This is a genomic window from Streptomyces sp. NPDC091272, from assembly GCF_044757485.1.
Classification (GTDB): Bacteria; Actinomycetota; Actinomycetes; order Streptomycetales; family Streptomycetaceae; genus Streptomyces.
The window spans coordinates 111,640-169,310 of record NZ_JBIVVC010000005.1; the positions used below are offsets into that span (position 1 = coordinate 111,640).

The 57,671-nt window shown below is 72.0% G+C and carries 45 protein-coding genes and 3 tRNA genes (2 of these 48 only partly in view); 30 read left to right on the forward strand and 18 right to left on the reverse strand.

The annotated features are described in order from the left end of the window. Nucleotides 1-1,565, forward strand: the 3' portion of a protein-coding gene (gene aceE / locus ACIQM4_RS16155) for a pyruvate dehydrogenase (acetyl-transferring), homodimeric type (protein ID WP_401591652.1). Its footprint begins 1,177 nt before the window's first position; only the last 1,565 of its 2,742 coding nucleotides appear in the window; its start codon lies beyond the left edge, outside the window; it ends in the stop codon at nt 1,563-1,565. A gap of 67 nt (nt 1,566-1,632) precedes the next feature. After that, nucleotides 1,633-2,472 (forward strand): potassium channel family protein, encoded by an 840-nt coding sequence (locus tag ACIQM4_RS16160; protein WP_401591654.1) that lies wholly within the window; start codon nt 1,633-1,635, stop codon nt 2,470-2,472. Between the two features lie 61 nt (nt 2,473-2,533). Here ACIQM4_RS16160 and ACIQM4_RS16165 read toward each other — a convergent pair whose 3' ends face one another. After that, nucleotides 2,534-2,911, reverse strand: a complete 378-nt coding sequence (locus ACIQM4_RS16165) for a peptidase inhibitor family I36 protein (RefSeq protein ID WP_401591655.1) — start codon at nt 2,909-2,911, stop codon at nt 2,534-2,536. A gap of 191 nt (nt 2,912-3,102) precedes the next feature. Next, complete coding sequence (locus ACIQM4_RS16170; RefSeq protein ID WP_401592334.1) at nt 3,103-4,596, reverse strand: MFS transporter; 1,494 nt, start codon at nt 4,594-4,596, stop codon at nt 3,103-3,105. Nucleotides 4,597-4,869: 273 nt separating this feature from the next. On the opposite strand from ACIQM4_RS16170, the gene ACIQM4_RS16175 reads away from it, so the two are divergent. The 7 genes from ACIQM4_RS16175 to ACIQM4_RS16205 all read left to right on the forward strand — a co-directional run bounded on the left by ACIQM4_RS16175 (nt 4,870) and on the right by ACIQM4_RS16205 (nt 12,942). Beyond that, nucleotides 4,870-5,628, forward strand: coding sequence for a TetR family transcriptional regulator (locus tag ACIQM4_RS16175; protein ID WP_401591656.1), 759 nt, complete (start codon nt 4,870-4,872; stop codon nt 5,626-5,628). Between the two features lie 296 nt (nt 5,629-5,924). After that, complete coding sequence (locus ACIQM4_RS16180) at nt 5,925-7,154, forward strand: alpha/beta hydrolase (protein ID WP_401591658.1); 1,230 nt, start codon at nt 5,925-5,927, stop codon at nt 7,152-7,154. Between the two features lie 84 nt (nt 7,155-7,238). Further along, nucleotides 7,239-8,147: a DUF4429 domain-containing protein gene (locus tag ACIQM4_RS16185; protein WP_401591660.1), complete on the forward strand. Its 909-nt coding sequence runs from the start codon at nt 7,239-7,241 to the stop codon at nt 8,145-8,147. Between the two features lie 122 nt (nt 8,148-8,269). Continuing rightward, nucleotides 8,270-9,724, forward strand: coding sequence for a sensor histidine kinase (locus tag ACIQM4_RS16190; protein ID WP_401591662.1), 1,455 nt, complete (start codon nt 8,270-8,272; stop codon nt 9,722-9,724). Beyond that, on the forward strand, nt 9,721-10,401 hold the full coding sequence (locus tag ACIQM4_RS16195; RefSeq protein ID WP_401591664.1) for a response regulator: 681 nt from the start codon (nt 9,721-9,723) through the stop codon (nt 10,399-10,401). The genes ACIQM4_RS16190 and ACIQM4_RS16195 overlap by 4 nt, the downstream gene beginning before the upstream one ends. Nucleotides 10,402-10,606: 205 nt before the next feature. Further along, nucleotides 10,607-11,629 (forward strand): alpha/beta hydrolase, encoded by a 1,023-nt coding sequence (locus ACIQM4_RS16200; RefSeq protein WP_401591666.1) that lies wholly within the window; start codon nt 10,607-10,609, stop codon nt 11,627-11,629. Nucleotides 11,630-11,730: 101 nt separating this feature from the next. After that, a complete protein-coding gene (locus tag ACIQM4_RS16205; protein ID WP_401591668.1) occupies nt 11,731-12,942 on the forward strand; it encodes an acyltransferase in 1,212 nt (403 codons plus the stop codon). 54 nt (nt 12,943-12,996) lie between these two features. On the opposite strand, the gene ACIQM4_RS16210 is transcribed toward ACIQM4_RS16205, so the two are convergent. Together ACIQM4_RS16210 and ACIQM4_RS16215 are read right to left on the reverse strand one after the other, a co-directional pair. Then, the gene (locus ACIQM4_RS16210; RefSeq protein WP_401591670.1) at nt 12,997-14,031 is read right to left on the reverse strand and encodes an aldo/keto reductase; all 1,035 of its coding nucleotides are present in this window, start codon (nt 14,029-14,031) and stop codon (nt 12,997-12,999) included. Between the two features lie 7 nt (nt 14,032-14,038). Then, on the reverse strand, nt 14,039-14,536 hold the full coding sequence (locus ACIQM4_RS16215; RefSeq protein WP_401591672.1) for a MerR family transcriptional regulator: 498 nt from the start codon (nt 14,534-14,536) through the stop codon (nt 14,039-14,041). Between the two features lie 85 nt (nt 14,537-14,621). On the opposite strand from ACIQM4_RS16215, the gene ACIQM4_RS16220 reads away from it, so the two are divergent. From ACIQM4_RS16220 to ACIQM4_RS16230, 3 genes are all read left to right on the forward strand, one after another. Further along, nucleotides 14,622-15,098: a GNAT family N-acetyltransferase gene (locus tag ACIQM4_RS16220; protein ID WP_401591674.1), complete on the forward strand. Its 477-nt coding sequence runs from the start codon at nt 14,622-14,624 to the stop codon at nt 15,096-15,098. Between the two features lie 75 nt (nt 15,099-15,173). Further along, nucleotides 15,174-15,995 (forward strand): serine hydrolase domain-containing protein, encoded by an 822-nt coding sequence (locus ACIQM4_RS16225; RefSeq protein WP_401591676.1) that lies wholly within the window; start codon nt 15,174-15,176, stop codon nt 15,993-15,995. A 72-nt stretch (nt 15,996-16,067) separates the two neighbouring features. Next, on the forward strand, nt 16,068-18,062 hold the full coding sequence (locus ACIQM4_RS16230; RefSeq protein ID WP_401591678.1) for a serine/threonine protein kinase: 1,995 nt from the start codon (nt 16,068-16,070) through the stop codon (nt 18,060-18,062). A gap of 25 nt (nt 18,063-18,087) precedes the next feature. On the opposite strand, the gene ACIQM4_RS16235 is transcribed toward ACIQM4_RS16230, so the two are convergent. Next, the gene (locus ACIQM4_RS16235; protein ID WP_401591680.1) at nt 18,088-18,744 is read right to left on the reverse strand and encodes a pirin family protein; all 657 of its coding nucleotides are present in this window, start codon (nt 18,742-18,744) and stop codon (nt 18,088-18,090) included. A gap of 58 nt (nt 18,745-18,802) precedes the next feature. Between ACIQM4_RS16235 and ACIQM4_RS16240 the strand changes: the two genes are divergently transcribed. The 5 genes from ACIQM4_RS16240 (at nt 18,803) to fabF (ending at nt 23,737) form a co-directional block, all read left to right on the forward strand. Further along, on the forward strand, nt 18,803-20,011 hold the full coding sequence (locus tag ACIQM4_RS16240; protein ID WP_401591682.1) for a PucR family transcriptional regulator: 1,209 nt from the start codon (nt 18,803-18,805) through the stop codon (nt 20,009-20,011). Nucleotides 20,012-20,100: 89 nt separating this feature from the next. Further along, nucleotides 20,101-21,021, forward strand: coding sequence for an ACP S-malonyltransferase (locus tag ACIQM4_RS16245; RefSeq protein ID WP_401591684.1), 921 nt, complete (start codon nt 20,101-20,103; stop codon nt 21,019-21,021). Nucleotides 21,022-21,032: 11 nt separating this feature from the next. After that, nucleotides 21,033-22,064 carry a ketoacyl-ACP synthase III gene (locus ACIQM4_RS16250; protein WP_401591686.1) on the forward strand — a complete coding sequence of 344 codons (1,032 nt, stop codon included), beginning with the start codon at nt 21,033-21,035 and terminating at the stop codon, nt 22,062-22,064. Nucleotides 22,065-22,138: 74 nt separating this feature from the next. After that, nucleotides 22,139-22,387 carry an acyl carrier protein gene (locus tag ACIQM4_RS16255; protein ID WP_389246177.1) on the forward strand — a complete coding sequence of 83 codons (249 nt, stop codon included), beginning with the start codon at nt 22,139-22,141 and terminating at the stop codon, nt 22,385-22,387. 81 nt (nt 22,388-22,468) lie between these two features. Beyond that, nucleotides 22,469-23,737: a beta-ketoacyl-ACP synthase II gene (fabF, locus tag ACIQM4_RS16260; RefSeq protein WP_401591688.1), complete on the forward strand. Its 1,269-nt coding sequence runs from the start codon at nt 22,469-22,471 to the stop codon at nt 23,735-23,737. 68 nt (nt 23,738-23,805) lie between these two features. Here fabF and ACIQM4_RS16265 read toward each other — a convergent pair whose 3' ends face one another. Further along, nucleotides 23,806-24,300: a DUF3145 domain-containing protein gene (locus tag ACIQM4_RS16265; protein WP_401591690.1), complete on the reverse strand. Its 495-nt coding sequence runs from the start codon at nt 24,298-24,300 to the stop codon at nt 23,806-23,808. A 385-nt stretch (nt 24,301-24,685) separates the two neighbouring features. Between ACIQM4_RS16265 and ACIQM4_RS16270 the strand changes: the two genes are divergently transcribed. Further along, nucleotides 24,686-25,597, forward strand: a complete 912-nt coding sequence (locus ACIQM4_RS16270; RefSeq protein ID WP_401591692.1) for an SGNH/GDSL hydrolase family protein — start codon at nt 24,686-24,688, stop codon at nt 25,595-25,597. A 148-nt stretch (nt 25,598-25,745) separates the two neighbouring features. On the opposite strand, the gene ACIQM4_RS16275 is transcribed toward ACIQM4_RS16270, so the two are convergent. Beyond that, entirely contained in the window at nt 25,746-28,220 is a 2,475-nt protein-coding gene (locus ACIQM4_RS16275; RefSeq protein WP_401591694.1) for a beta-glucosidase, read from the reverse strand. 182 nt (nt 28,221-28,402) lie between these two features. On the opposite strand from ACIQM4_RS16275, the gene ACIQM4_RS16280 reads away from it, so the two are divergent. From ACIQM4_RS16280 to ACIQM4_RS16290, 3 genes are all read left to right on the forward strand, one after another. Next, a complete protein-coding gene (locus ACIQM4_RS16280; RefSeq protein WP_401591696.1) occupies nt 28,403-28,969 on the forward strand; it encodes a TetR/AcrR family transcriptional regulator in 567 nt (188 codons plus the stop codon). Between the two features lie 407 nt (nt 28,970-29,376). Then, on the forward strand, nt 29,377-32,235 hold the full coding sequence (locus ACIQM4_RS16285) for a PQQ-dependent sugar dehydrogenase (protein ID WP_401591698.1): 2,859 nt from the start codon (nt 29,377-29,379) through the stop codon (nt 32,233-32,235). Next, nucleotides 32,220-34,046 carry a ThuA domain-containing protein gene (locus tag ACIQM4_RS16290; RefSeq protein ID WP_401591700.1) on the forward strand — a complete coding sequence of 609 codons (1,827 nt, stop codon included), beginning with the start codon at nt 32,220-32,222 and terminating at the stop codon, nt 34,044-34,046. The genes ACIQM4_RS16285 and ACIQM4_RS16290 overlap by 16 nt, the downstream gene beginning before the upstream one ends. 119 nt (nt 34,047-34,165) lie before the next feature. On the opposite strand, the gene ACIQM4_RS16295 is transcribed toward ACIQM4_RS16290, so the two are convergent. Continuing rightward, nucleotides 34,166-34,963, reverse strand: coding sequence for an EI24 domain-containing protein (locus ACIQM4_RS16295; protein WP_401591702.1), 798 nt, complete (start codon nt 34,961-34,963; stop codon nt 34,166-34,168). A gap of 212 nt (nt 34,964-35,175) precedes the next feature. Here ACIQM4_RS16295 and ACIQM4_RS16300 point away from each other — a divergent pair, with 212 nt between their 5' ends. Both ACIQM4_RS16300 and ACIQM4_RS16305 read left to right on the forward strand, forming a co-directional pair. Continuing rightward, nucleotides 35,176-37,776: a M14 family zinc carboxypeptidase gene (locus ACIQM4_RS16300; RefSeq protein ID WP_401591704.1), complete on the forward strand. Its 2,601-nt coding sequence runs from the start codon at nt 35,176-35,178 to the stop codon at nt 37,774-37,776. An 86-nt stretch (nt 37,777-37,862) separates the two neighbouring features. Continuing rightward, nucleotides 37,863-39,020 carry a serine hydrolase domain-containing protein gene (locus tag ACIQM4_RS16305; protein WP_401591706.1) on the forward strand — a complete coding sequence of 386 codons (1,158 nt, stop codon included), beginning with the start codon at nt 37,863-37,865 and terminating at the stop codon, nt 39,018-39,020. Nucleotides 39,021-39,160: 140 nt separating this feature from the next. Here the strand turns inward: ACIQM4_RS16305 and ACIQM4_RS16310 are convergent, their stop codons facing one another. Then, nucleotides 39,161-39,589, reverse strand: coding sequence for an organic hydroperoxide resistance protein (locus ACIQM4_RS16310; RefSeq protein WP_401591708.1), 429 nt, complete (start codon nt 39,587-39,589; stop codon nt 39,161-39,163). A gap of 68 nt (nt 39,590-39,657) precedes the next feature. Further along, entirely contained in the window at nt 39,658-40,680 is a 1,023-nt protein-coding gene (locus ACIQM4_RS16315; RefSeq protein WP_401591710.1) for an NADP-dependent oxidoreductase, read from the reverse strand. 146 nt (nt 40,681-40,826) lie between these two features. On the opposite strand from ACIQM4_RS16315, the gene ACIQM4_RS16320 reads away from it, so the two are divergent. The 3 genes from ACIQM4_RS16320 (at nt 40,827) to ACIQM4_RS16330 (ending at nt 44,399) form a co-directional block, all read left to right on the forward strand. Then, nucleotides 40,827-41,369 (forward strand): hypothetical protein, encoded by a 543-nt coding sequence (locus tag ACIQM4_RS16320; protein ID WP_401591712.1) that lies wholly within the window; start codon nt 40,827-40,829, stop codon nt 41,367-41,369. Between the two features lie 230 nt (nt 41,370-41,599). Further along, complete coding sequence (locus ACIQM4_RS16325; RefSeq protein ID WP_401591714.1) at nt 41,600-42,637, forward strand: rod shape-determining protein; 1,038 nt, start codon at nt 41,600-41,602, stop codon at nt 42,635-42,637. Nucleotides 42,638-42,761: 124 nt separating this feature from the next. Continuing rightward, on the forward strand, nt 42,762-44,399 hold the full coding sequence (locus tag ACIQM4_RS16330; RefSeq protein WP_401591716.1) for a GAF domain-containing protein: 1,638 nt from the start codon (nt 42,762-42,764) through the stop codon (nt 44,397-44,399). A gap of 140 nt (nt 44,400-44,539) precedes the next feature. On the opposite strand, the gene ACIQM4_RS16335 is transcribed toward ACIQM4_RS16330, so the two are convergent. The 4 genes from ACIQM4_RS16335 to ACIQM4_RS16350 all read right to left on the reverse strand — a co-directional run bounded on the left by ACIQM4_RS16335 (nt 44,540) and on the right by ACIQM4_RS16350 (nt 46,161). Next, on the reverse strand, nt 44,540-45,457 hold the full coding sequence (locus ACIQM4_RS16335) for a YceI family protein (protein WP_401591718.1): 918 nt from the start codon (nt 45,455-45,457) through the stop codon (nt 44,540-44,542). A gap of 273 nt (nt 45,458-45,730) precedes the next feature. Beyond that, nucleotides 45,731-45,807 (reverse strand) — tRNA-Ile (locus ACIQM4_RS16340). A 203-nt stretch (nt 45,808-46,010) separates the two neighbouring features. Then, nucleotides 46,011-46,083: transfer RNA gene (locus ACIQM4_RS16345), tRNA-Asn, on the reverse strand. A 5-nt stretch (nt 46,084-46,088) separates the two neighbouring features. Beyond that, nucleotides 46,089-46,161, reverse strand: a tRNA-Asn gene (locus ACIQM4_RS16350). 182 nt (nt 46,162-46,343) lie between these two features. Here ACIQM4_RS16350 and ACIQM4_RS16355 point away from each other — a divergent pair. The 4 genes from ACIQM4_RS16355 to ACIQM4_RS16370 all read left to right on the forward strand — a co-directional run bounded on the left by ACIQM4_RS16355 (nt 46,344) and on the right by ACIQM4_RS16370 (nt 52,357). Further along, on the forward strand, nt 46,344-46,655 hold the full coding sequence (locus ACIQM4_RS16355; protein WP_401592336.1) for a YtxH domain-containing protein: 312 nt from the start codon (nt 46,344-46,346) through the stop codon (nt 46,653-46,655). Between the two features lie 63 nt (nt 46,656-46,718). Further along, complete coding sequence (locus tag ACIQM4_RS16360; protein ID WP_401591720.1) at nt 46,719-48,158, forward strand: FGGY-family carbohydrate kinase; 1,440 nt, start codon at nt 46,719-46,721, stop codon at nt 48,156-48,158. 531 nt (nt 48,159-48,689) lie between these two features. Further along, nucleotides 48,690-50,423 (forward strand): ABC transporter ATP-binding protein, encoded by a 1,734-nt coding sequence (locus ACIQM4_RS16365; RefSeq protein ID WP_401591722.1) that lies wholly within the window; start codon nt 48,690-48,692, stop codon nt 50,421-50,423. Next, nucleotides 50,420-52,357, forward strand: coding sequence for an ABC transporter ATP-binding protein (locus tag ACIQM4_RS16370; protein ID WP_401591724.1), 1,938 nt, complete (start codon nt 50,420-50,422; stop codon nt 52,355-52,357). Before ACIQM4_RS16365 ends, ACIQM4_RS16370 begins: the two co-directional genes overlap by 4 nt. A gap of 14 nt (nt 52,358-52,371) precedes the next feature. Here ACIQM4_RS16370 and ACIQM4_RS16375 read toward each other — a convergent pair whose 3' ends face one another. The 4 genes from ACIQM4_RS16375 to ACIQM4_RS16390 form a co-directional block, all read right to left on the reverse strand. After that, nucleotides 52,372-53,493: an RNA polymerase sigma factor gene (locus ACIQM4_RS16375; RefSeq protein WP_401591726.1), complete on the reverse strand. Its 1,122-nt coding sequence runs from the start codon at nt 53,491-53,493 to the stop codon at nt 52,372-52,374. Nucleotides 53,494-53,680: 187 nt separating this feature from the next. Beyond that, entirely contained in the window at nt 53,681-55,579 is a 1,899-nt protein-coding gene (gene dnaG, locus ACIQM4_RS16380; protein WP_401591728.1) for a DNA primase, read from the reverse strand. Nucleotides 55,580-55,624: 45 nt separating this feature from the next. Further along, a complete protein-coding gene (locus tag ACIQM4_RS16385; RefSeq protein ID WP_401591730.1) occupies nt 55,625-56,902 on the reverse strand; it encodes an NAD(P)/FAD-dependent oxidoreductase in 1,278 nt (425 codons plus the stop codon). A gap of 114 nt (nt 56,903-57,016) precedes the next feature. After that, a protein-coding gene (locus ACIQM4_RS16390) for a deoxyguanosinetriphosphate triphosphohydrolase (protein ID WP_401591732.1) crosses the window boundary here: on the reverse strand, nt 57,017-57,671 show its 3' portion. The gene runs 635 nt beyond the window's last position; only the last 655 of its 1,290 coding nucleotides appear in the window; its start codon lies beyond the right edge, outside the window; the stop codon is at nt 57,017-57,019.

The following is a 57,671-nucleotide window of genomic DNA, read 5'->3' on the forward strand; positions in this document are numbered from 1 at the left end:
CGCACAAGGGCCAGCCGACCGTGATCCTCGCGCAGACGGTCAAGGGCTGGACCCTGGGGCCGAACTTCGAGGGCCGCAACGCCACCCACCAGATGAAGAAGCTGACCGCGGACGACCTCAAGCGGTTCCGCGACCGGCTGCACATCCCGATCGCCGACAAGGAGCTGGAGGGCGGCGCGCCGCCGTACTACCACCCCGGCCGGGACTCCGAAGAGATCCAGTACATGCACGACCGCCGCAAGAGCCTCGGCGGTTACGTGCCGACCCGTGTGGTGCGCGCCAAGCCCCTCGCCCTGCCCGCGGAGAAGACGTACGCGGCTGCGAAGAAGGGCTCCGGCCAGCAGTCCATCGCCACCACCATGGCGTTCGTACGGGTTCTGAAGGACCTCATGCGGGACAAGGAGATCGGCAAGCGGTTCGTGCTGATCGCGCCCGACGAGTACCGCACCTTCGGCATGGACGCGTTCTTCCCGAGCGCGAAGATCTACAACCCGCTCGGCCAGCAGTACGAGTCCGTGGACCGCGAGCTCTTGCTCGCGTACAAGGAGTCCCCGACCGGTCAGATGCTGCACGACGGCATCTCCGAGGCGGGCTGCACGGCCTCGCTGATCGCCGCGGGTTCGGCGTACGCCACGCACGGCGAGCCGCTGATCCCGGTGTACGTCTTCTACTCGATGTTCGGTTTCCAGCGCACCGGTGACCAGTTCTGGCAGATGGCCGACCAGCTGTCGCGCGGTTTCGTACTGGGCGCCACCGCCGGCCGGACGACCCTGACCGGTGAGGGCCTCCAGCACGCGGACGGCCACTCGCAGCTGCTCGCCTCGACGAACCCGGGCTGCGTGTCCTACGACCCGGCGTTCGGGTACGAGATCGCGCACATCGTGCAGGACGGTCTGAGGAGGATGTACGGCGGGACCCCCGCCGAGAACGAGGACATCTTCTACTACCTGACCGTCTACAACGAGCCGATCCAGCACCCGGCCGAACCGGAGAACGTCGACGCCGAGGGCATCCTCAAGGGCATCTACCGCTACAAGGCCGGGGAGGAGGGTCAGATCCCGGCCCAGATCATGGCGTCGGGTGTGGCCGTGCCGTGGGCGGTCGAGGCCCAGCAGATCCTCGCCGACGAGTGGAACGTCAAGGCCGACATCTGGTCCGCGACGTCCTGGAACGAGCTTCGCCGCGAGGCCGTCCAGTGTGAGGAGCACAACCTCCTGCACCCGGAGGAGGAGCTCCGCGTGCCGTACGTGACGCGCAAGCTCGAAGGCGCCGAGGGGCCGTTCGTCGCGGTCTCCGACTGGATGCGTGCGGTTCCCGACCAGATCTCGCGCTGGGTGCCGGGTGCGTACACCTCGCTCGGTGCGGACGGCTTCGGCTTCGCCGACACCCGCGGCGCGGCCCGTCGCTTCTTCCACATCGACGCGCAGTCGATCGTCCTGGCGACGCTCTCGGAGCTGGCCAAGGCCGGCCGGATCGACCGGTCCGCGCTGAAGCAGGCGGTGGACCGCTACAAGCTGCTCGACGTGACGGCGGCCGACCCGGGCGCCGCGGGCGGCGACGCATAACGCCTGCCGACAGGCGGCTGAAGGCGGTGGGAACCCCCGGGTTCCCGCCGCCTTCGCGCGTCCTACGATGCCGGGCATGAAGCAACAGACCGCCCAGGTCCGGTGGGAGCGGCGCACCCAGACCCCGCTGCTGGTCCTGGCGCTCGCCTTCGCCGTCGCGTACACCGTGCCGATCGTGGCCCCGCACGCCCCGCGCGAGGTGCACCGGGCCTGTTCGGTGACCGAGTGGGCGGTGTGGGGGGCCTTCGCGCTCGACTACGCGGTGCGGCTGGTACTGGCCCCCGCGAAGTGGCTGTTCGTCCGGAGCCATCCGCTGGACCTGCTCGCGGTGCTGCTGCCGCTGGCGAGGCCGCTGCGGCTGCTGCGGCTGGTCTCCACGCTGCTGCTGGTGGGGCGGCGGGCCCGGATGGCGCCGCAGATCACGCTGACCGCCTATGTGGGCGGCGCGGTGGCAGGGCTGCTGATGTTCGGCTCGCTGGCCGTCCTGGAGGTGGAAAGGGACGCACCGGGCGGGAACATCAGGACTCTGGGTGACGCCGTCTGGTGGTCCTTCACCACGATGACCACGGTGGGCTACGGGGACCACTCCCCCACCACCGGGCTCGGGCGGATCCTCGCGGTGGGGCTGATGCTGTCCGGGATCGCGCTGCTCGGTGTGGTCACGGCGAACATCGCGGCCTGGTTCATCTCCAGGTTCGAGCGGGACGACATCGAGGAGCGCCGTCGCACGGCGCTCCTCGAAGCACTGATGGTGGAGGTGCGGGAACTCAGGGCGGAGGTCGGCCGGTTGAGCGCCGACGGGCCCGACGCCCTGCCCCGGCAGGGCCCCGCGGTCGCGACGCAACCGGCGCTGCCAGGACCTGACCACCCGCACCCGGCGGCCGGCGCCCACGCTCCCCGGTCCTGACCTCCGGCGCCCGGCCACCGGCGTGCGGTACCGGCGTGCGGTACCGGCGTGCGCCCTGGTGTCAGTTCTCCCAGACCTTGAACGCCCGTACCCGGTACGGGGACTGCGGCACCCAGCTGCCGCCGCCCGGATAGGTGTCGAACTCGCCCGTCTCGGCGCACTGCGCCGACTGGTAGGTGGTGACCGGGCGGCCGGTGCGGTTGGCGAGGGCCTGCGCGTCGGCGCCGGGCGGCAGCGCGACGCAGCTCTCGATGTCCGTGCCGGCCAGTTCGTGGGCGTACCGCTTGCCCTTGAAGTCCGGCTTCTGCCAGAGGCAGAGCTCGCCCGCGGCGCAACTGCCGAGCTGGACGCCCGCGTGGGCGCTCTGCGGCAGCAGGACGGTGGCGGCGAGAGTGGCGGTGAACGCGGCTGCGAGTGCACTCGTTCGGGTCAGCTTCATGGGTCCCCCCGGTTTCGTACGGATCAAGTGAACGCACTGTGACCTGCGGAAACCTTGAGACGGAAGGGTCCTTGGGCCGGATCACCCGGATAGGCGACAGCCCCGCCGGAACCGTTCCGGCGGGGCTGTGCGGGCGGGAGATGGCACGGGGTTGACGTCCGCGCAGAACGTGCGCGGCCCGCGCGGGGTGCTCAGATGTGGACGCCGCCACCCGCCGCGTCGGCGTTCTCGCCGCGCTTGGTGAAGAAGGCGACGAGCGCCGCGACGACGGCGACGCCGCCAGCGACGGAGAAGGCGAAGCCCATGCCCGACACGAACGTGTCATGGATGACGCCGGAAACCACCTTGAAGACGTCCGGCGTCATCCCCGGAGCCTTGGCCAGTTCCTGGGGCACGATGCCGAACTCGGCCGCCTGCTCCAGCTGCGGCGAGGGCGGCGTCGGAATGCCCGCCTCCTTCCAGTTGCCCGCGAACTCGGCGTTGACCCGCGAGGACATCACAGCGCCGAGGACGGCCGTGCCGAGCGCGCCACCGACCTGCATGCCTGCCTGCTGGAGGCCGCCCGCCACACCGGACAGCTCCAGCGGGGCGTTGCCGACGATGACCTCCGTGGCGCCGACCATGACCGGGGCGAGGCCAAGACCGAGCAGGCCGAACCAGATTGACATGGTCAGCGTGCCCGTACCGGCGTCCAGCTGGGACATGCCGAACATGGCGACCGCCGTCGCCACCATGCCGCCGACGAGCGGCACCCGCGGTCCGAACTTGGTGATGAGCAGACCCGCCGCCGGCGAGGAGACGATCATCATGCCGGTCAGCGGCAGCAGGTGCAGTCCGCTGTCGACCGGGCTGAGGCCGTGCACGCCCTGGAGGTAGAACGTCACGAAGAAGAGGCCGCCCATGAACGCGAACGCCATCAGCACCATGAGGACCACACCGGCCGACAGCGGCACCGAGCGGAACATGGCCAGCGGGATCAACGGCTCCTTCGCCTTGGTCTCCCAGATGGCGAAGACCACGAACAGGACGACCGAACCGCCCACGCACAGCCAGGTGTTGGTGCCGCCCCAGCCCCAGGACTCACCGGCCTTGATGAGGCCGTAGACGAGTGCGCCCATGGCGCCCGAGAGCAGCAGGATGCCCGGGATGTCGAAGGACCGCGGCGCGTTCTGCGCACGGTGGTCACGCAGGACGATCAGGCCGAACGCCAGGGCGACGATGCCGACCGGCACGTTGATGAAGAAGACGGACTGCCAGGAGACGTGCTCGACGAGCAGACCGCCGACGATCGGACCGCCCGCGGTGGAGGCACCGATGACCATGCCCCAGATGCCGATCGCCATGTTCAGCTTCTCGGCCGGGAAGGTGGCGCGCAGCAGGCCGAGCGCGGCCGGCATGAGCAGTGCGCCGAACAGGCCCTGGAGCACGCGGAACGCGATGACCAGGCCGATCTCCTTGGAGAAACCGATGGCGGCGGAGGAGGCGGCGAAGCCCGCGATGCCTATCAGGAAGGTCTGGCGGTGACCGAAGCGGTCACCGAGCTTGCCCGCCGTGATGAGCGCGACGGCGAGGGCGAGCAGATAGCCGTTGGTTATCCACTGGACGTCGGCGAGCGAGGCGCCGAGGTCCTTCTGGATGGCGGGGTTGGCGATGGCGACGATGGTGCCGTCGAGGGCGACCATCATCACGCCGATCGCCACGGCGAAGAGCGTCAGCCACGGGTGGCCACGAAGCCCCTTGGTCTGTTGCGGTACGGGGTCGGGGCCCGGCGGCACCTTGTCGAGCGTGGTCTGTGCAGTCATGCTTTCCAGATTAGTGTCAGCCTCTGACAGTTGACGAACCAATTCACAAGCCGGTAACTGTCACGTAGCTCACAGGTAAGCTGAAGTTGCCGAACGTGCACGTCAGGGGCGTCGGCGGGGGTCGGGTACGACAAGGGGCGGAGAGACCGAGGAGCGATGCGGGACGAACGGCAGGCGGCGCAGTCCGGACAGCCCCCGGTGGTGGGCCTGGCGTCCAAGGCGGCACTGGCCTCCCGGACCAAGCTGCACGAGTGCGGTCTGCGCGAGCGCAAGAAGCGGCGCACCCGCAACTCGCTGCTGCGGGTCGCGCTCGAACTGTTCACCTCCCAGGGGTACGAGCGGACGACCGTCGACGAGATCGCGGCGGCCGTGGAGGTGTCGCAGCGCACCTTCTTCCGTTACTTCGCGTCCAAGGAGGAGGTCGCCTTCACGGTCGTGTCGATGGTGGAGGCCCGTTTCCTGGAGGCGATCCGCGAGCGCCCCGCGGCGGAGAACCCGCTCACCGCCCTGCGCAACGCGGTGACCTGGGCCTGGGACTCCGTGGGCGAGGCGATCGAGGCCGTCGTGCCGATCGAGCTCCATATGCGGACGTACCAGATGATCGAGTCCACCCCGGCGCTGCTCGCGGTCCATCTGCGCCGCTCCACCGAGCTGGAGGACGCGATCGCGCACCTCATCGCGGAGCGCGAGGGTCTCGACGTGGACGCGGACCTCAGGCCGCGGATCACCGTGGCCGCGTTCGGCGGGGTGATGCGGCTGACCGGCCGGATGTGGGGCCGACGTGACGACGCCAGCCTGGAGGCGATCCGGGAGATGACCTCCCGCTGCCTGGACCAGCTGGGCCCCGCGCTGGCCGGGGACTGGCGCGGCCCGGAAGCGGTCCCGGCGCCGGGGACCTCGGGGCGCAGCGCGTAGGCGGACGGGCCTGGGCGCGCGATTCGGGCGGGCCTCGGCGCGCGTAAATCGGACGGTCCTCGGCGCGCAATTCGCACGGTCCTAGGCGCGCGCAATTCGGACGGGCCTCGGCGCGTCGCGCCGTGACCGGACGGGCCGGGGCGGCACCCTCCGGGCCTCCCGGGGCCGCCGTCATGTCCGTTACGTCCGGGCGTGCGACTGCCGCACACACAGCCTGACCATTACACCTTTATCGAAACGTGATCCGCGTCACGGAATGGACACGGGCCCCCGACCTTCTCCTAGGGTGTCCCGCAGTGACTTCCTTCGACTCCTCCCCCACCCTGACCGCGTGGCGGGCGCTGCTCGCCCTTGCCGTCGTGTTCGTGATGCTCGCGATCACCGGCTGGACCGCCCTCCACCACCAGCGCGACGACGACGTGTCCCTCACCGAGGCCTTCGCCGCCTGGCAGCACGGCCGCATCGACGGCCGGCAGCTGCCCGACCCGCAGGGCTCGCCACGTCAGGTGAGCCGTTTCTTCGACGGTCTCTCCGGGGGCCAGCGGAGCCGGCTGGTCCACCGGTACCCCCAGGTCGTGGGAAATCTCAACGGCGCTCCCGTCGCCCTGCGGTACGCCGCCAACCGGCGCGCGCTGGACCGGGCGCGCACCGCCGAGGAGAAACGGGTGCACGACTCCCGGCTCTCCCTGGCCGGACGGCAGGACGCCGACCGCCGGGCGCACCGGTTCGCGGCGCTGCTGCGGGGCGACCGGAAGGTCCTGGCGTTCGACCCGGACGGCGGCGGCCGGGTGGCCGAGGTCTTCGGCGACCTGGAGCGGGCCGAGCGCGTCTCGGTGGTCGTGCCGGGCGTCGACACGAACATCCTGAACTTCGAGCGCACCTACCTCCGCTACTCCTCCCCCGTCGGGATGGCGACCTCCTTGTACGACGCGGAGCGCGCGGCCGCCCCCGGCCGCCGGCTCGCCGTGATCGCCTGGGCGGACTACACCGCCCCGGTCGGGCTCGGCATGGACGCGATGGTGGGGACACCCGCGCAGGCGGGGGCCCGGCGGCTGGTCGCGCTGACCGAGGCGCTGCCCGGCGCCTCGTCCGTACCGGTGATGCTGTTCTGCCACAGCTACGGCTCGGTGGTCTGCGGCCTGGCGGCCAGAAAGCTCCCCGAGCGGGTCACCGACATCGCGGTGTCGGGCAGCCCCGGCATGCGGGCGGACAGCGCGGCCGGGCTGGGGGCGCGGGCCCGGGTGTGGGCGATGCGGGACGCCGACGACTGGATCCAGGACGTGCCGTACCTGGAGGTCGGCGGGCTCGGCCACGGGGCGGACCCGGTCTCGCCGGAGTTCGGGGCCAGGGTGCTCTCGGCCGCCGACTCCGTCGGGCACACCGGGTACTTCGTGCCGGGCACCGAGAGCATCGGCAACTTCGCGCGGATCGGCGTCGGCGCGTACACGGGGCTGAGCTGTGCGAGCGGGGAGACCTGCCGGGACGGGATCGACGACAACGGCCCCGGGGCCCACAGGAGTGTCTGAGGTGACCGACGCGCGTAGAAGTACCGAAATCGGGGCGACCTTCGAGGGGCGACGCGGGGGCGGGTGCCGCATACGATGAGCCGCATGGGTGATGTGCTGGCCGGAATTCATGCCACCTGGGAGTTCGACAGCGACTCCGTGCTCATCCGCTTCGAACGGGGGATACGAACACCGAAGCTGCTCTCCGCGCTCGGCGAGCGGCGCATTCCGCACGAGGCGCTGGCCGACGTGACGCTGACCCAGGGCAAGCGGGGCACGGTGGTGCTGCACGCGGTGCCGAGACCGGGCGCCGATCCGCTGATGGACGCGGCGGCGGGGCAGCTCAAGGAGAGCTACGACCCGTACCGCCTGGTGCTGCCCCCGGAGCGCGAGGTGCTCGCCGAGTACTACGCGGACGAACTGCGCCGGCGGGTGCGCGAGTCGTCGGGTGCCGGCGCCGTCGAGCCCGCGGACCGGTTCCTGGTGGCGGCGCCCGAGGGGCCGCTGCAGTTCAAGGCGTACGACGGCAGGGCGGGCTTCGACGGCACCCAGGTGACCTTCCGGTGGTTCTGGACGGGTGCGTCGTCCGCCAAGTGGAAGGTGGGCGACCAGAGTTTTCCGGTGGCCTCGCTGAGCGGTGTCGAGTGGCGTTCGCCCGACTTCTTCGACGGCCATCTGCGGCTGCTGCCGCGCGACGGGACGCCGGACGCCGGGCCGGGGCGGGCGCCGGGGCCGGCCGACCAGGACCCGGCCGCGGTGGTGTTCGGGCTGGGCTACGGCCCGGTGCACGAGTCGCTGCCGTTCGCGGCGGCGGTACTGGCGGCGGTTCGGAGCACGGTGCCGGCCGCGGTCGCCGACCGGGGCCGGGCGGTGGCCCCGGTGGTGGGCGCCGGCCGGCGTGACCCGGCGGACATCGCGGAGCGGATCCGTCACCTCGGGGAACTGCACCAGGCGGGCCTGGTCACGGACGACGAGTTCTCCGCGAAGAAGGCCGAACTGCTCGCGGAGCTGTAGCTGCGGCGCGGGCCTGCGGGCGGGCGCCCGGGACGGCCGCGGGTGATACCCCGGTACGAGGGTGAGCTCCGCACCACGGTATGACGTCGGGAAACGGGTGCGCTGCCTACGCTGAGGGAGCCATGAGAGAACCGAACCCGTCACCTCCCCCGCGCCCCGCCGCCCCGCCGATGCCCTCGGTCGCGCCCACCGCGGGCCCGGCCCCCGACGGCCCGGGAGGCACGGCCGCACGACGGCTGCGCGAGCTGCTGCACGCCGTCACCCACCCCTCGCACCCGCCGGAGCCACTGCTCGCGGACGCGCCGAAGCGCTGGCGGCGGCTGCTGCCGTACGCGGTGGTCCTCGTCGCCGTGCTCTCGCTCTTCCCGACCACCGTCGCCGTGCTCGTCAACGACTACGGGGTGGCCGGCGGCACCGCGGGGGCGCTCGCCGCGCTGGAGGTGCTGCCGCTGCTGCTGATGGGGCACCGCCCGCTCCAGACGTGCTGGATCGTCCTGCCCGCCGGGGTGGTCGGCAGCCTCTTCCTCCTCAACCGGCCGGGCGAGCAGGCCGGTTCCGTCTGGCCCTGGCCCCCGCCCACGATCGTCGGCCTGCTTCTGCTGCTCTTCGCGCTGGCACTGCGCGAGCGCCGCAGCGCGCTGGTCGGGGTGTGGCTGTTCGTCGCGGTGACCGGGATCGGACTGGGGCAGCTCCACCCCCGGGCCAGTGACGGCACCAATCTGCTGACCGTGGTGCTGAGCGCCGTCGTACTGGCCGTCGGCGGGGTGCTGCGGGAGCGCGGCGAGGTGCAGCGCAAGCTGGTGGAGCAGGAGACCATCAGCGAGGCGGAGCGCGCACACCGGACCCTCCTGGAGGAACGCACCCGCATCGCACGGGAGTTGCACGACGTGGTCGCGCACCACATGTCGGTGATCACCGTGCAGGCGGACTCGGCCCCTTACCGGATCGGCGGGCTCCCGGCCGGGGCACAGGAGGAGTTCGCGTCGATCGCGGCGAGCGCCCGGGAGTCGCTGACGGAGATGCGGCGGCTGCTCGTGGTGCTGCGCAGCGAGGGCGCCGAGGGCGAACGGGCCCCGCAGCCGGGGCTGGACAAGGTGCAGCAGCTGGTCGAGGCGACGGTACGGGCGGGGGTGCCCGCCGAGTTGTCGATGGCGCGGGACGTGCTGGGCGCGGGCCCCCGCAGCTGGGCGGTGCCGCAGGCGGTGGACCTCTCGGCGTACCGGATCGTGCAGGAGGCACTCGCCAACGTGGTGCGGCACGCACCGGGGGCGACGACCCGGGTGTCGGTGCGGGTGGAGGAACTGGACCTGCTGGTACTGGTCGTCAACGGGCCTGCCCCCGCCCCGGCCGCACGGGCCGGGGCCGCGCCGGTGGAGGCGGGGGGCGCGGGCGGTCACGGCCTGGTCGGGATGCGCGAGCGCGTACGGTTGACCGGCGGCACGCTGGACACCGGTCCGCTGCCGGACGGCGGCTTCCGGGTCGCGGCCCGGCTGCCGCTGACACCGGACCCGGACACGGCCCCTGACACCGCCGTCCCGGCCCGGAACCCGGCAGCGAAGGACTCCCCCGCCCCATGACCATTCGCGTGATCATCGTCGACGACCAGGCCATGGTGCGGGCCGGATTCGCCGCGCTGCTCTCGGCGCAGGCCGACATCGACGTGGTGGGAGAGGCGCCGGACGGACGGCAGGGCGTGGAGGTCAGCCGTCACACGCACCCGGACGTCGTACTGATGGACGTGCGGATGCCGGAGATGGACGGGCTGGCCGCCGCCCGGGAGCTCCTCAACCCGCCGACGGGGGTGGTGCACCTGCCGAAGGTGCTGATGCTGACCACCTTCGACGTGGACGACTACGTGTACGAGGCGCTGCGCGCGGGCGCGTCGGGTTTCCTGCTGAAGGACGCCCCGCCGGCCGACCTGATCGCAGCGGTACGGGTGGTGGCGGCGGGGGAGGCACTGCTGGCGCCGTCCGTGACACGCCGTCTGATCGCGGACTTCGCCGCACAGCGACCCGCACAGCGCCGCGACCCCGGCCTGCGGCTGAAGGGGCTGACCCCGCGTGAGACGGAGGTCCTGGAGCTGATCGCCCGGGGGCTGTCCAACCAGGAGATCGCGGACCGGCTGATCCTCGCCGAGCAGACGGTGAAGACCCACATCGGACGGGTCCTCGCCAAACTCGGCCTGCGGGACCGCGCCCAGGCGGTGATCTTCGCGTACGAGTCCGGGCTGGTCTCCCCGGGCGACGCGCCCTGACCTCGGCCTCTGCGTCGCCGCGGGGTAGCCCGTAGCCCCGGAGGTGGGGTCAGCACCACCCTCCCACCTGCGGAAAACCTCCAGTACTGCGGTATCACCCGGGAGTTGGCACCGTGGTGTGACGCCCCGGGCGGTGTCCTCTTCCTACCTTCCTCTGCATCAAGGCGTACGCGGCAGACCGTACGCGGCAGAGAGGGGCGGGGACATGCACCGGTTCAAGAGGACCCTGGCGGCCTTCGCCATGGTGGCGTCCGTGGTCGGCGGCACCGCCGGCTGGGCCTCCGCCGGGGCGCAGAGCGCCGTGACCGGCCCGCCGCCCGGCGCGGCCGCCTGGCGGAGCGAGGGGCTGATCGATCCGGCCACCGCCACCCCTTCCCAAGTGGCCGCGTTCTTCGCCGGTTTGGACGAGCGCCGGCGGGACGACCTCGTACGCCGGCATCCCCTGACGGTCGGCAACCTGGACGGCGCGCCCGTCGCTCTGCGGTACGCCGCCAACCGGGCGGCCCTCGCAGCCGACGGCAGGTTCGCCAGGCTGCTCGCCCCCGGGAGGCAGATCCTCGCCTTCGACCCGCGCGGCCGCGGCCAGGTGGCCGAGGTGTACGGGGACCTGACCCGTGCCCGCCACGTGTCGGTGGTGGTGCCCGGCTCGGACATCGACGCCTCGACGTACGACCGGGCGAAGGACCCGTACGGCACGCCGGCCGGCATGGCGAAAAGCCTGCGCGGCGCAACTCGCCCCGGCAGCACGGCAGTTGTGGCCTGGGTCGGCTACACCACCCCCGTCGGCGTCGGTGTCGACGCCGCGTCCGGCGCGCTCGCCGAAGCGGGCGCCGAACGGCTGAGCCGGTTCGTCGCCGGTCTGGACGCGGTGGGCGTCGACGATCCCGCCGTGTTCTGCCACAGCTACGGGTCGGTGGTGTGCGGGCTGGCCGCACCTCGCCTGGACGCAGCCGACATCGTGGCGCTCGCCTCCCCCGGAATGCGGGTGGACGACGCGGCGGACCTGCGGACCGGGGCGCGGGTGTGGGCGGCCAAGGACCCCACGGACTGGATCGACAACGTGCCGAACGTGCAGGTGCTGGGGGTGGGGCACGGCGCGGACCCGGCGTCCGCCTCGTTCGGCGCCCGCCGGATACCGACGGCAGGGGCGCACGGGCACACCGGCTACTTCGCACCCGGGACGGACTCCCTCCGGGCCTTCGCGGCGATCGCGGAGGGACGGACATGAGCCCCGCCCGAGTTGTTCGCGGCGCCCACGGCGGGACGGACATGAGCATCCCCGCCCCCGCCCCCTCTCCCACCCCCGCCTCCTCCACAAGGACGTCCAGGATGAGCCTCTCCGCACTCGCCGCCAAGGTCGACGCCCGTACCCCCGCCCACCGTGACCGTGCCGTCGACGGGCTCCGGGCGCTCGCGCTGCTCGCCGTGCCGACCGGGCACTGGCTGCTCGGCGGGTTCACCGTCGACGCCGGGTCCGGTGCGCTGCACAACGCCAGCCCGCTCTCCACCTTCACGGGCCTGGCCCCCGCCAGCTGGATCCTCCAGATGCTCGGCATCTTCTTCCTGGTCGGCGGCTACGCCTCCGTCCTCTCCTACCACCGGCGCAAGGGGTCAGGCGGGGAGTGGCTGAGGAGCAGGCTCGTGCGGCTCGGCCGGCCCGTCCTCGGGGTGACCGCCGTCTGGGCGCTGCTGGTCCCCGTCCTGTTCGCGCTCGGGGTGCCCGAGGCGACCCTGCGCACCGGCGCGAAACTGGTGGTGCAGCCACTGTGGTTCGTCGCCGTGTATGCGGTGATCACCGCGCTCACCCCGCTGTGCGTCCGGGCCGCCCGTCGGCTGGGCGTGTGGTCGGCGGCCCCGCTGATCGGCTCCGTGGCGGTCGTCGACCTCCTCCGCTACGGCCCGTACTCCGATGCGATGCCGTCCTGGCTGAGCCTGCTCAACCTGCTTCCCGGCTGGCTCTTCGCCTACCAACTCGGCGTCGCCTGGGGCGAGAAGAGGCTCAGCAGGAAGGCCGCGTACGTCCTGCTCGTCGGCGGCACCGTGCTGTTCGCGGCACTTCTCCTCGCGTTCCACTACCCGGCGTCGATGGTCGGCGTCCCCGGTCAGGAGCGCACCAACTCCCACCCTCCGTCGCTGCTCGTCCTCGCGCTCGCCGCCGCCCAGAGCGGCGCCGCCGTCCTGCTCAGGGACCGCATCGGCGCGCTGCTGCGGCGCCCGGCGCTGTGGGCGCCCGTGGTCGTCATCAACCTCTCCGCGATGACGATCCTGTGCTGGCACCAGACCGCGATGCTCGCCGCCGCCGTCCCCGGTTCGTACCTCGCCGCCGTGCCCGGTCTGACCTCCGCCCCCGAGACGCCTGGCTGGATCGCGGCGCGGATCGCGTGGCTGCCGCTGTTCGCGCTGCTGCTGGTGGTGATCGGGAAGTACACCCGGGTCTTCGAGCACCCGAAGGCAGCGGCCCTGAACACGACGAAGGCCCGCCGGGCAGTCGCGGGACTGCTCGCGGCGGGCTTCACCGTCTTCGCGCTGGGACTGGCGTGAGCGGCGGGGCCGTCCCGGCGGACGGCCCCGCCGGTCCCGCCCCGGTAGGTCCCGTTACTCCCGGCCCGCGGAGGTGAACGACATGTCCGCGTACCGGCCGCCCGCCACCTGCCCCGCGATCGGCTCCAGGAGCGCCAGCTCGTCGGCACCGAGGACCAGGCGGGTCGCGGAGGTGTTCTCCTCGACGCGGGTGCGCTTGCGGGTGCCCGGGATCGGAACCACCGAAAGACCGTGCACCCGCGCCTGCTGCTGCACCCAGGCGAGCGCGACCTGGCCGGGCGTGACGCCCCGGGCGCGGGCGATCTCGCGGATCGGCTCCAGGAGCGCGCCGTTCGCCTCGGCGTTGTCACCGTTGAAGCGGGGGTGGTGGCGGCGGAAGTCCCCTTCCGTGAGGTCCTTCTCCGCGCTGGCGAAGGATCCGGTGAGGAAGCCGCGGCCGAGCGGCGAGTACGCGACCAGGGTCGCGCCCAGCTCGGCGACCGCGGGGACAACGCCCTTCTCGATGTCCCGGCTGAACAGCGACCACTCCGACTGCACCGCCGCGATCGGGTGCACCGCGTGGGCGGCCCGCAGCTCGCCGGCGGTCACCTCGCTCAGCCCGAGCTGCTTGACCTTGCCGGCCGCGACCAGCTCGGCCATCACGCCGACGGTCTCCTCGATCGGAATGTTCACGTCGCGCCGGTGCATGTAGTAGAGGTCGATGACATCGACGTCGAGACGGCTCAGGCTGTCGTCGATGCAGGTGCGGATGTAGGCGGGGTCGTTGTTGATGATCCGCTTGGTGTTGTCCACCGGGTCGATGCCCAGCGCGAACTTGGTGGCGATGGTGATCTCGTCCCGGTGCGCCGCGACGAAGGGGGCGAGGAACTTCTCGTTCTCCCCGTCCCCGTAGGCGTCCGCCGTGTCGTACAGGGTGACGCCCAGCTCCAGCGCCCGCTCCAGGGTGGCGCGCGCCTCGTCCGCGTCGGTCGGCCCGTAGGCGAAGCTCATGCCCATGCAGCCGAGGCCCTGGACACCGACCTCGGGGCCGTCGGCTCCGAGGCGGGTGGTGGCCATGGGGGTGGTGGAAAACGCGTTGCTGGTGTTCATGTAGCTGTCAGTACCTCTCCGACGCCCGACGGGCGTCCGCATAAACATCGATCTTGTAATCCAGTACGCCGAGGGTGTCCCGGAGCTCCTCGATCCGTGCCCGCACGGCACGACGGGTCTCCTCCAGCAGCTCCTGCCGCGCCTCGAAGGTGTGCTCGCCCTCGCGCACCAGCTCCGCGTACCGCACCATGCCGGCGACCGGCATCCCGGTCAGCCGCAGCTTGGTGACGAACGCCAGCCAGTCCAGATCCCTGTTGCGGAACCTGCGCTGACCGGTGTGCGAACGGTCCACGTGCGGCATCAGGCCGATCCGCTCGTACCAGCGCAGGGTGTGCGCGCTCAGCCCGGTGACCTGGGCCACCTCACTGATCGTGTAGTGGTCGCGTCCCTCGGGCAGGGGGTGCCGCCCGTCGGGGGCGCAGCCGCGCGGCTGAGCCTGCGGCTCCTCCTCCGCGAGGCGTACGGGCTGTACGGGGCGTACGGGGCTGCTGTCGATCACCGTCATGCCCTCCAAGCTATGACCTTGGAGTGCACTCGAAGCAAGCGGATACCGGAGGAGATTTTCTGGGCCCGCGGTTAATCTGCCCCGCATGAGTGACGGAACCATACGCCGCGCGACCGCCCAGGACGCCCCTGAGGTGCTGCGCCTGCGTCAAGTGATGATCGACTCGATGGAGGGCTCCGACACCTCCACCGACTGGCACGGGGCGGCCCTCCCGGTGCTCCGCAAGCAGCTCGCCGCCCCCGACCCGGCCTTCGTGGCCTTCGTGGCGGACCACCCGGGGCTTCCCGGCAGGCTCTGCTCCCTCGTCTGCGGCACCCTCGAATACCGGATCGGCAACCCGGCCACCCCGGAGGGGCTGTACGGCTACGTGTTCAGCGTGGCGACCGACCCCGACCAGCGGCGCCGGGGCCTGGCCAGGGCGGGCATGGAGTCGCTGCTCGACTGGTTCCGGGCGCACGGCGCGACGACGGTCGACCTGGGCGCCTCCCCCGAGGCCGAGCCGCTGTACGTCTCCATGGGGTTCCGCCGCAAGGCCGCCCCGGTACTGCGCCTCCAGCTCTGAAGGCTCGTGGGGCCGGGACGCCCCGAGGCGCCGGTCCCCGGGCCCCGCGCGACGGCCCAACCGTAGACTCGCCCCATGCAGAGCGTGACGATGATCGAGTCCTGGCCGGTACCCACCGCCGCAGCAGCCGTCGTACGGGCGGACGGCACCGTCCTCGGGCAGCACGGCCCGACCGGGCACCGCTTCCCCCTCGCCTCCGTCTCCAAGCCGCTCGGTGCGTACGCGGCGCTGGTGGCGTACGAGGAGGGCGCGATCGAGCTCGACGAACCGGCGGGGCCCCCCGGCTCCACGGTCCGCCACCTGCTCGCCCACACCAGCGGCCTCGCCTACGACGAGCCCCGCGTCACCTCCGAGCCGGGCGCCCGCCGCCTCTACTCCAACGCGGGCTTCGACGCCCTCGGCGACCACATCGCCAAGGCCACCGAGATCCCGTTCCCCGACTACCTGCGCCAGGCCGTCCTGGAACCCCTCGGCATGACCGCCACCACCATGGACGGCTCCCCTGCGCGCGACGGCGTCTCCACCGTCGACGACCTGACCCGCTTCGCCGCCGAACTCCAGGCCCCCCGCCTGCTCGACCCCCGCACGGTCGCCGAGGCCACCCTGACCGTGCACTACCCCGCGACCAAGGGCGTCCTGCCGGGCTTCGGCCACCAGAACCCCAACGACTGGGGCCTCGGCTTCGAGATCCGTGACTCCAAGTCCCCGCACTGGACCGGAAGTTCGTCCTCCCCCCGCACCTTCGGCCACTTCGGCCAGTCCGGCACCTTCCTCCTGGTCGACCCGGACGCAGGCCTGGCGATCGTCGCCCTGACCGACCGCGTCTTCGGCCCGTGGGCGGCAGAGGCCTGGCCGCCCTTCGTCGACGCGGTACTGGCGGAGGCGCGGACGGCCTGAGCGGGCGCGCCCCCCGGCCCGGTACCCTCCCTCACGGTATTCGTGGCGCACGGTGGACGACGGGGAGAGCTGATGCACGAGGGCATGGGGACAGGTGGGCAGTTCCATCCACTGGAGGGCAACGACCCCCGCACGGTGGCGAGTTACCGCATCGCGGCGCGGCTCGGAGCGGGTGGGATGGGGCAGGTGTACCTGTCGCACACGCCCGGCGGGCATCCGATCGCCGTCAAGGTGATCCGGCCGGAGCTCGGGGACGACCCCGGGTTCCGGCAGCGGTTCCGGCTGGAGGTGCAGGCGGCGCAGCGGGTGCAGGGGCTGTACACCGCGCCGGTCATCGACTTCGACACCGAGGGCGGCCGGCCGTGGCTGGCGACGGCGTACGTTCCGGGTCCCTCCCTCGCCGTGGCCGTGTCCCGGCACGGGCGGCTCCCGGTCCCCGCGGTGCTGCGGCTGCTCGCCGGGATGGCGGAGGCGCTGAAGGTCATCCACGGCGCCGGCATCGTGCACCGTGACCTGAAGCCCGCGAACGTACTGCTGGCGTCGGACGGGCCCCGGGTCATCGACTTCGGCATCGCCCGCGCCGCGGACGCGACCGCCCTCACGGGTACCGGGATCACCGTCGGCACCCCCGCCTTCATGTCGCCGGAGCAGGCCGAGGGCAAGGAGGTCGGCCCGGCGTCGGACGTCTTCGCGCTGGGGCAGGTCGGCGTGTACGCGGCGCTCGGCAACACGGCGTACGGCGAGGGCAATTCGCATGCCGTGCTGTACCGCATCGTGCACGAGGAGCCCGATCTGGCCGGGCTGCCCGAGGAGTTGGGGTTCCTCGCGCGGTGCCTGGTGAAGGATCCGGCGCAGCGCCCGGAGCCCGCCGAGATCATCGAGCTGTGCCAGGCCGCATCGGCCACCCCGCTGAGCCAGCGCGGGAGTTGGCTGCCCGAACCGATGTCCGAGGACATCGACCGGCGGACCCGCGCGTCGGCGCGCATGCTGACGGAGATGTCGGTGCTGCGGCCGGGCGGCGAGGGCGGTGCACCGGCGGCACACCCGCCGACCGAACCGGGCGCCGCGCACACACCGGCCGCCGGCCCCGGCGACGCGCACAACCCGAACTCGGGGCCCGGCGACGCGCACGGCCCCGCCGCCTCGCCCGGTCATCCGCACGACCCGGCCGCCGGGCCCGTCGGTCCGCCCTTGGCCCCCTCGACTCCCCCCGGCGGCTTCGCCGACCTGCCGACCTCCGCCTCGGCGCACACCCCGCCGCCGTACCCCGGCAGTTACCCGGGCCCCGGGCAGGTTCCCCAGCCCGGTGTGGGCCCGCACACCGGCGGCCCGCACACCGGCCCCTCGTACCCCGGTACGTACCCGGGCACGTATCCGGGCCAGCACCCCACCACTCCCCCGCCGCACAGCCTGCACGCCGCCCCCTACCCCACGGGGCCCCAGCCCGGCTGGACGCCGCAGCCGCCGCCCAGGAAGAAGATGCCCGGCGGCGTCCTCGCCCTCATCGTCATCGCCGCGGTCCTGCTCCCGGTCGGTGGCTGTGCGGCGCTCCTGGCGAACATGGCCGACGACGCCAGGAAGGACCGGGCCGGCGGTGGCGCCTCCTCCGGGCCCTCCCGTTCCGCGGACGGCAAGGGCAGTGCGCGGCCCGATCCCAAGCCCGTCTCGTACAAGGGCGTGAACCTGACGCGGAACTACTACATCCGGTTCGCCGACTCCCCGCCCAGGCCGATCGACGACAGCGACGCCGCCTACAACGACGACGCGGACTTCTACTACTGGAGCAACGACCACTACCTGGGCAGCAACGGCGAGAAGATCTCCCTGCTGAACAATTCCCAGAAGGGCTCGCTGGGGACCTGCCGCGACGAGACCCGCTACACCGAGCGCCTCACGCTCAGCCAGGTCTCCCCCGGCTCCCAGATCTGCGTCCACACGCGGTCGGGCCACATCGGCCTGGTCACCTTCCGCGGCCGGTCCTCCGCCTCCGACCCCAGCGACTACGTCACGCTCGACCTCACGCTGTGGCGCAACGCGGAGGAGCCGTCGAAGGAGTCCGTCTTCTGAGGCGCGGGCACCGTCCTGGTGGCGGTCAGCGGCCGGCCGGGAGCTCCCACACCAGTACCTCGGCCGCCGTGACCGCCGTCAGTTCCAGGTCCGCCGCGTCCTCGGCCCGCACCGAGTCGCCCGCTCCCAGCTCCTCGTCGCCGCACGCCACTTCGCCCCGTACGACGTGGACGTACGCCGTCCCGGGCAGCGGCGCCCGCTCGCCGGGGCCCAGGCGCCGTACGTGCAGCGTGACGCCCGCCGCCGGGATCTCGTAGGGGGTGGCGTCGGCGATGCCCCGCACCAGTTCGTACCCGGGGTCACCGCCGGGGGTCAGGGGCGCGAACCACATCTGCACGAAGGTCAGCGGCGTGGGGCCCGCGTTGCGCTCGACGTGCCGCACCCCGTCCGCCGCGCTGAGGTGCTGGACGTCCCCGGGGCGCACGGTCGTGGCGTGACCCGCCGAGTCGAGGTGGGTGAGCTCGCCCTCGACCACCCAGGTGACGATCTCGGTGTGGCTGTGCGGGTGTTCACCGAAGCCGGCGCCGGGCGCGAGGCGCTCCTCGTTGCAGGCCAGTACGGGCCCGAAGCGGAGGTTGTCCGGGTCGTAGAAGTGCCCGAAGGAGAAGGCGTGCAGGGACTCGATGCCCGCGGCCGGGTCGCCGCCGCGGTAGCGGTCCGTGGAACGTCGCAGGGCTGTCACGCGACCACGGTAGCCCCGGCACACCGCGCCAGGGCGCCGATAAGGCAGTCTTGTCCCCGTGCCCCGACCCGATCCAGAGCAGCAGCCCGAGCCCGCCGCCCCCGCCGCCCACCCGCACTCAGCGACCCTCAAGCGGCTGGAGCAGTCCTCCGGCAGCCTCGCCGCGAGCGCCATCGCGCGCATGGACGAGACGCTGCCCTGGTACCGGGCGATGCCGCCGGAGAACCGGTCGTGGATCGGTCTGGTCGCCCAGGCCGGCATCGCGGCGTTCACGGAGTGGTTCCGCCGTCCCAAGGCCCCGCAGGCCATCTCCACGGACGTCTTCGGGACCGCGCCGCGCGAGCTGACCCGGGCGATCACCCTGCGCCAGACCGTCGAGATGGTGCGCACCACGATCGAGGTCATGGAGTCGGCGATCGAGGAGGTCGCCGCCCCCGGCGACGAGTCCGTGCTGCGCGAGGCGCTGCTCGTGTACGCGCGGGAGATCGCCTTCGCGACCGCCCAGGTGTACGCGCAGGCCGCCGAGGCGCGGGGGGCCTGGGACGCGCGGCTGGAGTCCCTGGTCGTGAACGCGGTGCTCTCCGGCGAGGCCGACGAGGGCGCCGTCTCACGGGCCGCCGCACTCGGCTGGAACTCGCCCGAGCACGTGTGCGTGGTGCTCGGCACCGCACCCGACGGCGACTCCGAGCTGACCGTGGAGGCGATCCGGCGGGCCGCGCGGCACGCCAAGCTCCAGGTGCTGACCGGGGTGCTGGGATCGCGTCTGGTCGTCATCGCGGGCGGCAGCGACAACCCGTTGCAGGTCGCCAAGGGGCTGATCGGCCCGTACGCGGCGGGTCCCGTCGTGGCCGGTCCCGTCGTGCCCGACCTCCTCGCGGCCACGAGGTCCGCGCAGGCCGCCGCCGCCGGACTCAAGGCCTGCACCGCCTGGCAGGACGCCCCGCGGCCCGTTCTGGCGGACGATCTGCTGCCGGAACGGGCAATCGCCTCGGACCCTGCGGCCAGGGTCCAGCTGGTGGAGGAGATCTACAGACCGCTGGAGGAGGCGGGCTCCGCGCTCCTGGAGACGCTGAGCGTCTATCTGGAGCAGGCCTCCAGTCTTGAGGGAGCTGCCAGGATGCTCTTCGTGCACCCCAACACCGTGCGCTACCGGCTGCGACGTGTGACAGACGTCACCGGCTGGTCCCCCTCGGACGTCCGCTCGGCCTTTACGCTCCGTATCGCCCTCATCCTGGGGCGCCTGGCCGACGGCGAGCCGTCGTCCTAGACTTTTGTTGGATACAAACAATTCCCCCGTCGGTTCTTCGTCCCAGTCCCCACGGGCAGAAGACGCCGCCCACAAGAGAGAGTGTGAGGGTGCTCGTACTCGTCGCTCCCGGCCAAGGCGCTCAGACGCCCGGCTTCCTGACCCCCTGGCTCGACCTTCCCGGCGCCGCCGACCGCATCGCGGCCTGGTCGGACGCCATCGGGCTCGACCTTGCCCACTACGGCACGAAGGCCGACGCCGACGCCATCCGTGACACCGCCGTCGCCCAGCCGCTGCTGGTCGCCGCCGGTCTGCTCTCGGCGTCCGCGCTCGGCGACACCTCAGGCGTCGGCGCCGTCGCCGGACACAGCGTCGGTGAGATCACCGCCGCCGCGTTCGCCGGGGTGCTGAGCGAGGACGCCGCGCTCCGGTTCGTCCGGACGCGGGGACTCGGCATGGCGGAGGCCGCCGCCGTCACCGAGACCGGCATGGCCGCCCTGCTCGGCGGTGATCCCGAGGTGACCGTCGCACATCTGCACAAGCTCGGCCTGACCCCGGCGAACGTGAACGGCGCGGGCCAGATCGTCGCCGCCGGCACCGCCGAGCAGCTCGCCGCGCTGGAGGCCGACAAGCCGGAGGGGGTGCGCAAGGTCGTGGCCCTGAAGGTCGCGGGCGCGTTCCACACCGCGCACATGGCCCCCGCCGTCGCCGAACTCGGCAAGGCCGCCCAGGACCTGGCGGTGTCCGACCCCACCCTGACGTACGTCTCGAACGCCGACGGCAAGACCGTTGTCTCCGGCTCCGAGGTCGTCTCGCGCCTGGTCAGCCAGGTCTCCAACCCGGTCCGCTGGGACCTGTGCATGGAGACCTTCCAGGAGCTGGGCGCGACCGCGATGATCGAGCTCTGCCCCGGCGGCACGCTGGTCGGGCTGGCCAAGCGCGCCATGAAGGGCACCAAGACCCTCGCGCTCAAGACCCCCGACGACCTCGACGCGGCCCGCGCGCTCCTCGCCGAGCACGCGAGCGCGTAAAGGAGAGCAGCATGTCGAAGATCAGGCCCAGCAAGGGCGCCCCGTACGCACGCATCATGGGCGTGGGCGGCTACCGCCCCACCCGCGTCGTGCCCAACGAGGTGATCCTCGAAAAGATCGACTCGTCCGACGAGTGGATCCGCTCCCGCTCCGGCATCACCACCCGCCACTGGGCGTCCGACGAGGAGTCCGTGGCGATGATGTCGATCGAGGCCTCGGGAAAGGCGATCGCCGACGCGGGGATCTCCCCCGACCAGATCGGCGGAGTCATCGTCTCCACCGTCTCGCACTTCAAGCAGACCCCGGCCGTCGCGACCGAGATCGCGCACCGGATCGGCGCGGTCAAGCCGGCCGCGTTCGACATCTCCGCCGGGTGCGCGGGGTTCGGCTACGGCCTGACCCTGGCCAAGGGCATGATCGTCGAGGGTTCGGCGCAGTACGTGCTCGTCATCGGCGTGGAGCGGCTCAGCGACCTCACCGACCTGGAGGACCGCGCGACGGCCTTCCTGTTCGGTGACGGCGCGGGCGCCGTCGTCGTGGGTCCCGCCCAGGAGCCGCACATCGGCCCCACCGTGTGGGGTTCCGAGGGCGACAAGTCCGAGACCATCAAGCAGACGGTCGCGTGGGACAAGTGGCGGGCAGGCCAGGACGCCGAACTGCCGCTGGACAGCGCGGGCGAGATCAAGTTCCCCGCCATCACGCAGGAGGGCCAGGCGGTGTTCCGCTGGGCCGTCTTCGAGATGGCGAAGGTCGCCCAGCAGGCGCTGGACGCGGCCGGAATCTCCGCCGACGACCTGGACGTCTTCATCCCGCACCAGGCCAACATGCGGATCATCGACTCGATGGTGAAGACCCTCAAGCTGCCGGAGCACGTCACGGTCGCCCGTGACATCGAGACCACCGGCAACACCTCGGCAGCCTCGATCCCGCTCGCGATGGAGCGGCTCCTGGCTTCCGGACAGGCGAAGAGCGGGGACACCGCCCTCGTCATCGGCTTCGGGGCGGGTCTCGTGTACGCCGCTACGGTCGTTACCCTCCCCTAGGGCACTTGTCGCTCAAAACGGCACCGCCCACACCCTCAGCACATCTGATGCACACACACCGAAGGAGCGCCACCATGGCCGCCACTCAGGAGCAGATCGTCGAAGGTCTCGCCGAGATCGTCAACGAGATCGCCGGCATCCCCACCGAGGACGTCCAGCTGGACAAGTCCTTCACCGACGACCTGGACGTCGACTCGCTGTCCATGGTCGAGGTCGTCGTCGCCGCCGAAGAGCGTTTCGACGTGAAGATCCCGGACGAGGACGTCAAGAACCTCAAGACGGTCGGCGACGCCGCCAAGTACATCCTGGAGCACCAGGGCTGACCTGCCCTGTAGCGCTGCGCTCGCCACCCGGCGGTGGCGCCGTGAAAAATTTCCCCCTCTACACGTGGAGAAAGAATTCCTGTGAGCCCGACCAATCGCACCGTGGTCGTCACCGGTATCGGCGCAACAACCCCGCTGGGTGGCGACGCCGCGTCGACCTGGGAGGGTCTGCTGGCCGGCCGGTCCGGAGTCCGCCCCCTGGAGGGCGAGCGCTTCGCCGACCTGCCCGTACGCATCGCCGCGCAGGCGGCGGTGGACCCGTCCGAGGTGCTGCCCCGCCCGCTCGCCCGCAAGCTCGACCGCTCCGCGCAGTTCGCGATCATCGCGGCCCGTGAGGCGTGGGCCGACGCCGGTTTCACCGCGAAGGCGGGTGAGGACGAGTCCGTCACGCCCGAGCGCCTGGGCGCGGTCGTCTCCTCCGGCATCGGCGGCATCACCACCCTGCTCGACCAGTACGACGTGCTGAAGGAGAAGGGCGTACGCCGCGTCTCCCCGCACACCGTCCCCATGCTCATGCCGAACGGCCCCTCGGCCAACGTCGGCCTGGAGATGAACGCCCAGGCGGGCGTGCACTCCGTGGTCAGCGCGTGCGCCTCGGGCGCCGAAGCCGTCGGCTACGCGATCGAGATGATCCGCTCCGGCCGCGCCGACGTCGTCATCGCCGGTGGCACGGAAGCCACGATCCACCCGCTGCCGATCGCCGCCTTCGCCAACATGATGGCGATGTCGAAGAACAACGACGAGCCCGAGAAGGCCTCGCGCCCCTACGACACCGGCCGGGACGGCTTCGTCCTCGGCGAGGGCGCCGGCATCGTCGTCCTGGAATCGGCGGAGCACGCCGCCGCGCGCGGTGCGAAGGTCTACTGCGAGGCCGTCGGCCAGGGCCTGTCCTCGGACGCCCACCACATCGCCCAGCCGGAGCCGAGCGGCCGCGGTATCGCCGCGGCCCTCCAGCAGCTGCTGGACGCGACGGGCCTCGCCCCGTCCGAGATCGCCCACCTCAACGCGCACGCCACGTCCACCCCGCAGGGTGACGTCGCCGAGATCAAGGCCCTGCGCAAGGTGCTGGGCGACGACCTGGACCATGTCGCGGTCTCCGCCACCAAGTCCATGACGGGCCACCTCCTGGGCGGCGCGGGCGGCATCGAGACGGTCGCCACCGTCCTCGCCCTGCACCACAGGACGGCCCCGCCGACCATCAACGTCGAGGACCTCGACCCGGAGGCGGCGGAGGCGGACATCGTCCGCGACAAGCCGAAGGCCCTCCCGGCGGAGGGGACGATCGCGGCGATCAACAACTCGTTCGGCTTCGGCGGCCACAACGTGGTGCTGGCGTTCCGGACGGTCTGATCTCCCGTACGTCCGCCGAGGGGCCCGCATCCGGACTTCCGGAGGGCGGGCCCCTCGCGTGCGTGCTGCTACACCACCTGGTGCAGCCAGCGCACCGGAGCGCCCTCGCCGGCGTGGCGGAACGGCTCCAGCTCGTCGTCCCAGGGCTTGCCGAGCAGCTTGGCGACCTCGGTCTCCAGCGCGCTCTCACCGCGCGTCGAGCGCGCCAGCGCGGCGCGCAGCCGGTCCTCCGGGACGAGGATGTCGCCGTGCATGCCGGTGACCGCGTGGAAGATGCCGAGCGCCGGGGTGGAGCTGTAGCGCTCGCCCTCCGCCGTGGGGCACGGTTCCGCGGTCACCTCGAAGCGCAGCATGTCCCAGCCGCGCAGGGCGGAGGCGAGCTTGGACGCGGTGCCGGGGCTGCCCTGCCAGGAGAACTCGGATCTCCAGGTGCCGGGCGCGGCCGGCTGTCTGATCCAGTCCAGACCGACGCGTACACCGAGTACGGAACCCACCGCCCATTCGACGTGCGGGCACATCGCGCGCGGTGCGCAGTGGACGTAGAGAACTCCACGTGTCGTCACCGGGACCTCCTGCTGTGTGGGTCGAGGTTCGCCAACACCTGCGGCCTCGTGCTCCCCTGGCCATTCGGTCGAGGTGACGCGCCTGGCCGGCTCCCGAGGTTGTCAACAGTAAACATCATCGGGAGTGAATCTCCTGAAAACGGACAGTATGTGACGTCAGGTAATTTACCGGCACCGATGGGGCGGGATGCCGGGGTGGGGTCCCGCGGTACCGCCGTCCGTGCTGCTACGGGGGCATCGTGGGGCGCTGCGGAGGCACTGCGGGAGCGCCGTGGGAAAAAGCTACCGTGCGGCGTGCGCCGGAGTGTGACGTACTGTCGGTCCGGGGGCGGGGAGATACCGGGGTTTCCGGGCTTTTCGGCGGGAATTCGGAGGGAAGAACAGCATGCGGGACGGCAGTCGGAGCGGGCGCGGGCGCGGACTCCTGGCGCGCGCCGGGGCAGCGGCGCTGGCAGCGGCCCTGCTGGGCGGGGCGGCCGGCTGTTCCGGGGCAGCCCAGGCGCCTTCCGGGGCGGCTACGTCGGCCGGGGCCAGGCCGACGCCGAATCCCACCCCCACGTGGGACCGCTCGCCGGCCTCGCTCGTTGCCGTCGGCGATTCGATAACACGGGGGTTCGACGCGTGTTCGGTTCTCGCGGACTGTCCCGCGGCGTCCTGGGCGACCGGCACGGACCCTGCGGTGAACAGCCTGGCCCGGCGGCTGCTCGGGGCGCGTGGCGCGGCGGAGCGGAGCTGGAACCTCGCGGTGACCGGATCGCGCGTGGCCGATCTGCCGGGCCAGATGCAGCGGGCGACCGCGCACCGGCCGGAGCTGGTGACGGTGATGACCGGCGCGAACGACGCGTGCCGCGGGTCGGTAGGCGCCATGACGCCGGTCGCGGACTTCCGCGCCTCGTTCGAGAAGGCACTGCGCACGCTGCGGGCCGACCTCCCCAGGACACAGGTGTACGTGGCGAGCGTCCCGGACCTCAAGCGGCTGTGGTCCCAGGGGCGGGGCAACGCGCTCGTCAAGCAGGTGTGGGCGCTGGGGCTCTGCCCGTCGATGCTGGGTGACGCGGACGCGGTGGACGAGCGGGCGGTCCAGCGGCGCGAGAGGGTGCAGGAGCGGGTGGTGGCGTACAACAACGCCCTCGCGCAGGTGTGCGCGAAGGACCGGAAGTGCAGGTACGACGGTGGGGCGGTGTTCCGGTACGCCTTCACCGGCGCGCAGCTGAGCCAGTGGGACTGGTTCCACCCGAGCGTGAACGGCCAGAGCCGGCTGGCGGAGCTGGCGTACCGGGGGGTGGTGCGGTCGTAGGGGGTGGTGCGGTCGTAGGGGGTGGCGCGGGACGGGGCGGGGCCGGTGGGTGGTCGTCGTGCGGGTGCGTCGTGGCTGGTCGCGCAGTTCCCCGCGCCCCTAACTGCCTGCCCCCGCCCCGCATGCCCGGCCCGCCCGCCCCCCGCTGCTACCTCTGGATCCTCGTCGTGACCCGGCGGTCAGTTACGGAGCGGCCGATCTGGATTTCGTACTCGCCGTGCACCGGCGTCCACGCTCCCGCCGCCTCGTCCCAGATCTCGAAGGCCCGCTGCGGCAGTTCGATCGTGGTCTCGGCAGTCTCGCCCGGCGCCGCCGTCACGCTCGCGAAGCCCGCGAGCCAGCGGGCCGGCCGCTCGACCGGGTCCGCGACCGGCGCGACGTACGCCTGGACGACCTCGCGGCCCGGCCGCGAACCCGCGTTGCGTACGCGAACGGTCGCGGTGGTCCCCCGTACCGTCACCGACTCGTACTCCCACGTCGTGTATCCGAGCCCGTGCCCGAAGGGGTAGGCGGGGGTGGTTCCCGCCTTCTCCCACGCCCGGTACCCGATGAACACGCCTTCGGTGTAAGGGAGTTCACCATCGACCGGGGTGACCGCCGTGACCGGCACGTCCGCGAAGGACACCGGCCAGGTGGTCGGCAGCCGGCCCCCCGGCTCCTGCGCCCCGAGGAGTACGTCGGCCAGCGCCGCGCCGCCCTCCTGCCCGGGGAACCAGGTGAGCAGCACCGCCGCGACCTCCTCGCGCCACGGCAGTTCCACCGGGGAACCGGAGTTGACGATCACGACGGTACGGGGATTGACCGCCGCGACGGCGCGCACCAAGTCGTTCTGCCGGCCCGGGAGTTCGAGGTCCCGCCGGTCGAAGCCCTCGGACTCCACGCGGTCGGTCGTGGCGACCACGACCACGGCGGTGTCCGCCGCGCGCGCCGCCTCCACGGCCTCCGCGATCAGCTCGTCCTCGTCGCGCTGCGGCGAGAGGTGGGTGAGCGAGAACATGACGGCGGTCAGCGGCGCGCCGGTGTCCTTCAGGACGACGTGCTTGAGGGAGACCGTGACGGGCTCGCCCTGGGCGAGCTGCGCCCGGCCGCGTTCCTGCGGGGCGCCGAAGAACGCCTCGAACGGGTCGGCGTTCTCGCCCGCGCCCTGGAAGCCGTCGTAGTACGTCTCCCCGTCCACGGTCATGGTGAAGTGGCCGAGTCCCCGGGTGCCGAAGATGTGCTCGCCGCTCTCGCGCGGGGTGAAGGTGCCCACGACCTCGATGCTGTGCAGGTTGTCGTGGGTGACGCCGTCGGGGAGGTCCTCGCCGATCCACTGGACCTGGCCGCTCGGCAGCGAGCCCTCGCCGACGACGGCGCCGGCCTCGTCGCGGCAGATGGCACGCAGTTCGAACCCCTTGTCGGCGACGGCGAGTTCGTCGCTCGGGTCGGCGCCGACGCTGAAGGTGAGCGCGTCGGCGGGCAGCGCCGCGCGCAGTCCGTCGAGCGGGGAGACGACGCGCTCGGGGAAGACGGTCGCGGAGCCGCCGCCGAGTACCCGGGCGTCGCGGGCCGCCGCGCCGGAGAGGGCGAGCGTGCCCGCGGCTGCCGGGTCGAGGGGGAGGACGTCACCCTCGTTGCGTACGAGAACGAAACCGCGGCGGGCGACCTCGCGGGCGACCGCCTGTCCGTCGACCTCGGCGGGTGCCTCGGTGACCACGGCGGGCGCGCCGTCCAGGATGCCGACGCGGGCGGCGAACCGCAGCACGTTGCGTACCGCCTCGTCGACCACCGACTCCTCGACGTCACCGGCGCGTACCGCTCCGGCCAGCGCCTCCCCGTACACGGTCCGCGGACCCGGCATGGCGACGTCCAGGCCGCCCTCGATGTCGCCCTTGGTGGAGCGGGCGGCCATCCAGTCGGAGACGATCGCGCCGTCGAAGCCCCACTCGCCGCGCAGTACCTCGTTCTGGAGGTAACGGTGCTCGGACATGGTGGTGCCGTTGACCGAGTTGTAGGCGCACATGATGCCCCACGGGTGGGCGTTCTCGACGATCGCCTCGAAGGGGGCGAGATAGAGCTCGCGCAGGGGGCGCGCGGCGATGGTGTTGTTGACGGTGAAGCGGTCGGTCTCGGCGTCGTTGGCGACGAAGTGCTTGACGGTGGTGCCCACCCCGCCGTCCTGGACGCCGTTCACGTATCCGGCGCCGATCCGGCCGGTGAGGTAGGGGTCCTCGGAGTACGCCTCGAAGTGCCGGCCGCCGAGCGGTGAGCGGTGCAGGTTGACGGTCGGGGCGAGGAGGACGTGCACGGACTTGCGGCGGGCCTCCTGCGCGAGGACCTGCCCGGCCCTGCGCGCCAGCTCCGGGTCCCAGGTCGCGGCCAGCGCGGTCGGGGACGGCAGGGCGATCGAGGGGTCGTCGGCGGTCCAGCGGACCCCGCGCACCCCGATCGGGCCGTCGGAGAATACCAGCGACCCCAGTCCGATCTCGGGGAGCGCGGGCAGCGACCACATGTCCTGGCCCGCCAGGAGGCGGGCCTTGGCGTCGAGGTCGAGCTTGCCGAGCGCGGCGCTCACGGCATCCTCGCGGATCCGGTCGTCGTCCCGTTGCGCGTGGGTGTTCGGGTGGGTGGGCTCGCCTGCCACGGCCGTACCTCCTCGTTGAGATCTGCTGTTGCCCCCATGGTTACTCCGATTACCTGTAATCCGGTAGGCTTCGTTATCTTTTCGTGATGTCGAGGAATGGCGTACCGTCCTGACGGCAAGATCGCAGGGACCGGTGCCGGGCAGGGCGGCCGGGGACGACGACCGGGGAAGGTGGGACGAGGATGCCCAGGGCCAGGAGCGAGGAGCGGCGGGCGGAGATCCTGCGGGCCGCCTTCGAGGTGATCGCCGAGCGCGGCTACCGGGGCGCCTCGCTGGCGTCGGTCGCCGAGCGCGTGGGCCTCACCCAGCAGGGCCTGCTGCACTACTTCCCGACCAAGGAGGCCCTGCTCGTCGCCGTCCTGGAGGAACGCGACCAGTGGGACACCGGCGGGGCGGGGCTCAGCCCGCAGGCCTGGCGGCTCGACCTGCTGGACTCCCTGGTGGAGTACAACGCGATGCGTCCGGGCGTCGTGCAGACCTTCTCCGCACTGCTCGGCGAGAGCGTCACCGACGGGCACCCGGCCCGGGACTTCTTCACCCACCGGTACGCCCTCGTGCGCGGCGGCGTGGCAGGGGCGCTGCGCGCCGAGTTCGGCGAGCGGCTGCCGAGCGGCCTGACCCCGGAGCAGGCGGCTCCGCTCCTGGTTGCGGTGATGGACGGACTCCAGTACCAGTGGCTGCTCGACCCGGCCTCCGTGGACATGCCCGGGGCGTTCCGCAACTTCCTGGCACTGCTGCACCGCGCGTAGCCGGCGCCGCACCCGGGCCCGCTCCGGCCGCAGACCGCCCGTACCCGGGCCCGCCCCGGCCGCACCGCACCCAGGCCGCACCACACCCGGCCCCGCGCAGACCGCACCGCACGCGGCCCGCCGGCCGCTCCGCACCCGGGCCCGCCCCACCCCCGCCGCACCGCACGGCGTCCCGCCCCCCAACTCCCGCCCCTTAGCGGGCGCATGCACTTTGTCCCCTCACAGATAAAAGTTGCGGCCCGGCGCGTCAAAGGGGTTTCTGGCCGAGGGAAAAGCCATTACCTTCCTGACCTGTACCAGACAAGAAGGACGCGTGTGCCTCCCCTCCCCCCAGGGCGCACGTGGCCTGGCGCGACGGCGCGCGCCTGTGCGAACCCCCCAGCCCCGTTGACCCACGGAGGATGCGCGTGCACAGGAGACTCACCCGGCCCCTCGCGGCGCTCGCCAGTACCTTGCTCGCCGCCGCGGGCGCCCTCACCGTTCAGCAGAGCCCGGCCCAGGCGGCCCCGGCCGCCCCAGCACCCCGAGCGGCTCAAGCACCCCTGGCCGACCCCGTGTTCCAGCAGGTCACCCTCGCCAAGGGGGTGGCCGAGACCGGCGAGCCGATGACGCTGGCCGTGCTGCCCGACCGGTCGGTCCTGCACACCTCCAGGGACGGCACCCTGCGGCTCACCGACGCGGCCGGCACCACCAAGGTCTCCGGCAAGCTGGACGTCTACTCGCACGACGAGGAAGGCCTCCAAGGTGTCGGCGTCGACCCCGCCTTCACCACGAACCGCTTCGTCTACCTCTACTACGCCCCGCCGCTCTCCACCCCTTCGGGAGACGCGCCGGCTGACGGATCGGCCGCCGACTTCGCCCCCTTCGACGGCGTCAACCGGCTCTCCCGGTTCGTCCTGAAGGCGGACGGCACCCTGGACAAGGCCACCGAGAAGAAGGTCCTGGACGTCCCCGCGAGCCGCGGGCTGTGCTGCCACGTGGGCGGTGACATCGACTTCGACGCCCAGGGCAACCTGTACCTCTCCACCGGCGACGACAGCAACCCGTTCGCCTCCGACGGGTACACCCCCATCGACGAGCGGCCCACCCGCAACCCCGCGTACGACGCCCAGCGGTCGGCGGGCAACACCAACGACCTGCGCGGCAAGGTGCTGCGCATCAAGGTCAACGCCGACGGCAGCTACTCCGTGCCCGCGGGCAACCTCTTCGCCCCCGGCACCGACAAGACCCGGCCCGAGATCTACGCGATGGGCTTCCGCAACCCCTTCCGGATGACCGTCGACAAGCCCACCGGCACCGTCTACCTGGGTGACTACGGCCCGGACGCCGGCACCGCGAGCGCCACCCGAGGGCCCGCCGGGCAGGTCGAGTTCAACCGGATCACCAAGGCAGGCAACTTCGGCTGGCCCTACTGCACCGGCAAGAACAACGCCTACGTCGACTACAACTTCGCCACCTCGACGTCCGGCGCCGCCTTCTCCTGCTCGGCGCCCAAAAACACCTCGCCGAACAACACGGGACTGACCGACCTGCCGCCGGTCCAGCCCGCCTGGATCCCGTACGACGGAGGTTCCGTCCCGGAGTTCGGCTCCGGCTCCGAGTCCCCGATGGGCGGCCCGGTCTACCGCTACGACGCGGCGTCGACCTCCGACGTCAAGTTCCCCGAGAGCTTCGACGGCGACTTCTTCGCGGGCGAGTTCGGCCGCAAGTGGATCAAGCGCATCGAGCAGTCGGGCGACGGCACCGTACAGTCCATCAACGCCTTCCCCTGGCAGGGCACCCAGGTCATGGACATGACCTTCGGACCGGACGGCGCGCTGTACGTGCTGGACTACGGCACCGGTTACTTCAACGGGGACGAGAACAGCGCGGTCTACCGCATCGAGAACGTCACCGGCGGGCGCGCCCCGCTCGCCCAGGCGAAGGCCGACCGCACCTCGGGCCAGGCCCCGCTGGCCGTGCAGTTCTCCTCGGCCGGGACCACGGACCCGGACGGCGATCCGCTGACGTACGCCTGGAAGTTCGGTGACGGGGGCACCTCGACGGCCGCCAACCCGTCGCACACGTACACCACCAACGGCCGGTACACCGCGGAGCTGACCGTCTCCGACGGCACCGGCCGCACGGCGACCGCCTCCGTCCTGGTGACCGTGGGCAACACCGCGCCCACCGTGAAGCTGGAACTGCCCGTCGACGGACGGGTCATCGACCCGGGCGCCGCGGTGCCGTTCAAGGTGACCGTCACCGATCCGGAGGACGGCACCGTCGACTGCTCGAAGGTCAAGGTCACCTTCATCATCGGCCATGACAGCCACGGCCACCCGCAGACCTCGGCGACCGGCTGTTCCGGCACCGTGCAGACCATCGCCGACGGCGAGCACGACCCCAACGCCAACATCTTCGGCGTCTGGGACGCCGAGTACACCGACAAGGGCGCGAACGGGCAGCCCGCCCTGACCAGCCACGACGAGAACATCAGCCAGCCCAGCCACCGCCAGGCCGAGCACTACGGCGGCTCCGCCGGGGTCTCGGTCGTCAGCCACGACGCGGCGCACGGCGGCAAGACCGTGGGCAACATCGAGAACGGCGACTGGATCTCCTTCACGCCCTACGCGCTGGACAACGCGAGCAAGCTGACCGCCCGCGTCTCCTCCGCGGGGGCCGGCGGCACGCTGGAGGTGCGCGCGGGCTCGCCCACGGGCACGCTGCTGGGGTCCGTGGCGGTCCCCGTGACGGGCAGCTGGGAGACGTTCCAGGACGTCTCGGCGAACCTGACCAACCGCCCGGCCGGCACCACCACGCTCCACCTCGTCTTCAAGGGCGGCAGCGGCGCCCTCTTCGACGTGGACGAGTTCACCGTCACCACCGCGGGCGCGACCGGCCCCCGGGAGGGCGCGATCACCGGCATCGGCGGCAAGTGCGTCGACGTCGCGGGCGGAGCGACGGCCGACGGCACCCAGATCCAGCTCTACGGGTGCAACCAGACCACCGCCCAGAAATGGACGGTCGCCACCGACAGCACCCTGCGGGCACTCGGCAAGTGCATGGACATCAGCGGCGGCGGCTCCGCCGACGGCACCAAGGTCCAGCTCTGGGGCTGCAACAACTCCGGCGCACAGAAATGGACCCCCGCAGCCGACGGAACCCTGCGCAACCCGCAGTCCGGCAAATGCCTCGACGCCGAAGGAGTCTCCTCCGCCGACCGCACCAGGCTCCACCTGTGGACCTGCGGCACCGGAGCCAACCAGAAATGGATCCTGCCGTGAACAGACGACCGGTCCGACCTCTGCGCCGCCTCGCCTGCTGGGCCGCCTGCGGGCTCCTCGGCGCCGCGGCCCTGCCCACGGCGGTCGCGACCGCCGCTCCCGAGCCGGCCGCCCGCGCGCTCACGGCGTCCACCCCGGTGAAGGCGGTCGCCCCCGCGGCTTCCGGCCGGGCCGGGGCGGTCGCCGCCGACCCCGCGTACGACGTGCTGGTCTTCTCCAAGACCGCCGGGTTCCGGCACTCCTCCATCGACGAAGGGGTCACCGCCCTGCGCGAGCTGGGCACGGCCAACAACTTCACCGTCACCGCGACCGAGGACGCCGCCGCCTTCACCCCGTCGAACCTCGCCGGTTACGAGGCCGTCGTCTTCCTGTCCACCACGGGCGACGTCCTGAACGCCACCCAGCAGAGCGCCTTCGAGGGGTACATGGCGGCGGGCGGCGGCTATGTCGGCGTCCACGCGGCGGCCGACACCGAGTACGACTGGAGCTGGTACGCGGGCCTGGCCGGCGCGCTGTTCCAGTCCCACCCGGCGATCCAGCCCGCCAAGGTCACGGTGGAGGACCGTGCCCACGACGCCACCGCCCATCTCGGCACGTCCTGGCAGCGGACCGACGAGTGGTACAACTACCGCACCAACCCGCGTACCTCCGCCCATGTCCTCGCCTCCCTGGACGAGTCCAGCTACAGCGGCGGCAGCATGAACGGCGACCATCCGATCGCCTGGTGCAAGGACTACGCGGGCGGACGCGCCTTCTACACCGGCGGCGGCCACACCGAGGACTCGTACACCGACCCGGCCTTCCGCCGCCATCTGCTCGGCGGCATCCGCTGGGCGGCCGAGCTGACCGAGGCCGACTGCCGTCCGGAGAGCGGCTACACCCCGCTCTACGGGACGTCGGGCACCACCGGCTGGGCGCAGGCGGGGCCCGGCTCGTTCGCCGAGTCGGACGCCACCTTGACCTCCCGGGGCGGCCTCGGCCTCCTCTGGTACCAGGCCAAGGAGTACACGTCGTACTCCCTGAAGCTCGACTGGCGCCAGGCGGGCGACGACAACTCCGGCGTCTTCGTGGGCTTTCCGGCGTCCGGCGACCCCTGGTCCGCCGTCAACAACGGCTACGAGATCCAGATCGACGCCACCGACAGCCCGGACCGCACCACCGGGTCCGTCTACGGCTTCAAGTCCGCCGACCTCGCCGTCCGTGACGCGGCCCTGAACCCGCCGGGAGAGTGGAACACCTACGAGATCAGGGTCGAGGGCGAGCGCCTCCAGCTCTTCCTCAACGGCCGCCGGATCAACGACTTCACCAACACCGACCCCGCCCGCAGCCTCCAGCAGGGCCACATCGGCCTGCAGAACCACGGCGAGGGCGACGACGTGTCCTTCCGGAACATCCGGATCAAGGCACTCGGCGGTTCGACCGCTCCCCGGGAGGGGGCGATCACCGGCATCGGCGGCAAGTGCGTCGACGTCGCGGGCTCCGCGACCGCGGACGGCACCCAGATCCAGCTCTACGGGTGCAACCAGACCACCGCCCAGAAATGGACGGTCGCCACCGACAGCACCCTGCGGGCACTCGGCAAGTGCATGGACATCAGCGGCGGCGGCTCCGCCGACGGCACCAAGGTCCAGCTCTGGGGCTGCAACAACTCCGGCGCACAGAAATGGACCCCCGCAGCCGACGGAACCCTGCGCAACCCGCAGTCCGGCAAATGCCTCGACGCCGAAGGAGTCTCCTCCGCCGACCGCACCAGGCTCCACCTGTGGACCTGCGGCACCGGAGCCAACCAGAAATGGGTCCTGCCCAACTGAGTGACCCACTCGACACCGTCGTCGGCGCGGAGGGCGCCGACGACGGGACCGGCCGCCGTGAGGGGGCCGGTCACGGCGGCAGGGCGCGACGCCGAAGCGCCCTGCCGCCGTTCCTGCTGTCATGCCGGCAGGCGGCGGTCCGTCTCCTCCTCGTCGGGCGCGTCGTCCACCGACGGCTCACCGAGCAGGTCACGGGCCATCAGGGTGGCCCCCGCGACCGCTCCCGGCATCAGGAACACCGCCACGAACGGCACCAGGTAGGCGAGGGTCAGCGGCACCCCGAAGCCGAGCACCAGCGAACGCCGGCCCCGCAGCAGGGACAGCCGCTCCTTGAGCTCGATGCCCCGGCGCTGGAGCGCGACGGCGGTCAGCTCCTCGGTGAGGAAGTAACCGGACACGCAGAACCCGAGCACGGGCACGACGGTCTGCCCGACCACCGGAATGAAGCCGCACGCGAAGAGCAGCACCCCGTAGAACAGCACCCGCAGCAGTACGCGCACACTGTCCCGCGCCGAGATCCACAGCTCGCGCGCCAGCGGCAGATCGGACTCGGGGGCGTTCCCGTCGGGCGATTTGGACCTGTCCACCCGCTCCGAGAGCGCCTCGTAGAACGGCTGCCCGACGAGCAGCGTCACGGCGGTGAAGGTGATCACGGCGAGGAACAGGGCCAGCCCGAAGAGCAGGACCCGCAGCAGTCCGCGGAAGACCGTCTGCCAGGTCTCGCCCCAGCTGTCCGCGAACGGGGTCGCCCAGCCGACGAGGTCCCCGGACCAGGTCACCAGGGCGACCAGCGCGGCGGCGTACAGGACGAGCGTGACAAGACCGGGCAGCAGCCCGAGCCCGTAGCTGCGCCCGTGCTGCGCCATCCACCGCTGGCCCTTGGCCAGGTACTTGAAGCCGTCCCCGAGATCACTCATGGCCATACCTTAGAGGCCGTCCCGGACGCCCTGACGGCTGGTCGCCCGCTGGGGCGCCACACCCCTGACCGTCGGCGAAGAGGTCCGGTGCGCACTCGACCTCAAACCCGTCGCAGGACCCAACGCCCCCTTGTGTGACCGGTGACGACCCGGTAGACCCCTGCCTACCGATCTCCCGCAGCACTCCCCCCCTCCCGGAGGTACGCAGCCGTATGGGTTCCAGCCGACACCGCATACCCAGACCCGTCCTCGTCCCCCTCGCCGCCCTGGCGGGGGCCGCGCTGCTCGCGCCGGTCACTGCCGCTGCGCAACCGGGCCGGCTCGGCGGACACGGGGACGGGCCGCAGTACCGCGAAGGCATCTCCGCCGGGCAGGAGTTGAGGAGCGGTGAGGCCGCGACGGCGTCGGCCGCGCCCGCCGCCCGTGCACTCGACGGTTCGGCGCCGGAGCTGCTGCGCGGGGACGCCGGTTACCCCCGGCGGACCACGCTCACCGTCCCCCCGGCCAACCCCGCCGACAAGTCGATAAAGCTCGGGCTCGCTCCGTACCACTCCCTCGCTCCCCAGCTCAACGCCCTCCAGAAGCTGGGGGACCGGGTGAGTGTGGAGGTCGCCGGTGAGTCGGCCGGCGGACACGAGCTGTATCTCGTCACCGTGACCGCGCCGGAGAGCGCGCAGCAGGCGCGGGAGCAGGAGCGGATGCGCGAGCGGATCGAGAACGAGCCCGCGGCCGCCGCGACGGACTCCCGGATCAAAGCCGCGTACAAGACGCCCGTCTTCATCAACAACAACATCCACGGCAACGAGTGGGAGGGCACGGACGCCTCCCTGAAGCTGATCGGGGAGCTGGCGAAGGCGAATGACGCCAGGACGAAGAAGCTGCTGGCGCAGAACCGGATCTACATCAACGTGACGGCGAACCCGGACGGCCGGATAGCCGGGACGCGGCCCAATGCCAACGGTTTCGACATCAACCGGGACTTCATCACGGCGACCCAGCCCGAGACCCGCGCCATCCGGCGGATCGCCATCGACAAGCAGCCCGCCGTGATGCTGGACATGCACGGGTACGTGAACGGGACGCTGATCGAGCCCACCACTCCCCCGCACGGCGAGAACTACGAGTACGACCTCTTCCTGAAGAACAGTTACGCGAACGCGCTGGGGATGGAGGCGGCCGTCAACGGGCTCGGTTACACCCCGGCGAAGGACGGCGTGGAGCCCGCGATCATCCCCTTCCGCGACCAGCAGGAAGGGTGGGACGACTGGCCGCCCATCTTCACCCCGCAGTACATGCCCTTCCAGGGCGCCGTCGCCGCGCACACCATCGAGATCCCGTTGCAGGTCAACAACGAGGAGTACGACACGCAGCCGGTGGCCGAGCTGCGCCGCAGGTCGGCCGTCAACACGGACATCGCGGGTGCGGCCGTCAAGGCGGCGCTCAACTACACGGCGACCCACCGCAGCACCGTGATCGCCGACCAGATCGAGACTTTCCGGCGGGGTGCGGCAGGCGCCGAACAGGTGCCGGTGTCCGAGGAGAGCGTGCCGGGTGTGCCGGGGATCGGACCGGAGGACGTCTACACGACCGACTTCCCGAGCGCGTACGTGATTCCGGCGGGCGGAAGCGGTCAGCGGTCCGCCGTTGCCGCCGCGCGGCTGGTAGATCATCTCCTCGCCAATGACGTGCGGGTGGAGCGTGCCCTGCGCGGGTTCCGGCTCGGTGGCAAGAACTACCCGGCCGGTTCGTACGTCGTGGACATGAAGCAGCCCAAGCGCGGCCTCGCCAACGTGATCCTGGCCGAGGGCCGGGACATCAGCGCGGACGTCTCCGCGATGTACGACATCTCCGGCTGGAGCCTCGGACTGCTGTGGGGCGCGAGTGTCGACAAGGTGACGTCGGGGAAGGTCGACGTGCCGGGGCGGACCGTGCACGCCGCGTCCGCGACCGGGTACGTCGCGCCCCGGGGCGACCTGCGGCTGCGGCTCGACGACCCGAAGGAGGTCCGCGCCCTCAACTCGCTGCTCGCCGACGGGGTGAAGGTGTCCCGGGCCGCCGACGGCACGGCGATCGTGCCGGGTGCGGCGCGCCGGCCGGCGGCGCGGCTGGCGGACCGGCTGGGCGTCGCGTTCAACGCCACCGGTGCGAAGGGCGTCGCGCCGTTCGCCCGTACCCGGGTGGCCGCCGCGGTCTCCCCCGGTGAGCTGTTCGCGCTGCGGGAGATGGGCTTCGAGGTGACTGCGGTGTCAACGGACGTACTCAATGCGGGATTTGACTGGAAGGGTGTCGACACGCTGTACGTGTCGGCGGACCTGGAACGCGGGAAGCTCAAGCCGGCCGCGAAGGCGGGCCTCGACGCGTTCCTGAGGACGCACGGGCTGGTCGGGCTCGGGGGCGACGGCGCCCGGCTCAATGCGGACGCGGGGCTCATCGCCGCGAAGGCCGTACAGGGCAACGGGGACGCCAACGGTGTGGTGAAGGTCGACAGCGCGGCAGCCGGCCCCGTCGCCGCCGGGGCCCCCGCGCACACCTTCGTCTTCTCGCCGATGTGGTTCACGGAACTCGGCAAGGGTGTCCGCGTCGACCAGTCGTACGGGAAGACCGGAGGCAGCCCGCTCGTGTCCGGGCACTGGCGTGCGGGCGAGGACGGCAAGGGCGGTCCGAAGGACGCGGCCGGGCAGGCATCCGTCGTCAGCGGAACGTCCGCGCAGGGTGCGGAGGTCGTGCTGTTCGGTACGCAGCCGCTGTTCCGGGCGCACCCGAAGGGTGTGTTCGCGCAGGTCGCGCGGGCGCTGTTCGTGACGGCGGGGTGAAGCCGGGCGGGATCTCGGAATAGCGCGCGGCGGCGGTTGCTTGATCCCCGTACAGGAGTCGCACATACATCGGGGAGCTGATCCGCATGACCGGGACCGAAGTCAAGGGAACCGTCGCCGCAGGCTACGAGGAGGTCCGCGCGGAGTTCGCGGCCGTGCTCGACAACCCCGACGAGGGTCCCGACCACGCCGCCCAGCTCGTCGCGCACGTGCGCGGCGAGCTGGTGGTGGACCTGTGGGGCGGCCCGCACATCGAGGCCGACTCACTGACGCCGGTGTACTCCTCCACCAAGGGCGCCGCGCACCTGGTCGTGGCGCTGCTCGTGCAGGACGGCACGCTGGATCTCGACCGCGAGGTCGCCTCGTACTGGCCGGAGTTCGGCGTGCACGGCAAGGACAGGCTGACGCTGCGGGAACTGCTCGCGCACCGGGCGGGTGTGGTCGGCGCGGACACCGGGTTCACCCCGGAGGAGCTGGCGGACGACCGGGCGATAGCCGAGCGGCTGGCCGGGCAGCGACCGTACTGGCGGGCCGGGACCGCGTTCGGCTACCACGGCTATGTCATCGGGGCGCTGACGGGCGAGGTCGTGCACCGGGTGACCGGGCGCACCGTCCAGGAGATCTACGAGGAGCGGGTACGCGCCCCCTACGGCCTGGACTTCTACGTCGGGCTGCCGGACACGGAGATTCCGCGGGTGCTCGACACGCTGCCGATGGCGCCGACGCCCGCCCAGCAGGCGGAGGCCGCAGCGAACCCGTCCGGGGCGCACGGACTGGGCGGCATCGCCTTCAACCGGAACGGCAAGCAGCCCACGGACATCGTCGAGGCGGGCAATTCCTACGCCCTGCGCGCGAACGGCCAGCTGTCGTTCGGCGGCGTCGCCTCCGCGCGCGGGCTCGCCGGGATGTACGCGGCGGTGCTCGGCGACGGGCAGGAGCGCGGGGCGCTGCTGAGCGAGGACACGCTCGCGGAGTTCGGGCAGATCCACTCCGAGGGGATTGACCTGGTGGGCGGCGCGCGGTCGGTGTTCGGGCTCGGCTTCCAGGCCATGTCGGCGGAGAAGTACCCGGTGCTCGGGCACGGCACGATCGGGCACAGCGGGGCGGCGGGCTCCGTCGCGTTCGCCGACCCGCGCAACCGCATCGCCTACGGCTACAACCGGCGCCGGTTCGCCTACCCCGGCGGGGCGGCGCCGGAGAACGTCACGCTGGTACGGGCGTTGGTGCGGGCGGCGACGGCGTAGGGCGCGCGAGGGGCCCGCACGCGGAAACGGCAGCAGGCCCCGCACGCGGAAACGGCAGCAGGGCCCGCACGCGGAAACGGCCGCAGGGGCCGCACCGGAAAGGTGCGGCCCCTGCGGCACTACGGCCTACAGCTGGTGCATCAGGCGACGGAGAGCTCGACCTTGATGTTGCCGCGGGTGGCGTTGGAGTACGGGCAGACCTCGTGCGCCTTCTCGATCAGGGACTTGGCGGTGGCCTCGTCCACGTTCGGGATGGTCGCGGAGATGGCGACCTCAAGGCCGAAGCCGCCGGCCTCGGTGGAGCCGATGCCGACCTTCGCGGTGACGCGCGAGCCGGTGATGTCGACCTTCTCCTTGCGGGCGACGACGCCGAGCGCACCCTGGAAGCAGGCGCTGTAACCGGCGGCGAAGAGCTGCTCCGGGTTGGTGCCGGCGCCGCTGCCGCCCATTTCCTTCGGCGGGTTGACCACCACGTCCAGCTTGCCGTCGTCGGTGGCGACGCGGCCGTCGCGGCCGTTCTCGGCGGTGGCGACAGCGGTGTACTTGACGTCGATCTTCTGGATGGACATACGAGTGGATCCTCCTGCTTGGTTCGCCACGGCTCGCGCCCACGCGCCGTGACGGCGTGGGGTCGAGCTTACTTGTTGAGGCTGACGATCATCTTCCCGGTGTTCTCACCGCGAAGCATGCCGAGGAACGCGTCCACATTGTGCTCGATGCCCTCGACCACGGTCTCGTTGTACTTGAGCTCGCCGGAGCGGATCCAGCCGGAGACCTCCTCGACGAACTGCTTCTGCACGTCGGTGTGGTCGGCGACCAGGATGCCCTGCAGGCGCAGCCGCTTGCCGATGATCTGCATCATGTTGCGCGGGCCGGGCACGGGCTCGGTGTCGTTGTAGCCGGAGATGGCGCCGCAGAGGGTGGCGCGGCCGTGCACGGTGAGGGACGAGATCGCCGCCTCCAGGTGCTCGCCGCCGACGTTGTCGAAGTAGACGTCGATGCCCTTGGGGGCCGCCTCGCGCAGCTGCTCGGCGACGGGCGCCTCGTCCTTGTAGTTGAACGCGGCGTCGAAGCCGTACTCCGAGGTGAGGAGCTCGATCTTGTCGGCGGACCCGGCGGAGCCCACCACGCGCTTCGCGCCGCGCAGCTTCGCCATCTGGCCGACCTGGCTGCCGACCGCGCCGGCCGCCCCGGACACGAAGACGGTGTCGCCCTCCTTGAAGGAGGCCACCTCGAAGAGACCGGCGTACGCGGTCAGGCCCGGCATGCCGAGGACGCCGAGGTAGGTGGAGAGCGGGGCCAGCTCGGCGGAGACCTTGGTGGCGTGGTCGGCCTTCAGGTCCGCGTACTCGCGCCAGCCGAGGTCGTGCAGGACGTGGTCGCCGACCGCGAAGCGCTCGTCGTTCGAGGCGATGACCTCGCCGACCGCGCCGCCGGTCATCGGCTTGTTCAGCTCGAAGGGGGGCACGTACGACTTCACGTCGTTCATGCGGCCGCGCATGTACGGGTCGACCGAGAGGTGGAGGTTGCGGACCAGGACGCGGCCCGCGCCCGGCTCCGACACCGGGGACTCGACCAGCGCGAAGTCCTCCGGCACCGGCCAGCCGTTCGGGCGGCGTACGAGGTGCCAGGCGCGGCCGGTGGTGGGGAGAGTGGTCATGAGGAACGGCCTCCACAGCGAGAAAACAACTTTATGATCTGAATGAACCTTGCTCCTCAATGTTTGAGATTGTCAAGTAAGTGGGGTGTGACTTGCCGGGTGAACCTCTGGGACCTGCGGATTTCCAGCTCGTACTGCTGCGCCGGATGGCAGATCACCAGCCGGGGCTGGTGGAGGATGCCCGAATTGCCCTCGGGGTGAGTGTGACCGAAATGCGCGAGGTCAACCGGCGCTGGCAGGCGATGGTGCGCTCGCCCCGGTCGCGCGGCGCCGTGCAGCGCTACCGCTCCGTCCTGGGCCCGCCGGCGGCGGTCGTCCGGCGGAAGGTCGGTGACCTGGAGTGCGAGGCGCTGCTGTGGCCGGTTCCGCTGTGGCCCACCCTGCGCCTTGAGGTGCTGACCGGCCCCGACGGGTCCGCCTGGAACGAGTGGCTGGTGCGGGCGCCGGGCGAGCCGGGGCCGGCCCTCGGGACGGTGGACGACCTCGCGCCGTGGTCGGCGACGGTGGACGAGGTGGCACGCGCCTTCGCGCCGGTACGGATGCTGGACGGGGCGGCGCCGACGCGGGCGCGCCTCGCGGTGAGCGCGCCGGACGGGAGCGGCCGGGTGGCGGAGTTCTGCTGGGGACTGTTCCAGGGGTTCGCCCCCGCGGACGGCCCGCAGGGGTTGGCCCGCGCGGACGGCTCGTAGGGTGTGGCCCGCGCGGACGGCTCGTAGGGTGTGGCCCGCGCGGACGGCTCGTAGGGTGTGGCTCCTGGCGGACGGCCGGCAGAAGTTCGCCCCCCGCGGACGGCCCGCCTCCGCACCCGTAACGCGATCCGCGGTGACGGGAACTGACCATCTGGCGCCGCGTCAGCTCAGGTACCCCGGGCGGCTCATCCCAGCGCGCGCCCGAGCTGCGCGGACCGCACGATGCGACTATGACCGTCAGCCTTGAGCAGTTGCGCCGTTGCCATGTCGCCGTCGACCTGGGGGCCGCCAGGACCCGGGTGTTCGTGAAGGGTCTCGGCCTCGTGGTCGACGAGCCGAGCTGCGCCGCCGTGAACACCAGAACCGGGGCGCTCATCGCGGTCGGCGCCTTCGCCGAGCAGATGACCGGGCGCACTCCGGACTACATCCGGGTGGCCCGCCCGGTCTCCGGCGGCACCGTCGTCGACATCGAGATGGCGCAGCGGATGCTCCGTCACCTGCTCGGGGACAAGCTCCGCCGCCAGTTGCGCCGCAAGCCGGGGCTGCGGGCCGCCGCCTGCACCCCGCACGACGCCGACCCCCTCGCCCAGCGCGCCGCCGTCGAGACACTGGTGGGCATCGGGGCCCGCCGGGTGGAGCTGGTGGACACCCTCATCGCGGCGGCGGTCGGCTGCGGGCTGCCGGTGGAACAGCCGTCCGCCACCATGATCATGGTGTGCGGCGCGGCCACCACCCAGGTCGCGGTCCTCTCCCTCGGCGCGATCGTGGCGGCCGAGCGCATCCCGGTCGGCGGCAACGCCATCGACCACGCGGTGGTCCAGCACCTGCGCCAGGCACACGAACTGATGCTGCCCTCGCAGTCGGTACGCCCCCTCCAGCTCGCCCTCAGCAACAACGGGCTCGCCGCCGGCGGACCGGTCTCCACCGTGATCCACGGCCGTGACGTGGCGACCGGCCTGGCCAGGTCGGTGCACGTGGACACCGCCGCGGTGCAGCGCGCCATCCACACCCCGCTGACCGCCGTCCTCGACGGCATCGGCAAGATCCTGCGGACCTGCCCGCCCGACCTGGTCGCCGACCTCGCGGAGAGCGGGATCATGATGGTGGGCGGCAGTGCGCTGCTGCCCGGCCTCGACCAGCTGCTGCGGGACTCGACGGGCATGCCGGTACGGATCGCGGAGCGGCCCGACGTGTGCGCGGTGCTGGGGCTCGGGGCGATGCTGGAGGGACAGATCCAGCCGATGGCCCTGGACCCGCTGGCGAGCTGAGCTGCGGGGGCAGCGGACCGGTCGGCGAGCTGACCGCCGGGGCCGCGGACCCGCGGCGAGCTGAGAGCGCCGGGCCGCGGGCGCCGGGCGCAGTAGGACAACCGGGAGAAGGAACCGCCACGCGATGCACGACGAGCAACGCACCTCCCTGGGCCTTCCCCTGCTGCTCGACGCGGTCCTGGCCGTCGGCGCGGACCTGGAGGTGCCCAGCACCCTCCAGCACATCGTGGAGTCGGCGGCCGAGCTGACCGGCGCGCGGTACGGGGCGCTCGGCGTCGTCGACGCGGAGGGCACCCGGATCACCGCGCTGTACACGACGGGCCTCGACGACGGGGCCAGGGAGCGGATCGGCCGGCTCCCGGACGGGCACTCGGGGCTGCTGGGCATCCTGGTCCAGGAACCGCGCCCGCTCCTGGTGCCGGAGATCGGGGCGGACGTCCGCTCGGCGGGACTGCCGCCGGGCCACCCGGAGATGAAGTCCTTCGTCGGCGTGCCCGTACGGGTGGACCGCAAGGTCTTCGGCAACCTCTACCTCACCGACAAGGCGGACGGCACCCAGTTCACCACCGAGGACCTCTCGCTGCTGCGGGTGCTGGCGGCCCAGGCCGGCATCGCGATCGGCAACGCCCGGCTGTACGAGACGGCGCGGCTGCGCGAGGAGTGGATCAGGGGGGCGGCGGCCGTCACCACCGCGCTGCTGGACGGCGAGACGCCGTCGGACGCGCTGATGGTGGTCGCCGAACACGCCCGCGGTCTGGCGGGGGCACTGGCCGGGATCGTCCTGCAGCCGACCGCGGCGGGCGGCATGGAGATCGTCGCGGCGGCGACCGCTTCGGACCAGGACCCCGGGGGCCTCCTCGGTACGGAGATCGAGCCCGGCAGCGCGGTGCTGGAGCAACTCCTCGGCGGTGAGCCGGTGTTCGTGGAGGACTCGGCGACCGATCCGCGGATGACGACGGCCGTGCGGTCGCGCTTCGGGCCGAGCATGCTGCTGCCGCTGCAGAGCGGCGGCAAGCTCATCGGCACGCTGGCGCTGCCCCGGCGGCGGGGTGACGCGCCGTACTCGGCGGTGGAACGGCTGCTGGCCTCGCAGTTCGCCTCCCAGGCCGCGCTGGCGATGGTCCTGGCTGGCGGACGGGACGCGCGGGAACGGCTGGCGGTCTTCGAGGACCGCGACCGGATCGCCCGCGACCTGCACGACCTGGTGGTGCAGCGGCTGTTCGCGACCGAGATGATGCTGGAGTCGACGCGGCGCAGAGCGGGCACGGGTGCGGGCGCGGGCGCGGGAGCGGGGACGGACGCCGGGTCGGGGCCGGGGACGGACGCCGGCTCCGCGGCCGGCGCCATGGACGAGCTGCTCGGGCAGGCCGTCGACGAGCTGGACTCCACCATCCAGGAGGTGCGCACCGCCATCTTCGCCCTCCAGCAGCCGCCCGCACAGGCGCCGACGACCGTGCGGGGCAAGGTGCTCCGGGAGACGGCGGGGGCGGCGGCGCTGCTGGGCCTCACGCCCTCGGTGCACTTCGAGGGCGCGGTCGACGCGCTGGTCCACGCCCCCGTGGACAAGCAGCTGGTCGCCGCGCTGCGTGGCGCGCTGGCCGCTGCGCACCGCAGGCCGGAGGTGACCGCCGTACGGGTGCGGGTGGACGCGAAGGTGACCCTGCCCGGCGGCCGGGCGGGGGTCGCCCTGACCGTGACGGACAACGGGCTGAACGAGGAGGGCGGGCGGGGGACGACGGTGGAGTGGCGGACACCGCTGTGAGGGACCCACGCGACGCGACGTCGGGGTACGGGGCCGGGGGCCACGGCCGCCGACGGGGCCGTCGCAGCGGCGGGGCCGGCCGCCCGGCCGTGCGGTGGTTCCGCCCTCGCCCCCGGTGAGGAACGGAACCACCCGCGGGGTTACTCCGGCGGGGTCGGGGTGTCGGGCCCCTGGAACATCGTCTGGATGTCCATCTCCAGCCGCACCGTCGGGCCGACGATCGCGATGCCGCGCGCGAGCATGTTCCGCCAGTTCAGCGTGTAGTCCTCGCGGTGGAGTTCGGCGGTCGCGCGGGCGGCGCAGCGCAGTTCCTCGCCGTACCCTCCGTTGACGGCGCCCAGGTAGGAGGTGTCGAGCGCCACCGAGCGGCTCACCCCGTGCAGGGTCAGGGCGCCCTGGACGGACCAGGTGTTGCCGCCCCGGTAGACGAACCGGTCGCTGACGAAGTCGATGTAGGGGTAGTTCTCGACGTCCAGGAAGTCGCCGGACCGCAGGTGGTTGTCGCGGGTCTTGTTGCCCGTGGTCAGGCTCGCGGCCTCGATCCGCACCCGTACCTCGGACTCCTCCGGGTCGGCGGCCACCCGCACGCCGCCCTCGAACCTCTGGAACCTGCCGTGCACGTTCGCCATCCCCACGTGCTTGGCGATGAAGCGGATCGCGGTGTGCGGCGGGTCCACGGTCCACATGCCGGGGGCCGGCGGTTCCAGCTGCTGCGCCACCTCCAGCTCGACGCGCCCCATGGTGAGCGCCTCGCCGGGCTCGATGTAGAAGGACCAGCTGGCGGGCCGCATGCCCTCGGCGGTCATCAGCAGGCCGTACTCACCGGCGGGCAGGGCGGCGGTGAAGAGGCCGAACAGGTCTGTCGTCCCGCGCGCCACCACCCGGCCGTCCGACTTGGCGGTGATCGCGATCTCGGCGCCGCCGAGCTTCTGGCCGACCGGGTCCACCACCTCGCAGCTGACCGTCCCGGCGCCGCGCGGCACGGGCAGTACCAGCCCGCCCCCGCCGCCCGCCGAACCCGCTCTTTCCCGTGCACGCCGCAGGAGGGAGAGGACCATGGATCTCACCTTTCGCCGAAGACAACCGCGCCACCCGGCCGCCAGACCGGAACGGCTCGTTCAGTTGTCTCATAAACCAAACGTAGATCCGAAACCGCGTCGCACGGTGGCCCTCTGAGGGACGGTCACCCCCGCCCCGGGGGGACGGCGGCGTCCGGCCGCCGCACGGCAGAGGGCAAGCACGGGAGGGGCCGGGAACGCGGGAAGGGGCCCCCTCCTGGAGGGGGCCCCTTCCGTCGCCGCTGCGCGATACGTTTCTGCACCGTCCTGCTGTGGTGGGGCAGGTGGGACTCGAACCCACGGCCGACGGATTATGAGTCCGCTGCTCTAACCGGCTGAGCTACTGCCCCCACACGGCGTGGCGCGTACACATGTACGCGCCGTCTGCCGCAGCATAGCCGGTCATACGATCTCCTGCCTCGGATGGTCGGCTTCGCGTGACCATGAGGACTTCCCCGCTCCGCGGACGGTTCCCGAACGTGCCGCACACCACACCGAGGGGTGTACGCACACATGGGAAGAGGGCCTCCGTGGAGGCCCTCTTCCCTTACTGCTCCCCCGACTGGACTCGAACCAGTAACCCTCCGGTTAACAGCCGAATGCTCTGCCAATTGAGCTACAGGGGACCGCGCTCCCCCGACTGGACTCGAACCAGTAACCTGCCGGTTAACAGCCGGCTGCTCTGCCAATTGAGCTACAGGGGATTGCTGCGGTTGCATCGATTGCACCCCCACCGGCGTCTTCCCGGGGGCGTGCGGTCGCTGCGAGACATACATTAGCGCAAGCAGGGGGGTGCTCCGCCAATCGGTATGCCCCGGGATGATCTGCGGGCGTTACGGGTAGGCGGCCAGCACACCGACACCGTTGCAGGAGAAGGGTGGCAGCCATGCGCTACCGGCTCACGTTCGTCGCCGGACTGGCCCTGGGTTACGTGTTCGGCACCCGGGCCGGGCGCGAGCGGTACGAGCAGATCAGGAAGTACGCCCAGCGGGTCTCCCAGAACCCCGCCGTGCGGAACACCGCCGAGTCGGCGGCCCAGAGCGGACGGCAGTTCGCGGGCAAGGCCGTGCACACCGTCACCGAGAAGGTCGGCGACAAGGTGGGCAACCGGGTTCCCGAATCGGTCGCCCAGCGGGTGCGGTCGCTGAAGGAGCGCAGGCAGAGCGGCGAGGACGACTGGGGCACCAGCAACACCTGACCCGGCTCCCCGCTTTCACGGCTGCCGCATCCCGCCGCGGTGGGGTGCGGCAGAATCGTGTGCATGGGCATAGTCGCGGGGCTGGACAGTTCGGCCGGATTCACACACGTCGTCGTCTGCGACACCGAAACCGGTGCCGTACTGCGTGAGGGGTACGCCCCCCACCCGGTCGAGGACAGGGCCACCGAGGCGGATCCGCAGGTGTGGCTGCTGTCGCTGGGCGAGGCCGCGGCGGGCGGGCTGCTCGACGACGTCGAGGCGATCGGGGTGTCGGCCCAGCAGCACGGGCTCGTGCCGCTCGACGCGGGCGGCACGCCGGTACGGGCCGCGCTGCTCGGCAACGACAAGCGCGCACAGGTCGCCGCGGCCGACCTGGTGGAGTCGCTGGGCGGCCGGGAGGCCTGGGCACAGGCCGTCGGGTCGGTCCCGACCTCGCCGCAGCCGCTGGCCAAGCTCGCCTGGATGGCCCGGCACGAGCCCGCGAACGCGGCGCGTACGGCGACCGTGATGCAGCCGCACGACTGGCTGGTGTGGCAGCTGCTCGGCCGGCCGGCCCGCAGCACCACCGACCGTGGCGCGGCCTCCGGCACCGGCTACTGGTCGGCGGCCACCGGTGCCTACCGGCCGGACCTGGTCGAGCGGGCGCTCGGGCACCAGGTCGCGCTGCCGGAGGTGCTCGGCCCTTCCGACGCCGCGGGGACCACCCCCGAGGGGCTGCTGATCTCCGCGGGTACGGGCGAGACGATGGCCGCCGCGTTCGGGCTCGGCGTCGGGGTCGGGGACGCCGTGGTGTCCCTGGGGGCCTCGGGCTCGGTGATGGCGGTGCACCACGAGGCGCTGGCCGACCCGAGCGGGACGATCACCTCCTTCGCCGACGCGACGGGCATGCACCTGCCGGTGGTGCACACGTCCAACGCGGTGCGGGCCCTGCGGGGGACGGCCGAACTCCTCGGCCTGGAGGGCGGTCCCGCGGAGCTGTCCGCGCTGGCACTGAAGTCGACGCCGGGCGCCTCCGGACTCGTACTGCTGCCGTACCTGGAGGGTGAGCGGACCCCGTGGCTGCCGCACACGGCGGGCACGCTGTTCGGGCTGCGGCGGGAGTCCATGAAGCCGGAGCACCTGGCGCGGGCGGCCTTCGAGGGGATGCTCTGCTCGCTGGCGGACGCCATGGACGTGCTGCGCGGGCGCGGGGTGCAGGTGCGGCGGGTCTTCCTGCTCGGCGCGGCCGCCGAGCTGCCCGCCGTGCAGGCGATGGCGCCGATGGTCTTCGGTACGCAGGTGGTCGTGCCGCAGCCCGCGCAGTACGCGGCGCTGGGGGCGGCGCGGCAGGCGGCCTGGGCACTCGGAGTGACCCAGGGAACCCTCGCCCCGCACGAGCCGCCGGCCTGGCAGGGAGCGGTGGCCCAGATACTCGAACCCGGCGAGGACGCGGCGGCGGGCGGCGCGGCCCGCCAGCAGTACGCGGCGGCCCGCGACCAGATCCACCCAACCGCCTTCGGCTAGAAGCCCACGGCACCTGCACCCCGCACGGCCCACGCCCCCGCCCAGGGGGGCGCCCCTTCAGGGGCGCGGGGAACTGCGCGCCCAGCCCCAACGCACCCGCACGTCTCACACCCACGCCCGGGGGGGCGCCCCATAGGGGCGCGGGGAACTGCGCGATCAGCCACAGCGCACCCGCGCGAAGGAACATCGCGAGAGGGGGCACGCGAAGGGGTGCGCTCCGCGCGAGGGGCCGCCCCCTTGCCCACCCGTCCCGCCCCCGGGGGGCGGCCCCACTGCCCAAGAGGGCTGGGGTAGGAAGGGGAGGGAAGGGGGCTGCCCCGCCGCCCAAGGAGGCCCGGGTGGGGGTGGGCCCCGCCGCCCCAGGAGGCCCGGGTGGGGTGGGCCCCGGCGCTCAAGGGGGCGCGAGCCCGAAGGTGTGCGTCTCAGGTCTTGACTTGGGTTTGGGGTAAACCCTTGGGCAGCGCACCCCCCGTTGGCGGAGGATGGGGGCCACCACCCCCTGTCCCCCCGCCGTCCGACGAAAGACCGCGCGTGCTTCTCAAGCTTCTGCGGGCCCATCTCGGCCCGTACAAGAAACCCGTCGCCCTGCTGGTGGTGCTGCAGCTGTTGCAGACCAGCGCCTCCCTCTACCTGCCCACTCTCAACGCGGACATCATCGACAACGGCGTCGTGAAGGGGGACACGGGTTACATCCTGGAGTTCGGCGCACTCATGATCGCGGTGAGCGTCTTCCAGGTCGTCTGCAACGTCGGAGCCGTCTTCTACGGGGCGCGCACCGCTTCCGCGCTCGGGCGTGACGTCCGGGCCGCGGTCTTCGCGCGGGTGCAGAGCTTCTCGGCGCGCGAGGTCGGCCAGTTCGGGGCACCCTCGCTGATCACCCGTACGACCAACGACGTCCAGCAGGTACAGATGCTGGTCCTGATGAGCTTCACGCTGGTGGTGTCCGCGCCGATCATGTGCGTGGGCGGCGTCGTCATGGCGCTCGGCCAGGACGTGCCGCTGTCCGCTGTGCTGCTCGCGGTGGTGCCGGTGCTCGGCATCTGCGTCTCGCTGATCGTGCGCAGGATGCGGCCCCTGTTCCGCACCGTGCAGACGCGTCTGGACACCGTGAACCGGGTACTGCGCGAGCAGATCACCGGAAACCGGGTCATCCGCGCCTTCGTCAAGGACGAGTACGAGCAGGGCCGGTTCAAGAAGGCCAACGAGGACCTCACCGACGTCTCGCTGGCGACCGGCCGGCTGATGGCGCTGATGTTCCCCATCGTGATGACCGTGGTGAACGTGTCGAGTGTCGCCGTGGTCTGGTTCGGCGCGCACCGGATCGACAGCGGCGGCATGCAGATCGGTGCGCTGACCGCGTTCCTCGCGTATCTGATGCAGATCGTGATGGCCGTGATGATGGCCACCTTCATGTTCATGATGGTGCCGCGCGCGGAGGTCTGCGCCGAGCGGATCGAGGAGGTGCTGGCCACCGAGAGCAGTGTGGTGCCGCCGGTGGCACCGGTCCTCGAACTGCGGCGGCACGGCCAACTGGAGCTGCGGGGGGTCGAGTTCAGCTACCCGGGCGCCGAGGAGTCCGTGCTGAGGGACATCCGGATCGAGGCGCACCCCGGCGAGATGACCGCGATCATCGGATCGACGGGCAGCGGCAAGTCGACGCTCCTGGGCCTCGTACCGCGGCTGTTCGACGCGACCGGCGGCGAGGTGCTGGTCGACGGGGTGGACGTACGGACGCTGGATCCGGCGCTGCTCGCGAGGACGGTGTCGCTGGTCCCGCAGAAGCCGTACCTCTTCTCGGGGACGGTCGCGAGCAACCTGCGGTACGGAAATCCCGACGCGACGGACGAGGAGCTCTGGAAGGCGCTGGAGACGGCGCAGGCCCTCGACTTCGTGACACGGCTGGAGGGCGGGCTCGACGCCCCGGTCTCGCAGGGCGGCACCAATGTCTCCGGCGGTCAGCGGCAGCGGCTCTCGATCGCCCGGACGCTGGTGCAGCGGCCGGAGATCTATCTGTTCGACGACTCGTTCTCCGCGCTGGACTACGCGACGGACGCCGCCCTGCGCGCGGCGCTCGGCCGGGAGACCGCGCAGGCGACCGTCGTCATCGTCGCCCAGCGGGTGTCGACCATCCGCGACGCGGACCGCATCGTCGTGCTCGACGAGGGCCGGGTGGTGGGAACGGGCCGCCACCACGAGCTGATGGAGACCAACGAGACCTACCGGGAGATCGTGCTCTCCCAGCTGACGGAGGCTGAGGCGGCATGAGCGGGCCTGCTGGACGCATGATGGGACCCCCGACCGAGAAGTCGATGAACTTCAAGGAGTCGGGGAAGCGGCTGGTGCGCCGGCTCGCACCGGAGAAGGCCGTGCTGTGGGTGATGTTCGTGGCGGTCGTCGGCAGCGTCTCGCTGTCGGTGGCAGGACCGAAGATCCTCGGCGGGGCCACCGACCTGCTCTTCGCGGGGATCGTCGGCCGCACCATGGAGCCCGGCGTCACCAAGGCGCAGGCCCTCGAAGGGCTGCGCAGGAGCGGCGACGGCGGGATGGCGGACATGCTCTCCGGCGTCGACTTCACCCCGGGGCAGGGCATCGACTTCGGCGCGGTCGGCGCCGTGCTCCTGGTCGTGCTGGCGGTGTACGTCGGCGCGGGCCTGCTGATGCTCGTCTCGACACGCCTGGTGAACCTCGCGGTCAACCGGACCGTGTACCGGATGCGCCAGGACGTGCAGGCGAAACTGTCGCGGCTGCCGCTGGCGTACTTCGACAAGGCCAAGCGGGGCGAGGTGCTGTCGCGCACGACCAACGACATCGACAACATCGGCCAGACCATGCAGCAGACGATGGGCCAGCTCATCAACTCGGCGCTGACCGTGGTGGGCGTGCTCGTCATCATGTTCTGGATCTCGCCGCTGCTCGCGGTGGTGGCGCTGGTGACGGTGCCGCTGTCGGTGTTCGTCGCGGCGAAGGTCGGAAAGCGGTCGCAACCGCAGTTCGTGGCGCAGTGGCGGACCACCGGCGCGCTGAACGCGCACGTCGAGGAGATGTACACCGGGCACGCCCTGGTGAAGGTTTTCGGCCGGCAGCACGAGTCGGCGGAAGCCTTCCGCGAGCAGAACGACAAGCTGTACGAGGCCGGGTTCAGGGCGCAGTTCAACAGCGGGATCATGCAGCCGCTGATGATGTTCGTGTCGAACCTCAACTACGTGCTGGTGGCCGTGGTGGGCGGACTGCGGGTCGCTTCCGGGACGCTGTCGATCGGTGACGTCCAGGCGTTCATCCAGTACTCGCGGCAGTTCTCGATGCCGCTGACGCAGGTCGCCTCGATGGCCAACCTGGTGCAGTCGGCGGTGGCCTCGGCGGAGCGGGTCTTCGAACTGCTCGACGCCCAGGAGCAGGAGCCGGACGCGCCGGACGCGGCAGGACTGCCGGTGACGGGCCCGGACGAACCGCGGGGCGCGGTGGTCCTGGAGCACGTCTCCTTCCGGTACGAGGCGGACAAGCCGCTGATTGAGGACCTCTCGCTGCGGGTCTCCCCCGGGCAGACGGTCGCGATCGTCGGGCCGACCGGCGCGGGCAAGACCACCCTGGTGAACCTGCTGATGCGCTTCTACGAGGTCACCGGCGGCCGGATCACCCTGGACGGCGTCGACATCGCGCAGATGTCGCGGGAGGAGCTCAGGTCGGGGGTCGGCATGGTGCTCCAGGACACCTGGCTGTTCGGCGGGACGATCGCCGACAACATCGCGTACGGGGCGGCGGGCGAGGTCGGCAGGGACGCGATCGAGGCGGCGGCGCGTGCCGCGCACGCGGACCGGTTCGTGCGGACGCTGCCCGACGGGTACGACAGCGTCATCGACGACGAGGGGTCGGGGGTCAGCGCGGGCGAGAAGCAGCTGATCACGATCGCTCGGGCGTTTCTGTCGGACCCGGTGATCCTGGTGCTGGACGAGGCGACGAGTTCGGTCGACACCAGGACCGAGGTGCTGATCCAGAAGGCGATGGAGCGGCTGGCGCACGGGCGGACGTCGTTCGTGATCGCGCACCGGCTCTCCACGATCCGGGACGCGGACGTGATCCTGGTGATGGAGAGCGGCTCGATCGTCGAGCAGGGGACGCACGAGGAACTGCTGGCGGCCGAGGGGGCGTACGCGCGGCTGTACGCGGCGCAGTTCGCACAGGCGGTGGTGGAGGTGGAGTAGCCGGCCCCCCCGTCTCAGTCCAGGTAACCCCTCAGCTGGTCCGCGAACGCGTGGTCGCGGAGTTTGTTGAGGGTCTTGGACTCGATCTGGCGGATGCGTTCGCGGGTCACGCCGAAGATGCGGCCGATCTCTTCGAGGGTGCGCGGGCGGCCGTCCGCCAGCCCGTAGCGGAGCTGGACGACCTTGCGCTCGCGCTCGCCGAGGGTGGAGAGGACCGCCTCCAGGTGTTCGCGCAGGAGCAGGAAGGCGGCGGACTCCACCGGCGACGCGGCGTCACCGTCCTCGATGAGGTCGCCGAGGGCCACGTCGTCCTCCTCGCCCACGGGGGCGTGCAGGGAGACCGGTTCCATGGCCAGGCGCAGGACCTCGCCGACGCGCTCCGGGGTGAGGTCGAGCTGCGCGGCGACCTCTTCGTGGGTGGGCTCGTAGCCGCGCTCCTGGAGCATCCGGCGCTGCACCCGTACGACGCGGTTGATGAGTTCGACCACGTGCACGGGGACCCGGATCGTACGGGCCTGGTCGGCGAGGGCGCGGGACATGGCCTGGCGGATCCACCAGGTGGCGTACGTGGAGAACTTGAAGCCGCGGGCGTAGTCGAACTTCTCGACGGCCCGGATCAGGCCGAGGTTGCCCTCCTGCACCAGGTCGAGCATGGTCAGCCCGCGGCCGACGTACCGCTTCGCCACGGAGACGACCAGGCGCAGGTTCGCCTCGATGAGGCGCCGCTTGGCCACCCGGCCCCGTACCACCAGCTTGTCCAGGTCGAGGGCGAGCTGGGAGTCCAGGTCGGATGCGCCCGCCAGTCTCTCCTCGGCGAAGAGGCCCGCCTCGACGCTGCGGGCCAGTTCGACCTCGTCGGCGGCGGTGAGCAGCGGGATGCGGCCTATCTCCCGCAGGTACTGGCGGAAGAGGTCGGAGGACGGGGTGGCGGAGCCGTCGGCGCGGGCGGGGCGTTCCGGCGGGTCGGGGCGCTCCTGCTCGCTCTGCGGCTCGCGTTCCTCCAGCGTGTCCTCGGTGGACCTCGGCGCCTGTCCGGCCGCGTCCGGATGGTGCTCGGCGCGGCTCTGCGCGGGAACCGCCGTTACCAGATCGGTCAGGGTCCGGGTCTGCACGGGGGCGACCTCCAGGGTGAACACAGCCGGGTCAAAGCCTCAGGCACCGCACCCAGTGTGGGGTGCGACACACGGCCGCCGCGAGGGGCGTGCGCTGACTTTCTGAGTCCGGTCCGTGACCGAGTGGTTACCCGGAGGGAGCCAAAAGGCGCTAGGAGAGTCCGCCGGGCGGCCCGGAGCCGGGCCCCGGGGCCCGCACCTGAACCGCCCGCTAGAGCGCGGCCGCGCCGTGGTTGCGCAGGGAGCGGGCGTACTGCTGCAGGACCCACAGTTCGTTCTGCACGGCGGCCAGGTGGTCGGGGTCGCCCTGGCTGCCGACCCTCGCCAGGGAGCCCTGTACCTCCAGGATGCGGCGGTCGACGGCGCGCAGCCGGACCGCCACGAGCTGCTCGCCCGCGTACACCTCGTCCACGGTCCTGCGTCGGATGGGTTCCACCGCCAGCTCCGTGACCATGGCCCTGACCTGGTCGTTCACGGCTGCCTCGCGGACCTGGGCGAGGTAGTCGGCGGGGGCCCCGGCGCCGAGCTCCGCGCCGCCCGCCTCCTCGATGGTCTGGCGCACGGCGGCGTACGGGGGCGCGGTGAACTCGTCGGCACCGTACGCGTCGAAGGCCGGGGAGACCAGGTCGGGCCGCTGCAGGGCGAGCTTCAGCAGCTCGCGCTCGGTGCGGTGGACCGGGCTGCGCAGGGTGAGGGCGGGACCCGCGTGCACGGGGGCCGCCGGGCCCGTGTCGTACTGCCGGGGGGCCTGCGGGGCCGCGGCGCCGCGCCCGCCGCGGTCCTTCGCCCAGCGGGCGAGCTGTCCGATGCGCTTGACGACGAACTGGGTGTCGAGGATGCCGAGCATGCCGGCGAGCTGTACGGCGACCTCGTGCTGCGAGGCGCTGTTCTTGATGCGGGCGACGACCGGGCCGGCCTCGTCGAGGGCGGCGGCCCGCCCGGCCGGGGTCTCCAGGTCGTACCTGGCGATGATCTGGCGCAGCGCGAACTCGAAGAGCGGGGTGCGGGGCTGGGTGAGGTCGACCACGGCCTCGTCGCCCTTCATCAGCCGCAGGTCGCAGGGGTCCATGTTGTCGGGGGCGATCGCGATGTACGTCTCGGCGGCGAACTTCTGGTCGTCCTCGAAGGCGCGCAGGGCGGCCTTCTGGCCCGCGGCGTCGCCGTCGAAGGTGAAGATGACGCGGGCGCTGCCGTTGTCCATCAGGAGCCGGCGGAGGATCTTGATGTGGTCGCCGCCGAAGGCGGTGCCGCAGGTCGCGATGGCGGTGGTGACGCCCGCCAGGTGGCAGGCCATGACGTCGGTGTAGCCCTCGACGACGACGGCCCTGCTGACCTTGGCGATGTCCTTCTTCGCCAGGTCGATCCCGTACAGCACCTGGGACTTCTTGTAGATCGGCGTCTCGGGGGTGTTGAGGTACTTCGGCCCGTTGTCGTCGTCGCGGAGCTTGCGCGCGCCGAATCCGACGACCTCGCCGCCGATGTCGCGGATCGGCCACATCAGCCGGCCGCGGAAGCGGTCGATGGGACCGCGGCGGCCGTCCTGGGAGAGCCCTGAGGTGATGAGCTCCTTGTCGCTGAAGCCCTTGCCGCGCAGGAAACGGGTGAGGTGGTCCCAGCCGGCCGGGCTGTAGCCGACGCCGAAGTGGGCGGCGGCGGCCTGGTCGAAGCCGCGCTCGGCGAGGAAGGTGCGCCCGATCTCGGCCTCGGGGCTCTCCAGCTGCTGGATGTAGAAGTCCGCCGCCGCCTTGTGCGCCTCGACGAGGCGGGTGCGCTCGCCGCGCTGCGTGGAGGGGTTGTAGCCGCCCTCCTCGTACCGCAGGGTGATGCCCGCCTGCGCGGCGAGGCGCTCGACCGTCTCCGCGAAGGTGAGGTGGTCGATCTTCATCACGAAGGCGATCGTGTCGCCGCCCTCCTGGCAGCCGAAGCAGTGGAAGAGACCCTTGCTCGGACTGACCTGGAAGGACGGGGACTTCTCGTCGTGGAAGGGGCAGAGGCCCTTGAGGTTGCCGCCGCCCGCGCCCTTGAGCTGAAGGTATTCGGACACGACGGCGTCGATCGGGAGCGCCTCCCGGACCGCCTTCACGTCGTCGTCGTTGATCCTGCCTGCCACGCGTGAAGTGTACGGGGAGGCTCGGACACCCCGACGGCGGCGGGGTCAGTGGATCAAGGAGTCCAGGGGTACGGAGGGGTCGGCGAGGGCATGGTGGTCGACCTCGGCCCCGCTGCGCACGAGCCGCTGGATCTGGTCGGTGACGTCCCACACGTTGACGTTCATGCCGGCGAGCACCCGGTGGTCCTTCAGCCAGAAGGCGATGAACTGGCGCTTGCCCGCGTCGCCCCGGACAACCACCTGGTCGTACGAGCCGGGGGGCGCCCAGCCCGAGTACTCCAGGCCCAGGTCGTACTGGTCGGAGAAGAAGTAGGGGACGCGGTCGTACGCCGTGCCGTGCCCGAGCATGGCGCGGGCCGCGGCGGGTCCGCCGTTCAGCGCGTTCGCCCAGTGCTCGACGCGCAGCCGCCGGCCGTGCAGCGGGGTGCCGGGCAGGTGCAGCGGTACGGCGGCGACGTCGCCCGCGGCGTAGATGTCGGGGTCGCTGGTGCGCAGGTGGCTGTCGACGGCGATGCCGCCGCCGTGCGACCGGTCCACCAGGGCCAGTCCCGAGGCCTCGGCGATGGCGGTGCGCGGGGCGGCGCCGATGGCGGCGAGCACGTCGTGGGCGGGGTGCTCCTCGCCGTCGTCGGTGAGGGCGGCGAGGACCATGCCGTCCTGGCCGACGATCTCGGTGAGGCGGGCCCCGAAGTGGAAGCGGACGCCGTGCTCGGCGTGCAGGTCGGCGAAGAGCTGGCCGAGCTCGGGGCCGAGGACGGAGTGCAGGGGGGTCGGCTCGGGTTCGACGACGGTGACCTCCGCCCCGTACCCACGGGCCGCCGCGGCGATCTCCAGGCCGATCCAGCCGGCCCCCGCGACGACCAGGTGCCCGTTGTCGCGGCCGAGGGTGGCCAGGACGCCGCGCAGCCGTTCGGAGTGGGAGAGCCGGCGCAGATGGTGCACGCCGGCCAGGGCGGTGCCGGGGATGTCGAGGCGGCGGGGCTCCGAGCCGGTGGCCAGGAGGAGCTTGTCGTAGCCGATCAGGGTGCTGTCGCCGAGCCGGACGGTCTTCGCCTCCCGGTCGAGGTGCACGACGGGCTGACCGAGGTGCAGCTCGACGTCGTTGGCGGCGTACCAGCCGGGCTCCTGGACGAGGACGGAGTCGCGGTCCGCCTTGCCCGCGAGCAGTGCCTTGGAGAGGGGCGGGCGTTCGTAGGGGTGGTCCCGTTCGTCGCCGATCAGGATCACCCGGCCGGTGAAGCCCTCGGCGCGGAGGGTTTCGGCGGCTTTCGCTCCGGCGAGTCCCGCGCCGACGATGAGGTACGTCTGATCTGCGTCGACCACTTGATGCCTCCATTGTGCGCCTGTGCTGTGCGCGTGTGCCTTCGAGCGTCCCGCACGGATGGTGAGGGGGGAAGAGGGGGGTGGGGTCGGCGGGCGCCGCCCGGACGGGAAACGCTACAAGCGTCCGCCTCCGGTCAGCCGGCCGTGCAGGGACCTGGCCGAGGCGTCCGTGAGGGATGCGATCTGGTCCACCAGGACCCGCTTGCGTGCGCGGTCGTCGTGGGCCGCGTCGAACAGGGCCCGGAACTGGGGGTCGAGCCCCTCCCCCGGCGCCCGCACCGTCAGCGCCTGGGCCAGCTCCGCGATGACGACCCGCTGGTCGGCGCGCAGCCGTTCCTGTTCCGCGCGCTGCATCACGTACCGGTCGGCCACCGCCTTCAGGACCGCGCACTCGTTGCGCGTCGCGCGCGGGACGATGAGCTCCGCCCCGTAACGGGTGAGCCGGCCGCCGCCGAAGGCGTCGCGGGTCGCCGACTCCGCCGCCAGGCAGAAGCGGCCGATGAGCTGGCTGGTGGCGTCCTTCAACCGGGCCTGGGCGATGGCCGATCCGTCGTAGCCGTGCGGCCACCACTCCTGCTCCATGAGGCGGTCGAGGGCGGCGGCCAGTTCGGCGGGGTCGGTGTCGTCGGGTACGTACCGCCCGCGCGCCACCTGGTAGATCTCCCGCCGCTCGGGCTCCGCGTGCAGGAGGCCGGGGTCGATGTGGCCGGCGTGCAGGCCGTCCTCGAAGTCGTGCACCGAGTACGCGACGTCGTCGGACCAGTCCATC

What these genes read in the sequence shown, in the direction of transcription:
- ACIQM4_RS16325 (WP_401591714.1), top strand. Translation starts at nt 41,600, where the DNA reads ATGACCGTCAGCCTTGAGCAGTTGCGCCGTTGCCATGTCGCCGTCGAC.
- ACIQM4_RS16190 (WP_401591662.1), top strand. Translation starts at nt 8,270, where the DNA reads ATGAGAGAACCGAACCCGTCACCTCCCCCGCGCCCCGCCGCCCCGCCG.
- ACIQM4_RS16320 (WP_401591712.1), top strand. Translation starts at nt 40,827, where the DNA reads ATGGCAGATCACCAGCCGGGGCTGGTGGAGGATGCCCGAATTGCCCTC.
- ACIQM4_RS16250 (WP_401591686.1), top strand. Translation starts at nt 21,033, where the DNA reads ATGTCGAAGATCAGGCCCAGCAAGGGCGCCCCGTACGCACGCATCATG.
- ACIQM4_RS16210 (WP_401591670.1), bottom strand. Translation starts at nt 14,031, where the DNA reads ATGAACACCAGCAACGCGTTTTCCACCACCCCCATGGCCACCACCCGC.
- ACIQM4_RS16355 (WP_401592336.1), top strand. Translation starts at nt 46,344, where the DNA reads ATGCGCTACCGGCTCACGTTCGTCGCCGGACTGGCCCTGGGTTACGTG.
- ACIQM4_RS16230 (WP_401591678.1), top strand. Translation starts at nt 16,068, where the DNA reads ATGCACGAGGGCATGGGGACAGGTGGGCAGTTCCATCCACTGGAGGGC.
- ACIQM4_RS16215 (WP_401591672.1), bottom strand. Translation starts at nt 14,536, where the DNA reads ATGACGGTGATCGACAGCAGCCCCGTACGCCCCGTACAGCCCGTACGC.
- ACIQM4_RS16295 (WP_401591702.1), bottom strand. Translation starts at nt 34,963, where the DNA reads ATGAGTGATCTCGGGGACGGCTTCAAGTACCTGGCCAAGGGCCAGCGG.
- ACIQM4_RS16160 (WP_401591654.1), top strand. Translation starts at nt 1,633, where the DNA reads ATGCCGGGCATGAAGCAACAGACCGCCCAGGTCCGGTGGGAGCGGCGC.
- ACIQM4_RS16170 (WP_401592334.1), bottom strand. Translation starts at nt 4,596, where the DNA reads ATGATGGTCGCCCTCGACGGCACCATCGTCGCCATCGCCAACCCCGCC.
- ACIQM4_RS16315 (WP_401591710.1), bottom strand. Translation starts at nt 40,680, where the DNA reads ATGACCACTCTCCCCACCACCGGCCGCGCCTGGCACCTCGTACGCCGC.
- ACIQM4_RS16200 (WP_401591666.1), top strand. Translation starts at nt 10,607, where the DNA reads ATGCACCGGTTCAAGAGGACCCTGGCGGCCTTCGCCATGGTGGCGTCC.
- ACIQM4_RS16270 (WP_401591692.1), top strand. Translation starts at nt 24,686, where the DNA reads ATGCGGGACGGCAGTCGGAGCGGGCGCGGGCGCGGACTCCTGGCGCGC.
- ACIQM4_RS16220 (WP_401591674.1), top strand. Translation starts at nt 14,622, where the DNA reads ATGAGTGACGGAACCATACGCCGCGCGACCGCCCAGGACGCCCCTGAG.
- ACIQM4_RS16165 (WP_401591655.1), bottom strand. Translation starts at nt 2,911, where the DNA reads ATGAAGCTGACCCGAACGAGTGCACTCGCAGCCGCGTTCACCGCCACT.
- ACIQM4_RS16335 (WP_401591718.1), bottom strand. Translation starts at nt 45,457, where the DNA reads ATGGTCCTCTCCCTCCTGCGGCGTGCACGGGAAAGAGCGGGTTCGGCG.
- ACIQM4_RS16310 (WP_401591708.1), bottom strand. Translation starts at nt 39,589, where the DNA reads ATGTCCATCCAGAAGATCGACGTCAAGTACACCGCTGTCGCCACCGCC.
- ACIQM4_RS16360 (WP_401591720.1), top strand. Translation starts at nt 46,719, where the DNA reads ATGGGCATAGTCGCGGGGCTGGACAGTTCGGCCGGATTCACACACGTC.
- ACIQM4_RS16175 (WP_401591656.1), top strand. Translation starts at nt 4,870, where the DNA reads ATGCGGGACGAACGGCAGGCGGCGCAGTCCGGACAGCCCCCGGTGGTG.
- ACIQM4_RS16225 (WP_401591676.1), top strand. Translation starts at nt 15,174, where the DNA reads ATGCAGAGCGTGACGATGATCGAGTCCTGGCCGGTACCCACCGCCGCA.
- ACIQM4_RS16280 (WP_401591696.1), top strand. Translation starts at nt 28,403, where the DNA reads ATGCCCAGGGCCAGGAGCGAGGAGCGGCGGGCGGAGATCCTGCGGGCC.
- ACIQM4_RS16300 (WP_401591704.1), top strand. Translation starts at nt 35,176, where the DNA reads ATGGGTTCCAGCCGACACCGCATACCCAGACCCGTCCTCGTCCCCCTC.
- ACIQM4_RS16370 (WP_401591724.1), top strand. Translation starts at nt 50,420, where the DNA reads ATGAGCGGGCCTGCTGGACGCATGATGGGACCCCCGACCGAGAAGTCG.
- ACIQM4_RS16255 (WP_389246177.1), top strand. Translation starts at nt 22,139, where the DNA reads ATGGCCGCCACTCAGGAGCAGATCGTCGAAGGTCTCGCCGAGATCGTC.
- ACIQM4_RS16205 (WP_401591668.1), top strand. Translation starts at nt 11,731, where the DNA reads ATGAGCCTCTCCGCACTCGCCGCCAAGGTCGACGCCCGTACCCCCGCC.
- ACIQM4_RS16290 (WP_401591700.1), top strand. Translation starts at nt 32,220, where the DNA reads ATGGATCCTGCCGTGAACAGACGACCGGTCCGACCTCTGCGCCGCCTC.
- ACIQM4_RS16195 (WP_401591664.1), top strand. Translation starts at nt 9,721, where the DNA reads ATGACCATTCGCGTGATCATCGTCGACGACCAGGCCATGGTGCGGGCC.
- ACIQM4_RS16330 (WP_401591716.1), top strand. Translation starts at nt 42,762, where the DNA reads ATGCACGACGAGCAACGCACCTCCCTGGGCCTTCCCCTGCTGCTCGAC.
- ACIQM4_RS16185 (WP_401591660.1), top strand. Translation starts at nt 7,239, where the DNA reads ATGGGTGATGTGCTGGCCGGAATTCATGCCACCTGGGAGTTCGACAGC.
- ACIQM4_RS16305 (WP_401591706.1), top strand. Translation starts at nt 37,863, where the DNA reads ATGACCGGGACCGAAGTCAAGGGAACCGTCGCCGCAGGCTACGAGGAG.